Consider the following 57,671-nt stretch of genomic DNA (forward strand, 5'->3'; position numbering starts at 1 on the left):
TTCCCGGTTGTCGCCGCGTTGAAGCAGGTGCCGGGGCTGACCGTCCGGACCTGCGTCACCGCCCAGCATCGCGGTCTGCTCGATCAGGTGTTGAGCATCGCCGGACTTTCCCCCGATATCGATCTCGACCTGATGGAACCGGGCCAGTCGCTCGACCGCCTCACCGCGCGCCTGCTCACCGGCCTTGGCGAGGTGATGGACGCCGAGAAGCCCGACCGGGTCATCGTGCAGGGCGACACCGCCACCGCGATGGTCGGCGCGCTCACCGCTTACTATCGCAAGACCCCGGTCTCGCATGTCGAGGCGGGCCTGCGCTCGGGCGATATCTGGCAGCCCTGGCCCGAGGAGGTGAACCGCCGGATCGTCGCGCCGATCGCCGACCAGCATTTCGCCCCCACCGAAACCGCCGCCGAGGCCCTGAGGCGCGAGAACATCGACTCGGCGACGATCCATGTGACAGGCAACACCGTGATCGACGCACTCCACGCGACGCGCGCGCGCCTGGCGGAGGATCCGTCGCTCGCCGCTGGCCTTGACGACGTCGCCGGAGGCTTCGCCGGCAAGCGCATCGTGCTCGTCACCACTCATCGCCGCGAGAATTTCGGCGACGGCATGGCCAATATCGCGCGGGCCCTCGGCCGCATCGCCGATCGGCCGGATACCGCGATCCTCTTCCCCGTCCATCCCAACCCCAATGTCGTGTCGGTGATGGACGGGATGCTGGGCGACCGACCCAACATCGCCCGCATCGACCCGCTCGACTATCCGCATTTCGTCCGTGCTCTCGGCATGTGCGAGATCGCGCTGACCGATTCGGGCGGTGTGCAGGAGGAAGCCCCGGCGCTGGGCAAGCCAGTGCTTGTCATGCGCGAGACGACCGAGCGGCCCGAAGGTGTCGTTGCCGGCACCGCGAAGCTGATCGGCACCGATGCTGATCGAATCGTCGCCGAGGTATCGACGCTGCTTGACGAGCCCTCCGCCTATTCGGCGATGGCGCGCGCGCACAACCCGTTCGGTGACGGCCACAGCAGCGCTCGGATCGCCGACATCGTCGGCAAGAGCCTGGGTTTGGTCAGCTAAGGGTAGTCGCGGCCGGGAATAGAAACGCCTGTAACGTCATGGACGAGAGATTGTTTTTCCTCCAAGACGATCCCGTTTGAAGCGGGGTAGAACCCGTTCGAATGAGGTCTTGTTGATAGCGGGAGGAACAGGGTCGCATGCGGGTATTCGGCTTATGGTGCCTAGTGTTCGGTCATCGAACGGCATCCGGGTCCAAGCGCGTCTTCGAAGGCAACGTCTTCGCTCGCTGCAAGACCTGCTCGCGCGAATTGTTCCGGGATCCCAAGAATGGCGTATGGCGCCCATCCAGACCGGAAGATCACCGCCCCCGCAAATTGACGCTCTTCGGCGAGGACGGCACGCCGGAGCGACGGGTACGCAATTCACAGCGATAGCTTTTTCAAGCTCGTCTTTGCCGCCATTTCCGAAATCTTCATCTGCCTCGGCGACAAGGAACATCAGTCAGCGATGCTTCACCCGCAAGCGGTGGATTATCGCGAAGGGTTGGCAGGGACGTAGCGTCGATGGTTTCGGACAATGAGCTCAAGGTCGTCGTGCTTGGCCTCGGCTATATCGGCCTGCCGACGGCGGCGGTGATCGCCCGGACCGGCTCGAAAGTGCTTGGCGTCGACGTGACTCAATCGGTCGTCGATACGGTCAACTCGGGCAAGGTGCATATCGAGGAAGTCGATCTCGACGGCCTCGTCTCCGGCGTCGTCGCCCGCGGTAATCTGCGCGCGTCCACTACGATCGAGCCGGCCGATATCTTCGTCATCGCCGTGCCGACGCCTTTTGCCGAGGATCATGCACCCAATATCGGCTATGTCCTCAAGGCCGCGACGACTGTGGCTTCAGTGCTGAAGCCCGGTGACGCGGTCATCCTCGAATCAACCTCCCCCGTTGGCACGACCGAAAAGGTCCGCGACCTTCTCGCACAGCTTCGCCCCGACCTCAAAGTGCCGGGCAAGACTGGCGAGAGCGCTGACATCGCCATCGCCTATTGCCCGGAACGCGTCCTGCCCGGCCGGATCCTGGTCGAGTTGATCGACAATGACCGTGTCATCGGCGGCATCACACCGCGATGCGCGCGCAAGGCCCTGGCCTTTTATCGCCGCTTCGTCCGCGGCGCCTGCGTCACCACCACATCGCGCGCGGCGGAAATGACGAAGCTTACCGAGAATGCCTTCCGCGATGTCAACATCGCCTTCGCCAACGAGCTGAGTCGAGTCGCCGATACGATGGACGTCGATGTCTGGGAGGTGATCCGCCTCGCCAACCGCCATCCGCGCGTCAATATCCTATCGCCCGGGCCTGGCGTCGGCGGGCATTGCATTGCGGTCGACCCCTGGTTCCTGGTCCACGCCGATCGCGCCAACACGCCGCTGATCCGCACCGCGCGCGAAGTGAACGATGCCAAGGTCGACTATGTGATCGCGCGCGCGGAGGCGATGGTCGCCGAACATCCCGGCCTGCTGGTCGCGTGCCTCGGCCTCGCCTTCAAGGCGAATATCGACGATTTCCGCGAGAGCCCTGCGCTGAAGGTAGCTGCCGCCCTTGCTGCTCGCTTCGGCGACCGGCTGCATGTCGTGGAACCCTATGCAGCGACCTTGCCAGCCGCCTTCGACGACACCGGTGCAAACCTGACAGACCTCGATACCGCAATCGAAATCTGCCCGATCATGATCGTGCTGGTCGATCACGACATGTTCAAATCTGTCCCACTCGACGAGCGCGCAGACAAGATCGTCTACGATACGCGCGGCATCTGGCCCGACCAGCCCCGCGGCCAGTTCCGCCCAGAGCCATTGCGCCTCGCCGGCTGAGACTGGACTCGATTGTCGTGATCCCTTAGCCGAGATGCCGCCGCGCCAGGATTCTGGCGGTACGGCGTGGGGGGATTTGATGAGTGAACCGACCACTCCGGCTATCGGAGCGAGCGCTGCCGTGAAGCCGCAACGCTCCCGCAATCGCATCGAATCGATCCACAATCTTCGTGGCATTGCCTCGCTTACCGTGCTGTTCGATCACCTCGTGGCAACGCCCTATGTCGGCGCGCCAGCCGCCGTCGCCGCGTTCGGGATCCTCGGCAATTACGGCGTCACGATCTTCTTCTTCATCTCAGGCTTCGTGCTGCCCTATTCGCTGCAGAAATCGAAATACCGGATCCAGGACTTCCCGATGTTCATCGCCCGGCGTTTCGTGCGGGTGGATCCACCATTCTTCGTCGTGGTTGGCCTGACGCTGGCGCTCAACGTCTTGCTCGGCCTCCTTAAAAACACTCCATATCACATTGATATAATACAAGTCCTTGGGCACTTCGCCTATATCGCGCCGTTGCTGCACAAAGAATGGCTGTTGAGCGTGTTCTGGACGCTGTGCACCGAATTCCAGTTCTACATCACGATTGGTCTGATCTTTCCGGTCCTGCAGAAATATCCGCTACCCATCGCCCTTGCCTGTGCGCTGTGCATGTGGCTCTACATCCCGGGCTATTTCCCGGCCGAGCGGCTGCCGCTTGGCCAGCGCGAGATCATCTTCGCCTATCTGCCGTCGTTCATGGTCGGCATGGCGACGTTCCTCTACTGGGAAAAACTGGTTAAATTACCGACATTTGCCGCCGCGATCGCAATTTCGGTCGTCGCCCTCTTCTTCAAGGCGCCCCTGGACATCTCGATCGTTGCGCTGATCACGATCCTGATCGTGATGTATGCGAATTTCTACAATCCCGTGCTCGATTTCTTCGGCAGGATTTCCTACTCGCTCTACCTCGTCCATTTGTTGGTGATCGTCACGGTTCTGCCAGTGCTCCACCAATTGGACCCGCCCTGGATCGTGATGTTCGTGATCGGTGCCGCCGTCTCCACCGCAGCGGCAACCTTCATCTACCGCTTTGTCGAGGGGCCTGCGCTGGCCTGGTCGAAGCGCGTGAGGTTCAGGAAGCCGCTATCATCCGGGGCCGGGCCGGAAAAAGGGGCTCTTCGGACACTAGAACTGGACCCGATCCCCCAAGTTGGTAAGGCGGACTGAAGTGGCACGACTGCGGTCGCACCAACCCTGGAGCTTTATCACATGACCAAGACCGCCCTGATCACCGGCGTCACTGGACAAGACGGCGCGTATCTGGCCGAGTTGCTGCTGTCCAAGGGCTATGACGTGCACGGCGTCAAGCGTCGCTCATCCTCGTTCAACACCGGGCGTATCGACCATATCTATCAGGATCCGCACGAAAAGGGGGCGCGTCTCCACCTGCATTATGGTGACATGACCGATTCGACGAACCTGATCCGGATCGTGCAGGAAGTGAAACCGGACGAGATCTACAATCTCGCGGCCCAGAGCCATGTCCAGGTCAGCTTCGACACCGCTGAATACACCGCCAACGCCGATGCGATCGGCACGCTCCGCCTGCTCGAGGCGCTCCGCCTGCTCGGGCTGCACGAGACCACGCGCTTCTATCAGGCATCGACCTCCGAACTGTACGGCCTCGTCCAGGAAGTGCCGCAGTCTGAGACCACGCCCTTCTATCCGCGCTCTCCCTATGCTGCGGCGAAGCTCTACGCCTATTGGATCACGGTGAACTATCGCGAGGCCTATGGCATGCACGCCTCGAATGGCATCCTGTTCAACCACGAGAGCCCGTTGCGTGGTGAAACCTTCGTCACCCGCAAGATCACTCGCGCCGTCGCTGCCATCCATCTAGGGCTGCAGGACATGCTGTGGCTGGGCAATATCGATGCCAAGCGCGACTGGGGCCATGCACGCGACTATGTCGAGGGCATGTGGCGCATCGTCCAGCAGGACAAGGGCGATGATTTCGTGCTGGCGACCGGTCAGACGCAAACCGTCCGCTCCTTCGTGGAGCTGAGCTTCGCCGAAGTCGGGATCAGCGTCGACTGGAGCGGCACGGGTGTCGACGAAGTCGGTCGTTGCACTAGGACGGGCAAGACGCTGGTCAAGGTGGATCCTCGCTATTTTCGTCCGACCGAGGTCGATCTGCTGATCGGGGATCCCGCCAAGGCCAAGAGGCTGCTCGGCTGGGAAGCCACGACCACCCTCGCCGAGCTTGTCTCCGAAATGGTGCGCGAGGATTTGAAGGTCGTTGCGCGTGAGGCGGAAAGCCGTCGCCCCGACGAGGAGCGGCCAAGCTCGCTCTACGCGATCAAGGGCTGATCGTTTCGTTTGTCGGTACAGTCCGATCATGATGTGCAACGCGCGGCGAATGGAATGAACATGTCAACGCCACTGCAGAATTACGCATATGAGGACAGCGAATCCGCCCACACGCATTCCTACCTGTTCCCAACGCTGCTGAAGATACTCGCGGAACGGCCCGTCGGACCGATCTTCGAGTTGGGATGCGGCAACGGCACGACCGCGGCGATGCTGGCGAAGCGCGGTTACAAGGTTGCCGGAGTCGACCCCTCGATCAGCGGGATGGAGATCGCCCAGCGCCAATATCCTGAGTGCCGGCTGGAACTCGGCTCATCCGAAGAAGATCTGCGCGCGCGATTTGGCACCTTCGATACACTGTTGAGCCTCGAAGTCGCCGAGCATGTCTATTCGCCGCGGCGCTATGCCAAGGTCATTGGCCAGTTGCTTGAACCGGGCGGGATCGCGATCATCAGCACCCCCTATCACAGCTATCTGAAGAACCTCGCGCTCGCGGCAAGCGGCAAGATGGAATCCCATTTCACTGCTTTGTGGGAAGGGGGTCATATCAAGTTCTGGAGCCGCGGCACGATCGCCACACTGTTCGACACCGCCGGGTTCGACGAGATCGGTTTCTATCGGGTCGGGCGTGTACCTGTCCTTGCGAAATCGATGATATCGGTCTTTCGCAAACGGGACGCCGCTCCGGCCAATGGCTGACAGTACCGACACTGCAAGGCAGCCGGAACGCGTCGTTTTCTATGTTGGCGGCTTCGAGGCCGTTGGCGGGATCGAAGCATTCCTGTTCGACCTGCTGACCAACCTGCCCGCCGGTCGCGATGAACGATCGATGCTGGTTTGGGCGCTTGATCTCCCTGAGTTCCGCGACATCGAACGGACCGGAACCAAGGTATTAAGGACCAGTCTGCGTGCTGGGTGCCGCTTCGGCCTCCCCGACATCTTGTTGTACGCGCGACACGGCCGGCACTTGGCGAAGGCGGACCGCATCGTCTTTGCGAAGATCCCGCCCGAACCACTTTTCAGGCGCATCGTCGACAGGGCTCGGGCCAGACGCCCAAACCCGACCGAAACGATCTACGTCACCCCCTATCGCCCGCGTGAGATGTGGCCGGAGGGTATGCCAACCTGGATATGTCGGGGACTAGACAGGATTCTCGTCCAGAGCCAGGAATTCGCGGACGATCTGCGCGAGATGAACTTTACCGGACCGATCCACCTCGTCCCTTATATTCCGCCGCAAGCTGCCGTCGAACCGGCCGAACCATCACGCGAGCGCCCGTTTCGCCTCGGCTTCCTCGGCCGGTTCGTCGCGCAGAAGAACCTGTTCTATCTGCTCGATATTGTAGAGAAACTGCAGGCAAGCGGTGTCGAACTCCATATGTTCGGCGGAGGCAGCGACGAAGCCGGGCTGCGGAGCATGGCGAATGACAGGAACCTTGCCGTCACCTTCCACGGCGTGGTCCCGCGCGAAGGGGTTGCCGCCGCGATCGACAGTTGCGACGCCTTCATCAACCCCTCGATATCGGAGGGCCAGTGCCTCGTCGCCCTGGAGGTGTTGAGCCGCGGACGGCCCTTCATCGCAACCGGTGTCGGCGCGATCCCCGAAATTCTCGGCAAGGGCCGGCTGGGCAGGATCATCCCGCTCGACGACGGGTCGACTGCCGCGGAGATCGTCCGGGACTTTCTCGCTGAATGGCGCGCCGGCGACTGGCGCGCTCGCGAGATTGCGAGCGCCTATGCGAGCGCCTATCCGCGCGCGCAAATTATCGGCGAATACGAGAAACTACTGTAAGGCGCGCGTCGCCTTCAACGCGAACAGGAATCGACGGCAGCACGATGAGCGAATTATTTTCCCTGACCGGCCGACGCGTCTGGGTGGCGGGCGAGCGCGGCATGGTCGGACGCGCGATCGTCCGCCGGCTGGCATCCGAACGGTGCGAGATCGTGACCGCGGCGGCACGGGTCGACCTGCGCGATCAGGCGGCAACCTTCGCATGGATGGCGGCGAACCCGGCCGACCTGATCTTCCTCGCCGCCGCCAAGGTAGGTGGAATATCGGCGAACGACAGGCTGCCAGCGGAGTTCCTCTACGACAACATGATGATCGAGGCGAACGTGATCGAGGGCGCGCGTCGTACCGGTGCCGCGAAGCTCCTGTTTCTCGGATCATCGTGCATCTATCCCAAGCACGCTGAGCAGCCGATGCGCGAAGACGCGTTGCTGACGGGGGTGCTGGAACCGACCAACCAATGGTATGCGATCGCCAAGATCGCAGGAATCATGCTGGCTCAATCCTATCGCCGGCAATATGGCTGCGACTATATCTCGGCCCAGCCGACCAACCTCTATGGCCCGTTCGACAATTTCGACCTGCAGGGAAGTCATGTGCTGCCTGCGCTGATCCGCAAGGCGCACGAGGCCAGGCTTGCGAACGCGATGACACTCCCGGTCTGGGGCAGCGGTGCGCCGCTTCGCGAATTCCTGCATGTGGACGATCTCGCTGACGCTCTGGTCTTTCTCGCCAAGCACTATTCGGGTGAGGAGATCGTGAATGTCGGGTCGGGTGAAGAGATCAGCATCGGCGATCTTGCCCGGATGGTCGGAGACATCGTCGGCTTCCGCGGCGATACGGTGTTCGACACATCCAAACCGGACGGCACGATGCGCAAGCTGGTCGATACCGGCAAGCTGAACGGCCTGGGCTGGAACGCGCATCGTCCCTTGCAGGAGGGAATTGCCGACACCTATCGCTGGCTCTTGGATAATAGCGACACGTTACGGACGGGCCCGGCAACAGCTTGATTTCAGTCATGCAGGAACCCCTCCGAACAAGACCTCTCCGCAGCCACATTGCCCCGCAGCAGGGTTGACGCACGAGACCGCGCGGTTAAAGGTCCCGGAGCCTGTAACCACATAGACCGGCGGCGATTATTCGTCGCGATTCGCCACGCGTAGGATATTCGAAATGACAATCTTGCATCGTCTGCGCACGATGGTCGTGGCTCTGCTCGTCCCCGCTATCCTGGCAGGTTGCTCTACGGGACGTGGCGGCTCCATTCCCTATGAGGTCAAGAACTTCGGCCGGCCGGACGCGCCCGTGGCGGCGGCACCGGATGTGGAATACAGGATTGGCGCACTCGATCAGCTATCAATCATCGTATACCGCGTCCCCGATCTCTCCGGTGAGTTGCCGGTGGATGCGACCGGAAAGATCACGATGCCGCTGATCGGTGAGATCAGTGCGGTCGGAAAGACTTCCGCTGAGCTCGCCAGCGAGATCAAGCGCAAGCTTGGCGAGAAATATATCAACAACCCCGAGGTCCAGGTCGTCGTCAAATCAGCCTCCAGCGCGAGGATCACTGTCGACGGATCGGTAGGGGCACCGGGCATCTATCCGATCGCCGGCCCGACGACCCTGCTGCAGGCCGTCGCGATGGCGAAGGGCACGACCGACGATGCCAATCCCCGCCGCGTGGTCATCTTCCGCCAGATCAACGGGCAGCGCCAGGCCGCAGCGTTCGACCTGAAGTCGATCCGCCGTGGCGAGATGGCTGATGCCCCCGTCTTCGGTGACGACATTGTCGTGGTCGACGGGTCTGCCTCGAAGAGCGCGTTCAAGAACGTTATGCAGACAATTCCATTGCTCGCCTTGTTCCGGCCTTTCTGAGACGGCGAGCTGAAACCGACAAGATGGATTGCTTCCCCTCATGACCGATACGATCCAAGCCTTTCGTGGAAGTGGTCCGACCTCGCTTCCATCCACGCAGACCGGCGGAGCGCTTTCGACGTCGGTGGCCCTCCCTCCCCCCACCGATACGCCCGAGTTCGAACTGAACCTTCGGTCCGTCATGCGTATCCTGCTGAAGTGGCGCTGGCTGTTCGTCGCCTTCGTCGTGGCGGGCCTGGCCGGTGCGACGGCGCTGACTCTCCTTGCGACGCCGCTGTACCGGGCGACGGCAACGATCGAGATCAAGCGGCAGGAAACGCAGATCATGAAGGAGTCGTCGATCGAGCCGGTCGTTCTCAACGATCCGGCCTCGATGGCAACTCAGTTCGGACTTATGCAGAGCCGCGACCTCGCGGTGCGTGTGGCGCAGCGCCTGAACCTCGCGTCCAATCCAGCCTATGCGCCGCAGTCGCTGCCGCGTGAGGCGCGGGAGAATATTGCCGTCTCGCGGCTGCGTGGTGGCCTGAGCGTGGCGCCAGTCGGCACCAGCCGGCTGATGAGCGTGAATTTCGTCAGTCCCGATCGCAACGAGGCTGCCCGCATCTCGAATGCGTTCGCCGACAGCTTCATCTCGAGCGGCCTGGAGCGGCGTTACGACGCGACCGCCTATGCCCGCAATTTCCTCCAGCAGCGTATCACCGCCGTGAAGCTGGCGCTCGATCAGTCTGAACGCCAGCTCGTGGCATATGCACGCCAGCAGGGCATCGTGAATATCGAAGGCGCGCCTGGACCGGATGGCCGCGCGAGCGCTGGAACGTCGCTTGATGCATCCTCACTCACCGCGCTGAACGGATCACTGTCAGCCGCGCAGGATGCGCGGATGGCGGCAGAGGGCCGATATAAGGAATCCCGCTCGAACGGCACCACGACCGAGACGGTTCAGAACCCGACGATCACAGCCCTGCAGGGCGAGAAGACTCGCCTGTCGGCAGAATATCAGGAAAAGCTGGGTATCTATAAACCCGACTTTCCCCAGATGAAGGACATGCAGGCACGGATCGCTGTGCTCGACAGCCAGCTCGCCCGCGAACGGGGCGCGGTCTCGACCGCCTTGCGCTCGGAATATGAGGCTGCGCTTTCCCGCGAGAACGCGCTCAAGAGCCGGGTGAACGAACTGAAGGGCTCCGTGCTGGATCTGCGCGACCGCAGCATCCAGTACAATATCCTGCAGCGCGAGGTCGACACCAACCGCTCGCTCTATGACGCGTTGCTCCAGCGGTACAAGCAGATCGGCGTCGCCGGGGGCATTGGCGAGAGCCAGGCTTCGGTGGTCGATCACGCGATTCCGCCGGGCGGGCCGTTCAGCCCAAGGCTTGCTGCCAATCTCATAGTGGGACTGTTGATTGGCACCCTGCTCGGCATCGCCGTTATCCTTGCGATCGAATATGTCGACGATACCATCAAGGTGCCGGAAGATGTGGAGTCGAAGCTGAAGGTCAGCGTGCTGGGCGTGATCCCCAAGCTGACACGCGACACGACCCTTATCGAAGAACTGTCGATCTCACGGTCGAAGATATCCGAGGCCTACTTCACCGCCCGGACATCACTGCAGTTCTCGTCGCCGGAAGGTACGCCCCGCGTCCTGCTGGTGACCAGCACCAAGCCATCGGAAGGAAAGTCGAGCTCCGCGCTTGGCTTGGCGCAGAGCTTCGCCAAGGTCGGACTCAAGGTGCTCCTGATCGACGCCGACATGCGCAAGCCCTCCTTCACCGCCAAGGAAGGCGATACGACCGGGTTGTCCGCGCTTCTCGCAGGCGGGAATTTGTCCGAGCCCAAGATCCTGTCGACCAACGTCACGAACCTCCACCTGCTCCCAAGCGGCCCGATCCCCCCAAATCCGGCGGAATTGCTGGCCAGCGCCAACCTGCCTCGCCTGCTCGCGATCGTGCGCGAGCGCTTCGACCTGATCGTGGTCGACGGACCGCCGATCCTCGGCCTGGCGGACGCTCCGCTGCTCGGCGCCGCATGTGACGGGACTGTCGTGATCATCGAATCCGGGGCGATCCGTCGGCCGGCGGCGATGAACTCGATCAAGCATCTGCGCGCTGCCGGCGCACGGGTGATGGGTGTGGTGCTGACCAAGTTCAACCCGAAATTCGAGGGTTACGGCTATGGCTATGGCTATGGCTATGGCTACAGCTACGGCTACGGCGCCGACAAGGGCGAGAACGAGAAGGATCGGCAGCGGCGCATCGAGCTGATGTCGTAAACGCGATGGCGGCAAGAGGGGGAAGCACAGCCAGATCGATTACGTTCGCGCTTCTCGGCGCGGCAGCCGCAGCGGCCGGTCTAGCGGTGGTCGTGCCCAATATCGTCAGCCTCTCGGTGAGCGACGCACGCCCTGGCGGCATTGCCGGGCTCGCCAAGGGAAGCACGACGGCACTACGCCGCGATCTGACGGCTAAGCTGGCGCCAGCGAACGGCACGAATATCGCCATCAAGGATACCGGCCGAGCCGAGCGGTTGCTCGCGGCAGCGCCGCTCGATCCGGTGGCATTGACCTATCTCGGGCTTGCCGCCGACAAAAAGGGAGACACTGTCCGCGCACGCGCCTTGATGACGTTGGCGATCCGCAGTGACGGACGCGCACTGCGGGCGCGGCTCTGGATCATGGACCAGGATCTACGCAACAGTAATTTCGGCAGCGCAATCGAGCATTTCGATCGACTGGTGAGAATTGGTCCGCCTGGCACCAGCGGCTTGATCAACGCCATGGCAGGCATCGTGCGTGATCCGGCGAGCCACGCCCCCCTAGCCCGCAAGCTTGCGTCCAACCCGCCCTGGCGTGCCGCCTTTCTCTATGCGCTCAATCAGCAGGGCGTATCGCCTGACGTCATCTATCAGCTGACCCCTCAGGATTCCGCCAAGTCACAAGCGTTGTTCGAGCAGTCGGCGTTGTTGCAGTCCCTGTTGAAGAGCAAGGAATATGAGCGCGCCTATCTGGCGTGGATCAATTTCCTGCCGGAATCGTCGCTCAAGCAATTGGGTCCCGTGTACGATCCGCGCTTCGAGAAGATGCCGGGGCCGTTGCCCTTCAACTGGCAATTGACCGACGGCACTGAGGGATCGAGCGAGATCCGCGCGCCGCGTGGGCTGAACGTCTCCTATCTTGGCGGCAACGCAGCAATCCTCACTGAACAAACGCTGCTACTGTCCCCCGGCCAGTATCGCTTGTCGACGATCGCATCAGGCTCGGACGACAACAACCAGCTTGCCTGGACGGTGACCTGTCCGGGCAGCAACGAACCGTTGCAGAGCCTGAAGATCACCGGCCTGAAGGGCGACAGGCAGCGCTACGCGATGCAGTTCCAGATTCCTGCTGCCAATTGCGGCGCCCAGCGGCTGGCACTTACCGGTTCGCCCACCGAATTCCCGCGCACCGCCAGCGCTCTGTTCGATTCGGTTGCGATCGAACTGGTGAAATGACGACATGAAACCAAGATCCTCCCCTCGCCGCTCGACCCGTTCGGCGCCGAAGACACCGGCCACGATAACCGGGCAATTGCTGATTCCCGGTTTCATGGCACTCTGCATGCTGCTGGGCGGCTCAAGCAGCGGGGGTTCGCTTGCCAACGCGGGGCTGCAACTCGTGGCTACCCTCGTGCTGGGATATAGCGTGTCCCGCCTGGCGAACACACCACTGTCGCGCTCGGCGAAAGTCCTCATCACGATAATGCTCTGCTGGATAGGCTGGGCTGCCCTGCAGTTATTGCCCTTGCCCCCATCGATCTGGACATTGGCGCCGGGTCGCGATCTCCTTCAGCAAAGGCTGAGCGCAGGAGGCAGTGCGTTTCCCTGGCTGCCATTGTCGCTGAATCCGGCAGGCACGATCGCGCATCTCGCGTCGCTGCTACCGCCATTGGCCATCGGGACCGCAATTTTGTCGCGCCCGGCTGCCGACTCCAATGGCTTGCGGTGGCTCATTCCGCTTGTGGCCCTGGCATCGTTGCTGCTCGGCGTGGCACAGTTGATCAGCGGCAACAACTCCTCGCTCTATTTCTATGCCACCAGCAATCAGGACCTGCCGATCGGCCTTATGGCGAATGCGAACCATCAGGCGACTCTGATGCTGTGTGCCATTCCGTTCGTGGCTTCGTTGGCCAGTTCAGAGAAGTCGGCCGGATCGAAGGGGCAAGGCCGGGAATTGCTCTTCGCGGCGATGGCGGCGATGTTCCTGATGGGCATCGCCATCTGCCAATCCTACGCCGCCTATGTCCTGGCATTGCCCGTCACCGTGGCGAGCTGGGCGATCGCCCGTCCCCGCTCGCTGGGGCCGGCGCGCTATATCGGTACCGCAATCCTGGTGGTGTCGCTCGCGGCGCTTGCAACCGTCGTCATCTTCGGCCCCACCACAGTCGTAGATCCGATGTTCGCGCAGAACCAATTGTCCAGACCAGCGATGTACAAGGTCGCGGCGAACGCAGCACTCCACTTCTTTCCCCTGGGAAGCGGCCCGGGAAGTTTCGTGCCCGCCTTCAAACTGTTCGAAGAACCCGGACAGGTCACCAACGTATTCGTCAACCATTCCCATTCGGACTATATCGAACTCGTCCTTGAAGGTGGCTTGGTCGGGCTGCTGCTGATTGCCAGCATGCTGTTGTGGTGGCTCAGTCGCGCCACAACGATCTGGTTCGCGCGCTCGCCCAACAGGCTGGATCGCGCCGCGGTCGTCGCGACGGCCGCCATTCTCGGGCATAGCCTCGTGGACTATCCGGCACGTACCAGCACGATCGCCGCCATCCTCGCCGCAGGATTCGCACTGATGGCGTCGAGACCCGAGATTAAGATCGAGGAGGCATCGTCCGGCGGACGCCATCTGAAAGCCGAATGACCCGCGTATATTCAGCAATACGCTTGGCCATCCAGCCTCCCGGGGCCCGCGTCGCCAAGTTTCGATTCGAGGCTTGGTCATGATCGCCCAGTTCGATGTCAATACGATCTGGCGCCGGAAATTCGGCCAGGCGCTCCGTCGGCGCCACCCGGACACACTATTGTTCGCGCCCCGCCCCTTCGGTACGCGCGGCGCGCTAGCTGACGAGGAAGGACTGATTCCCGTGGCGCTGCCACCAGGCTGGGCCACTCGTGCGTCAATGCTTGCGATGCCCATGCTCGGTCGCCGGGCGAAGGAACTGGCCAAGTCGCGTGGGAGTTCGATCGACACGGCGATCTTTACCTCGTTCCACTATCTGCCGCTCGCCAGACGGCTGTGCAGCGACGCCCGGATTCTCTACTATTGTTCCGACGATTATCGCGGCTATGCGGGCTGGGGTGGCGCAGCGGCGATCGCGCAGGAGGCGCACCTCTGCCGGATCGCCACGCTTTCGATATTCGTAAGCGCTGCACTACGTGATCGGGCCATCGAAGAATATGGCCTTGATCCAGCCACCTGCATCGTTGCGCCCAACGCTTCCGAACCGCGATTTGCCGACGGCTCCCCAAAGCCACCTGAGCTTGCCGCATTGCCCGGGCCGGTTTTCGGCACCGTCGGCGTCTTCAACGACCGGATCGACTTCCATTTTCTGGATCGCCTCGCCGGTTCCGAAGAGGTCGGATCGCTGGCACTGGTCGGCCCCCTGCAGGATTGCCCTGACCCGGACGGATATATCCGGCGGTTGCGCGCCAATCCGAAGGTGCACTGGTTTGGCGCCCGGCCACACGACGAAATCCACGCGTGGATGGCGGGAATCGACATTGCGGTGATCCCTTATGCGCCGACGCGATTCAACCATTTCTGCTCGCCGATGCGGCTATGGGACCATCTCGCGATCGGCCAACCGATCATCGCGACCGACGCCTGCGACCAGATCGCACGACAGGCCGGCGTTTTTGTCGTGGCGCCGGGTGATGCGCTTGATCGATCGATCCGCTCTGCTAAGACGGCCGCCGAGGCGGGAAGACACCCGCACCTCGAAAGCTGGGACGACCGCGTTGCGTCGATAGCGCCTTGGATCGGTTAGGAAATACTGCGTGATCGCCAAACAGATCCGCCAGCTGATGTCCTGGCATGCGGCAACCCGGGCACCGCTGAGCCGTCCACTCTACACCTTCTGCCGGCGCTATGTGATGGCGTGGAGCAACGCCGAGACCGATATCGATATCAACGGCGAGCGTTGGCTGGTCGAGACGCTCGCGAAACGCGCGCCGAAGAAGGACTCGGTGTTCCTCGATGTCGGCGCGAATGTCGGCGACTGGAGCCGGCTCGTTCTAGACCACGCGCCCGACGCAAGGCTGGTCGCCTTCGAACCCGTACCGCCGGTCCGCGAGCAACTGACCGCCAATGTAGCGGGCAAGGGTGCGGAAATCCTCCCCTACGCCCTGTCCAACGAGGCTGGAACGGTCGAGATCAACTATACGCCAGGCAATTCGCATTTCTCGTCGATCGAAACGATCGGCAAGGATCTGGAGATGGCGGGCCAGGTCGTCGAGGTGCAACGCCGCACGGGTGCAGATATCTGCGCGGAACTCGGCGTTACCCATATCCGATTCCTCAAGGTCGACACCGAAGGCCATGACCTGAAGGTGATCGAGGGCTTTCAGAGCCTGCTCGCGTCCGGCGGCATCGACGTGATTCAATTCGAATATAATTATATGTCGATCTACTCGCGAACCTTCCTTCGGGATTTCTTCATCGCGTTGACGCCGCAGATGCGGATCGGCCGCCTGCTACGTGACAGAATCGAGTATTTTGCGTATGCCCCGGCTCTGGACAATTTCATTCAGGCGAACTTCATTGCGGTCCGAGCCGATCTTGCCGAAGGCGAACTCGCCTTCCTCTCAAGGCGATAGACCCGTGGCAACGGTGTCGAGGGCCCTGTGAGCATCTCCCTCATCATCCTGTCGGGGCTCATCTTCGCCCTCGGTGTCGTGCCCTTTATCCGGCCACGCAGCGTTTTCGAATATCCCTATGTGGTGGGCATGTTCCTCGCCGTATGGTTCCTCCCCCAGGCCTGGGCAGTTGAACGCCTCGGGTTGGCCGGCGGATTCGATCCAACGCTGACCTGGAACTACGTGATCCTGTGCATCATCTTCCTTGTCGGTGGCTATATCGCGGGAAGGGGCATGGGCGTCCAAGCCATCAAGTCGAAGACCGCCGAAATCGCGACCATGTACAGCGAGAAGCGGATGGCGCAGGCCTGCATCGTCCTGATCGCAGTCGGCGCCGTGGCCTATGTCATGATGTCACGGATGGCTGAAACGACGACCTACGAAGGAGGTTGGACCGGCATCATCATCGTTTACGCCACGCTGGCCCAGTGCCTCGTCTTCGGCGCCGCGCTGACATTCCTGATCTATCTGCGCACGAAGAACAGGTTTGCCCTCATCCTGTTCTGCATCGCCACCGCCGTTTTCGCTCCGGTTCTCTTCATCGCAGTGAAGCGCGAGTTCATCTTCGAGTTCCTGATCATCATCTTCGGGAGCCTGTTCCTGGTACGCAAGATCGTCCCTCCCCGCATCCTCCTGCTCGCTGGCTGTTTGATAGGCGCGTTCATCGTGAACAACGCCGGCGAGATCCGCGGCTATGTCAAAAACAACGATTCCTCACTGGTCGGCGCCCTCACCTCGTCCGAATTGATCGCCCAATCGACGGGCGAGAACAGCAAGAACACCGAGAAGGCTCCGGAAGTGAATGGCGCGGTCACCGACATCGCGATCGCGACCGAACTCGGCGAATATTACCCCTTCGCAGCGATCTCCAACGGTATGGTCGGGCGTTATTTCCCCGCCTTCATTTTCGGACGCGACTCCAAAAACTCGCTCATGATGAGCACCGCTGACGACAATCCGATGCGCAACCGGTATTTTGCCAACGGCGCCACGCGCACGGGCTTCTCTGACACCTTCCTCGCTTTCTGGTATTTCGGTGTCTTCTGCTTCATCATACTTGGATTCTTCTACGGGTGGACACTGAACCTGGCATTGGCCGGCGGCCTGCGCGGACAGTATCTATATGTTTCGATGCTCAGCACCGGCTTGCACGCCATCACCCATTCCTTCGCCGAATTCGCAGCCGCGCTCCCCTTCCTGTTCCTCGTGGTCTGGCTGCCGTTCCGCTATGCTCGGATCACGCCGGAGGAAAACAGGCGCCTGCAACTCGCCCTGCAGCTTCAGAGCAGTTCGTGAAGTCCGGCGACCTCGCCCGGGACGGAACCAGCAGCGGCCGCGCCGGGAACTGACCTACAGTGCGAACGCTATTGATCCAGCCAGGTGCACGGCACGGCTACGCTCTTGCGCGTTTTCTCCACAAGGCGGACGCGCTGCAGCGACTGTATACCGACTTCGCGGTACCTGACGGCTCGTTCGAGCACCGGCTTCTCGCCGCAGCGGCAGGCCTGAATCCGAAAGCACGCTCTCTCCTGCGCCGCGTCGTTCCTGATCTGCCCGGATCGATGCTGCAACGACTCAGCCCCGCCGCGCTGATCGCCAAGAGGCAGGCGCCGAATCAACGCGAGCGCTGGAATTTCCGTTCACGCGATCTGCGCGAGGCTGACGTGGTCTATTCCCAGTATTTTGCGGGTGGCGACCAGATCGAGGAACTCGTGGCTCATGGCGCGCGGTTCGTCTCCGACGTGTTCATCATGCCATCGGCGCATCGTGTGGTGAACCGGGAATCGGCCAAGTTTCCCGAATGGGACGAGACGCCCTATTCACCCGATGCAGCCGCGATCCTCGATTCAGTCAGCAAAGCGATGATCGAACGGTCGGATGGCCTGTTTTGCCCGTCTCAAAGCGTGATCGACGATGTGGCCGCCTATGATCCGGCGGCCCGCGCCAAGTGCCGGCTCGTCCGCTATGGCTCCAGCCTCACTTTCTCCCAGCCCAACAAGCCGATTCCGAAACGTGTGCTTTTCGCAGGCTCGATTCAGCTTCGTAAGGGACCACAGTATCTCGCGCTTGCGGCAGCCCGGATCGCGCGCCTGGATCCATCGGTTCGTTTCGTCTTCGCCGGTGGTGTGACTGCGGCGGCGGCGTCACAGCTTCAGGCACCGAATATCGAAGTGCTTGGCCATATCTCGCGCGATCGGATGCGGGAAGAGTTTCTGCGCGCCGATATCCTCGCCTTTCCCTCGCTGGCGGAGGGATCGGCGGGTGTAGTGCTGGAGGCGATGTCGGCCGGCCTCCCGATCGTGGCCACGCACGAAGCCGGGGTCGATTTCAGGGACGGTGAAAGCGGCATCATCGTGCCGCCGACCGATGTCGACGCGCTTGCCGGCGCGATCCTGGAAATCGTTGGCGATCGGCCTCGACGGGAGGCGATGGCCCGGTCGGCGCGCGCCGAGTTCAACGCATATGATGAGAACAGATGGGGAAAGACCTTCGTCGCCGCCTTGCGCGAATTCTCACGCGATGGTTGAAAACAATGTCGTATCGGCGGCCCTGATCCCGACGGTCGCCGTCATGGAAATTGAGACGGGACAGATCGTACTGCGGTCAATATAGGCGCGGTCACAGGAGGATCTTACAATGGACCATGCCCACAACATCCGGTCCGAAGGTTTCGCCTGAAATGGCAGGCCTCGGCTCCAAAATGGCCCGCAACGCGGCCAGCCTCGCTCGCGATCCCTCTATGGTCGCCGAATACCTGGCATGGATCGCCAGTTCGGTCCGCACCGGTGGAAATCCTTCCCGGCGCCTGCTCGATGGTATCGAGGTGGGCAATTTCGCGAATTTTTCCGAATATCATTCCATTCCCGAATTCATCAATCTGGCGGAACGGCGTTTTTTTGAACAGAGCCCGTTCGGCGCTGGACCAATCATCGACGTGGGCGCCAACATCGGATTGGTCAGCTTGTTGCTGGCTCGCCGATTCCCAGACCGGGCAATCCATGCGTTCGAACCCAATCCCACCACATTCGAGACGCTTGAAGCCAATATCGCCCGCAATGCCGCGAACAAGGTCTCCTGCTATCGTTATGCCGTGTCCGATGCGGACGGGACGGTGATGTTCGACAATGATCCGGTCGCGCGCGGCACGGCCAGCATCAGCAGGGATGCCGGCAGCAATACAGCGGAGGTACTGGCGACCACCTTGGACAGCTTTGTAGCGAAGCAGGGGATCACCGCAGTCGGCCTGCTCAAGATCGATGTGGAGGGCTATGAGACGCTCGTCCTGCGCGGCGCCCATCATGTCCTGAACGAAATTCGCCCGGCAGCGATCTATTTCGAGGTTTGCCCGGCCCTGACTGAGCGCGCGGGATTCAGCGCCGCCGACCCGGCACGCATGCTGATCGAGGCAGGCTATGATCTTCGTCGCCTGACCGACAGCGGCTCCCTGACGCCAGCGACGCTCGACGAGATAGCAGGCATCAGGCTGGAGAACTGGCTAGCCACGCCGCGATGAAGCTGCTCGCTTATGTGCATTTACGCCGGATCTACAATGCGACCGGCGCCGGCCGGGTGGTGCGCAATATTATCGAGCAACTCCACCTGCTGGGCCGGGACGACATTCGTCTCCTCGTCGACAGAGCGGATCGTCAGGATGTGATTCCAAAGGTCGGAAAACCATGGAGCGACTATCGCTACCTGGATTTCCGGCTCGATACGTCCTGGCAGCAGGCGATGTGGATCGCGACGGATCGCCCCCGCGCTGAACATTGGTGGCCGGAAGCCGACATCGTCTACTGCACAAGCGAATCCTATGTGCCGACGCGGCGTGCGAAAAGCATCGTTACCCTTCACGACGCGTCCTATTTCGAGCCAAGCGCCCTGCCCCGAAACGCCGGCTTCGCCCGCCAGAAAGCAAAATGGCAGGTTCTGTACCGCAAGCTGGAACGCAATGCGGACATGTTCCACACCGTCTCGGATTTCTCCGCGCAGCGCATCGCGCACTTCTATCCGGCGATGCGGGATCGCCTGCGTGTGGTTCACAACGGTGTAACCGAAAGGTTCTTCCAGCCTCCGAATGCAGCCGGTGAAGCCGGACTGGCGCGCCTGGGTGTAAACGACAAACCGTTCATCCTGTTGTCGGGCGGCCTGTCCTATCGCAAAAACGCCGAGGTCGCGCTGGCCGCGTGGCCTCGCCTGCGGTCGATGCATCCCGACCTGACGCTGGTGGTGCCGGGACATTGCGAGCCGGGATATATCGAGCAGGCAAGGGCAATTGGGGCCTCCATCATTCTCGCTGGCTATGTCGACGACGATACGCTTTGCTCGCTCTATCATGCCGCCCGGCTCGTCTGGTTTCCTTCGCTGTACGAAGGTTTCGGCATTCCGGTAATCGAAGCGATGATTTGCGGTACCGCGGTGGTTGCCAGTGCTGCCTCCTCGATACCGGAAGTCGCGGGCGACGCGGCATTGCTGGTCGATCCGGTACGGGCGGAACAGCATGTCGAAGCCCTGGACGAACTATTGACCAATGATTCGACGCGGACTGAACTGGTTACGCGAGGGTTGGCCCGGGGGCAGCGATTTACCTGGGCCGCCGCCGCTGCCACGCTCCGCGGTCACCTGACGGAACTGGCCTGATCACGATCAATGCCCGGTGAAGTTTCCCTCGCGGTTGCAACAAAACCGCGATACCAGCCCCATATGCGCAAGGGAGCGGTACTATTCGCGTAGCGATAGCCTTCGACAATTTCGGCCCCTACCACATCGCCCGTCTCAACGCGGCCGCGCGTGAGGTCGAGGTGCTGGCCATCGAACGCGCCTCGACCAGTGCGCTCTATGCGTGGGATTCTCCGGAGGTGCCCGCCGGCCTAGCACGGGTCGTTCTGAGCACTGACAAGAACACCGCCCGACCGGCCGACATATTTGCCGCGATCGAGGCAAAGGTGGCTCCTTTCCGGCCCGACGCGGTCGCGGTTCCCGGATGGTCTTCGAATATGGCGCTCGCGCTTGCAAGCTGGTCAGTCGCGCGCGGCATTCCCGTCATCGCCATGTCGGAAACCAACCCATGGGATTTCGAGCGCAAATGGGGCACCGAATATTTGAAGCGTCGCATCTTTGAATATTTCGCCGCCGGCCTCTGCACCAATGACGGCCAGGCTGAATATCTTCGCACCCTGGGCCTGCCGCGCGACGCGATTTTCCGCGGATACAATGTGGTCGATAATGACTATTTCAGCGCAAAGGCGGCCCTTGCCAAGGCTGCCCCGATGCCCGCCGGCGATGACGGCATTCCACTTCCCGAAAGTGCGCGTGGTCGATATTTTCTCGCCTCGAATCGCTTCATTCCAAAGAAGAACCTCGCCTTGATGCTCGAAGCCTATGCCCGGTTCCGCAACGGGCGCGGTGATGATCCTGCCGATTGGCCATTGATCTTGCTGGGCGACGGCGAACTGCGTGAGTCACTCGAACGACAACGGCGGGCGTTGGGGCTGAAGCAGCATGTGCATATGCCCGGCTTCCGGCAGTATGATGAGCTACCGGCCTATTATGGAACGGCAGGTTGTTTCGTACATGCCAGCACGGTCGAGCAATGGGGCCTCGTAGTGAACGAAGCGATGGCGGCGGGCTTGCCGGTGATCGTATCCGATCGGTGCGGGTGCGCGCACGTTCTCGTTCGGAACGGCGTGAATGGTTTCACCTTTCCGCCGCACGACGTCGAAGCCCTGACCAACGCGATGAAGGATATCGCGGCCGTGGAAGACGATAGCGCGATGCGGGAGGCAAGCGTTGGACTGGTGGCCGAATGCGCGCCGGAACGATTTGGCCGAGGCATGGCCGGCGCCGCGCGTTTTGCGGTGGCGGCACCCCGCGCGAAACCGTCGCTCCTCGCTCGCGCCGTGACGAACTTCGCCATGCGCAGGATGCCCGCGTAATGACCGGCGTCGTACCGCTGAACCTCGGCATCCTTACCACGTCGCTCAGCTCGGAAGCTGGCGGCCTCTTTGAATCGGTCAGGTTCCCCGCCAACCTGATGCGCGAACGCGGCCATAGCGTTTCCGTCTACGGCGTAACTGACCCGGCACTGACGACGACGCGCGATGCGTGGGAGGTCAGTCACTTCCGGGCCTTTCCGTCGATCGGCCCGAAACGTTTCGGGTTCGCTCCAGGCCTGAGCCGGGAACTCGATACCAAAGCTTTTGACGCGCTTCACCTGCACGGCCTGTGGAACCATACATCCATTGCGGCGCGCAGTTGGAACCGCAAGAACGACGGTGCCCTGGTGATATCTCCGCACGGCATGCTCGACCCCTGGGCCCAGCGGAACAGCCAGATCAAGAAACGCGTCGCGAAATGGGCGTTCGAAAATGCCAATCTCCGATCTGCCGGCGTCCTCCGTGCCTTGTGCTGGGCGGAAGCCGACGCGATCGAGGCCCTCGGCCTGGGCGTACCGATCGCCGTCATCCCCAACGGCATCTCGCTGCCGGGGGCAGACTATGTCCCGACCAAGCCCGCCGACACGACGCGCAAACGCCTTCTGTTCCTGGGCCGCATTCATCCTAAGAAGGGGATCGCCGAACTGATCGATGCATGGGCGATCGCAGCCGCCAAATCGCCGACGATCCGCAACGACTGGGTCCTGCAGATTGCTGGATGGGATGATGGCGACCATCTCCAGCACCTCGTTCGACTCGCGCGGGAACGAGAACTCGACAATGTCGAATTCAGCGGTCCCCTGTTCGGATCGGCCAAGCAGGACGCTTATGCCAATTGCGACGCCTTCATCCTTCCCTCCTATAGCGAAGGGATGCCGATGACAGTGCTGGAAGCCTGGGCACACCGCAAGCCTGTCCTGATGACACATGCGTGCAATATCCCGGAGGGCTTTGTCGCAGGCGGCGCGTACCGGATCGAAACATCGCCGCAACCCCTCGCCGTCGCCCTAGCCTATCATCTCGATCAGCCCTCCGCTCTCGCTGAGACCGGTGAACGGGGCCGCCGGCTGGTCGAGGAGCGATTCACCTGGGAACGGATCGTCGACCAGCATATCGGCCTCTTCACCTGGCTTTCGGGCCGGGGGCCGCGCCCCCACCACGTCGCCGATTGACCATGCCGGACGAACCAGCACGCGATCCGGGACCGCCGGGCACCGCCTCTGCTCTCGACATCGCGGGCAACCGGCGAATCTCCAACTATACGCCGTCCGAGCGCATCGCCCGGATCGCCTGGGCGTTCGGCAGCATCGTCTTCCGCGTGATCCCGCGCCCTTTCTTCGGCGCACGCGCTGCCTGGCTGAGACTGTTCGGGGCGAAGGTCGGGCGGAACTGCCAGATCTACCCTACTGTGCGCATCTTCCTGCCATCGCAGCTCGAGATCGGCGAGTGGTCGTCGGTCGGCGACCGCGCGATCCTCTATAATCTCGCCGGTATGACGATCGGCCGGCGCGTGACCATTTCGCAGGGAGCGCATCTGTGCGGGGGCACACATGATTTCCGCGATCCCCGCATGCCGCTGATTCGCTCGACCATCACGGTCGAGGATGAGGTGTGGCTCTGCGCCGATTGCTTCATCGGCCCGGACGTGACCGTGGGCGCGCGCGCCGTCGTCGCCGCCCGTGCCGTGACCATGCGGGACGTGCCCGCCGGCGCGATCATCGCCGGCAATCCGGCCCGCAGGATCGGCGACCGATGACTCTGCTACCGATCACCATCGTCGTGCCCACGCGCAACGAGGAGCGCAACCTCGATGCCTGCCTGTCGCGGCTCGGCTCCTTCGCCGAGACCTGGGTGGTGGATTCGCGCAGCACCGACGGCACGCGCGCCATCGCCGACCGCCACGGCGCGCGCTGGATCGATTTCGACTGGTCGGGGGATTTCCCCAAGAAGCGCAACTGGGTACTGGCCAACCATCCGCCCGCAACGCCCTGGGTGCTGTTCCTGGACGCCGATGAGCGGCTGACCGACGCCTTCGTCGCAGAACTGCGCCAGGCTCTCGCCGGTGAAAGGCCCGAAGTCGGCTTCTGGCTGAACTACACGAACCATTTCATGGGCCGGGTGCTTCGCCACGGCGTGCCGCAGCGCAAGCTCGCATTGTTCCGCGTGGGCGCCGGCCACTATGAGCGGATCGACGACAAGCGCTGGAGCAACCTCGACATGGAGGTGCACGAGCATCCCATGCTCGACGGCGCCATCGGCGAGATCAAGTCGCCGATCGATCATCTCGATTTCCGCGGGATCGACCACTACATCGCCCGCCACAACGCCTATGCCAGTTGGGAGGCCAAGCGCCATGCCGACCTGATGACGCGCGGCGATGCGGCCTGGGCTGCCCTCACCCCGCGCCAGCGTACAAAGTATCGCAACCTCTCACGCTGGTGGTTCGCGCCGGCCTATTTTGCCGGGACCTATTTCCTGAAGCTCGGTTTCCTTGATGGTGGGGCTGGGTTCCACCACGCCTTCCTCAAGATGCTCTATTTCTATGAGATCCGGCTGAAGATCCTGGGCGCGCGCGGCGACGCCTGAGGATCAACGCGCTTCGTCGCGGAACCACGCGGCATAGCTGGCAAGCCCGTCGGCAAGCGATCGTTCCGGGCGCCAGCCCCATCCAAGCGCGCCGGCGATGTCCGCCTCATAGCCGATCGGGTCGCCACTGCGGCGTTGGCCCGAAAAGACCGGCGATGTGTCGACGCACAGTTCCCGCGCCAGCCCTTCCACGATGGTGCGGACATTTGCCGCTCGCCCGGTGCCGCCATTGACGATGGGGCAATCGGGGCTCGCTCGCTCCGCCGCCCGCAGCAACAGCGCGGCTGCATCCTCGACGTCGAGCCAGTCGCGAAGCTCCTCACCCGTCCCCGCAAAGCGCGCCTCGCCCTGAGTCAACTTGGTGCAGCTGTCCCAAAGCAACTGCTTGCGTAGCCCGACGCCGTAGACGGAAAAGAGCCTGACGATCGCCGCCCGAACGCCGAAGGTGCGCGCATAGGAGCGACACAGGTCCTCGGCGATGGTCTTGTGCACGCCATAAGGCGATTCCGGCCGTAGTGGATCGTCCACCGCGATCGGCATGCGGTCCACCGTGCCATACACCGCCGCGCTGGACGGCAGGACGAAATGGCATTCGGGCGCCTGCAGCCGCACGAAATCCAGCGCGGCCAGCGTGGAATCGACGCTGCGCCGGAAATCCTGCGCCGGATGAGTCATCGAAAAGGCGACCGAGCCGCTACCGGCGCATTGCACCAGGATCTCTGGATCGCCGGCATAGGTCATCAGCGCTTCCATGCCGATGTCGGCGACATGCCATTCGCGCAGGCCCCATTCGCGCCATTCGTCGCGAAGCCAGCTGCCATGGCCGATGCCGACGACGTCGTAACCGGCCCGGGCCAGCGCCCGGGCGGTGTGGCGGCCGACAAATCCCGCCGCACCAAGAACTGCCGCCTGCTTCACTGCCGATCACCCCTTGGCTGCACGAACCCACCGCGTCTCTGCCAACGACCCGCGGATTGCGAGCAAATAATCTCCGGGAGCCGCTATTTGCCCTTCACCAGGAACCGGAAATAGCTTTCCCATTTACCGACAAGCACGTCGAAGGAGAAATTGTCGCGATAATGCCGTTGCAGCCGCGACCCGTCGATCTCGCCCGCCGCCATCGCGCCGGCAATGTCCGCCACCTTGGCGACGAACCCCGAAATATCCTTGCTCACCCGGCAGTCCTGATTGTCGAAATCGGGCACGCCGCCCATCCCGTTCGCAACGAACGGCGTCCCGCATGCCATCGCTTCCAGCAGCACCAGGGGACCACCCTCCTGCCCGACCGTCGGCAACAGCAGCAAGTCGTATTGCTGCAGCAGGTCAACATAGGCCTGGCCGTCCGGGTAGCGTCCATGAAAGCGGATCGAATCGGACAGGCCAAGCTCCGCGACGCGCGGCTCGAGCACCCCGCGCTCCTCGCCGGTGCCATAGACGTCGATCGACTGGAGATAGGGCGCAAGCGCCGCCCATCGATCGACCAGGAAGCCGACGCCTTTATGCGGCACGATCCGGCCGAAATAGACTGCGCGAATCTTGCCCATGGCCGGCGCGACCACGCCGCGGTCCGCTATCGCCGCCCGCTGCTCGAGCGGTTCGGGCAACGCCTGGATGATCGTGCGTTTTCCGCGCCAGTGGAATTCGCTGCACACTTTGTCCTCGACCGCGGTCGCCAGGCTGACGATCGCGTCGAACCCGGCGTGGACCAAACGGCGCGGGTCGATCTTGCCCATCGCATCGCCGCTCATCACCTCGAAGAAGATGCGCCGCTTGATCCGGCGATTGGCCAGGACACCGCCCATCGCCTTCCAGCCGGTGCCGGCCACCACCGCGACGTCGAACCGGTCCTTGCCCAGCGCCTTGAAGCCACGCAGCGCATCCTTTGCGTCGCCATAGTGATCGACCGCATAGCCACGGTCGGGCCAGGGGCTTTCGGGCAGGTCGCGCGGTGGCACGGGCGACAGCACCCGGACCCTGTGGCCGCGCTGGGTCAGGCCATGGGCAAGCCAGTGCGTGTGGGTGGTCACCCCGCCCTCGCCATGCGCATAGCCCACCAGCAATACAGAAAGGGAATCAGACATCAGTGCCGCCTCCAGCGGCGGGTATCGGTCGTTCGATACCGATACGGCGGGCGAAATCATGGACCATCCGGTCGAACTCGGGCGGTCGTCGTTTCAGGGTGAGCGCGATCGACGCACCAGTGATGATCACCCCGACCGCCAGCGGCGGCTGAGCCGGCAGCGCCAGAACACACGCCGCAAGCGCGACGATCAGCAGAACGAAATCCACCCCGACCGTTTCCGCCAGCATGCGCCAGGCGCGGGTTGCGGTACCCCGCCCACCGACGAACATCATGTTGCGGCCGAGATAGCCGGCGGCACCGCCGGCCACGCCCCAGATGCCGGCGAGATAATAGATCAGCGCGCAATAGGGCAGCAGGATGATCGCGACGACCATCGCGCTCGTCCGGGGCCGTCCCTGGGCGAGCAGGCGATAGAACAGGATCGCGGAAATCCCCTCCAGCCAGAAGGCCGGGAGCAGTATCTGCATCGGCAGGGTCGCCACCTTCGCGAACGACGCCCCCATCCATAGGCGCAGGAACGGCTCGGCCAGGAAGATGCCGGCGACGAAGCACGGCGTCATCATCGCAACCATCCGGATGATCTTGCGTGCCAGGATCGTCTCTTCCTCTGGCGGCCGGGCGGCGAGCTGGGGCAGCGCCGCGCCGCCGATGCTGGTCGGGAAGATCATTACCCGGGCGATCACGCTCGACGGCACTGAATAATAGCCGACCGCTGCCGGGCCGGCGACGGCCCCCATGATGAAGCGATCCGCCGAGGAGATCGTCAGTTCGATCACCCCGTTCAGCGACGACCAGGCGCCATAGCCGACCAGCGACCGCGCGGCGCTCGCCGAGACCTTCGGACGTCGTCCCTCAAGCACCACGAACTGCCCGAACAGAATGGCCGAACCGACCACGATGATCCGGCTGGTCAGCATCGCCAGGATCAAGATGTCCAGCGCAGGGGCGATGAACACCGCGGCAAGGACCGGCAGCAGGATGGACAGCGCGAGTGCCAGTGCCGTCAGTACGGCATTGGTCACGAAATATTCACGCCCACGCAGCAGCCCGCCGGCGGTCGACAACAGGATGGTGCAGGCGCCGATACCGAGCAGGGCTGGCGCCGAATGGATCAGTTCAGCCTGCACCGCCTCCGACAGATGGAACAGGCTGCCGAGTCCGCCGCCGACCAGGCCGAACAGGATCGAGCCCATCACCAGGCCGACCGGCAGGCTGATCGACATCGCCGTCCAGAAATATTCGGCCTGGCGCTGCACGTCCCCGCGCACCTCGCTCGCCACCTTGAACGTCAGGGCCGAGCCCATGCCGAAATCGAACGCGGCGAAGAAGGACAGGAACGCCCAGATGATCGCCAGGATACCATAACGCTCGCTACCGATGACATGGAAGTAGAGCGGCGTCAGCGCCGCGAACAGCACCAGGCCGACCAGGCTACCGGTCAGATTGACGAAACTGTTGCGGCGAATTGCCATGCTGGCGGCGGCTGTGCCTCAGCCCTTCTGCAGCTGCGAGAAATAGTCGATCGTCTTGACCAGCCCTTGACGCAGCGGAATCGAGGGCTCCCAGCCCAGGGTTTCGCGTGCCCGCGTGATGTCAGGCTTGCGCTGCATCGGGTCGTCCTGCGGCAGCGGACGGAACACCAGCTCAGACTTCGAACTGGTCATCTCGACCACCAGTTCCGCCAGTTCGCGGATGGTAAACTCGACCGGGTTGCCCAGGTTGATAGGACCGGACACGTCCGATGGCGTGTCCATGAACGCCATAAATCCCGCCACCAGATCATCGACATAGCAGAAGGAGCGCGTCTGCTGGCCGTCGCCGTATAGGGTGATCGGCTCACCGTTCAGTGCCTGCATGACGAAATTGGAAACCACACGCCCGTCCGCCGGGTGCATGCGCGGCCCATAGGTATTGAAGATGCGGGCGACCTTGATCTCCAGCCCGTGCTGCCGGTGGTAGTCGAAGAACAGGGTCTCGGCGCAACGCTTGCCCTCGTCGTAGCAGGAACGGATGCCGATCGGGTTCACATTGCCCCAATAGGCCTCGGTCTGCGGATGGACGCTGGGGTCGCCATAAACCTCGCTCGTTGATGCCTGGAAGATCTTGCAGCGCAGCCGTTTGGCCAGACCCAGCATGTTGATCGCCCCGTGCACCGACGTCTTGGTCGTCTGGACCGGATCGTGCTGGTAATGAACCGGCGACGCCGGGCAGGCGAGATTGTAGATCTCGTCGACCTCGACATAGAGCGGGAAGCACACGTCATGGCGCATGAATTCGAAGCGCGGATGCCCGGCGAGATGATCGATGTTGCGCTTCGTGCCGGTGAACAAATTGTCCACGCACAGCACCTCGTCGCCCCGTTCGAGCAGTCGATCGATCAGGTGGGAGCCAACGAAACCCGCGCCCCCGGTGACCATGATACGCCTACGGCTGTTATACAGTCTTGCCACGTCAGTGATGCCCCCGCCTTGTAAAACAGGCCTATGTTCCGACGACACCGCGAAGCGTCGCTTACCCTTGTCCGGGCCCAATCATCCCGCTGCTACAGGCTGACACCGTGTCGCACCAGACCGCAGGGGCACAAAAAATGCTGCGTCCGCACAGCATTCACTAACCTGGATCATGGATCGCACTCCTCGATCCTGATCATGCGCCGCCTCGCCCCCTCAATCCGCACCGCAGTCAGAATGCCCGTCTGGTAGGCACCGGTATCGATCCCGATTCGGTTTTCCTTCTCCTCGGGCTCAACCGAGATAGTGTGACCGTGGACCACCATGCATCCGTGATCGCTCTCGTCATTGAGGAACTCGTCGCGGATCCAGCGAAGATCGTGCGTATCCTGAGCGTCGAGGCGTTTGCCGGGACGGAGCCCGGCATGGACGAACAGATAGTCGCCGAAGGTGAAGCTGTCGGCAAATCCTTCGATGAAGGCGAAATGAGACGGCGGAATGGCCGCGCGAATCATGTCGGCAGCGTCGGCCGGCGCCAGAACCGCGAGCCTGCCGACCTCCACGCCATAGCTCTGCGCGAATTCATAACCGCCATAGGTCAGCCACTGGCTCAACGATTCCGGCTCGTCACCAAGGACACGGAGCATCATTTCTTCATGATTGCCCATCAGGAACACCGGCCGGAGCCCGTCCGACGGCAACCGCATCAGGAATTCGATGACACCACGCGAATCCGGGCCACGATCGATCAGGTCGCCCAGGAGAATCAGATAGTCGCGAGCGCGTGAGCTTTCCCGCCGGTCCCGTTCAATCGTTGCGACCATTCGCTCGAGCAGATCGAGCCGGCCATGAACGTCGCCGATGGCATAAGCGCGCGCGCCCGAAAGTCCCCGCCATTCCCTGGGGCCAGTGCGCCTGGCGCGCGATTGCCTGAAACGCGAGAACATCGTTCGAACCTTTTGCACCCTATAGCCGCAGCTAGTCCCGCTCGGCGAGAGTCTCAAGCGCAAGCGCCCATTGATCCAGTGCAGTGCGGCGCTGATACCGCCGCTGCAGCATGGCGCGCGCACGATCGCCCATCGCGCGGCATGCCGCCCTGTCGTCCGCGAGGGCGACGATCGCCGCAGCGAGTCCGGCCGCATTGCCGGGCGCAACCGACACCCCTGCCCTCGTCTCCGCGATCATCGCCGGCACTTCACCCGCGGGATCGCATACCGCGACGATCGGCCGCGCTGCGGCGGCGATTCCGAACACCTTGCTGGGAACGATCAGCCCCTCGAATTCGGGCCTGAGCGACAGCCAATGGGCATCCCCCACCGCCAGGCTTTCGGACAGGCGAGCCCGCGGCTGATAGGGCTGAAAAACGAAATGCTCATGCCCGGCAGCCATCGCGTTGCGGCGCAATTCGGCCTGCGCGTGCCCACCACCGACGAACAGGAACCAGATATCGGATCGACGCGCGAGCAGCACTGCCGCGGCCAACAAGGTATCCGCCTCATGCGCCCGGCCGAGATTGCCGGAATAGGCCAGGACGAAAGCATCCGCCGGCAGCCCCCAATCCTTGCGCAGCGCCGGGCTGTTCGTCACGGACGGGGATATCGCCTCATCATCGCTCCAGTTGGCGATGGTGACGATCCGGTCAGGGGACACGCCGTGGCGGGCGATCCGATCGGCCATCCGCTGCCCGATCGCAACCGTGAGCGCGGACCGTCGCAGGGCAACGTCGCGCAAGGCGCTCAACGCTCCACCGACCGGCCCGCGCAAGGCGCTCATCCCCATCTCGATGGCGATCTCAGGATAGAGGTCCTGTACCCAGTTGACGAGCTTCGCACCTCGCAACCGACACGCCACCAAGGCAACTAGGGCAATCAGGGGTGGATCTGTCTTGGCGACCACGATCGTGCCGGGACGCAGGCACCGCGCCAGCGCCCAGCCCGCACTGAAATAGAATGTCAGATAGGCGAGCAACCGCCCGACCAGCCCCAGAGTCGCGCCGTTCACCGTCGCAACGCGGGTAACGGTGACGTCGTTGATCCGCTGTCGCGGCGGCAGGCTGGTGCCTGCGGTACCGTAGATCAACCGGCTGGTGACGATCTCCACCTCCCAACCCCGCCCGGCGAGATATTCGGCGAGGTCGGTCAGTATCTGCGCGGTCGCCGAATGATCGGGTGCATAGAAGCGGTTCACGAAAACGATTCGGCGACCGCCCCCGGCACGCGCCGAATCGTCCTTCGGAAAATCTGGAACCCCGGCAGAATCTGAAACCATGGCTAGGCTATTTCGAGCCGAAACCATTGAGCATCACCACCACGGTTCGCATCGTAATCAATACGTCCAGCCACGCCGAGAAGTTCTTCACATAGAAGAAATCATATTGCAGCTTCATGTTGATCTCGGCGAGATCGGCAACGTGGCCCTGATTCACCTGTGCCCAACCGGTGATGCCGGGCCGGACGATGTGTCGGTACGAATAGAACGGGATTTCCGCCTCGTACCAGGTAGACAGGTCGATTGCTTCCGGGCGAGGACCGATCCAGCTCATGTCGCCCGCCAGGATATTCAGGATCTGCGGCAATTCATCGAGCCGGGTGCGCCGCAGGAAGCGACCAATGCGGGTTATACGATCGTCGTCGTCTCTCGTGATCGCGCTTTTCCGTCGTGCATCCTGGTCGCCCTCGTCTTCGCGGGGTCTCATGGTGCGGAACTTGATCATCGTGAACGGTCGACCGCGATATCCCATGCGGCGTTGACGGAAGAAGACGGAGCCGGGGGAATCGAAGCGGATTGCGACGGCGATCAGCGCCATCGCGATCGCCAGGGCTGGCAACACGACAAGACATGCGCCGAGATCGATCAGGCGCTTGAGCTTGCGATAGGCCAGATTCGGCAAAAGCGAGCCGAAGCTGTTCTCCGAAAGATGGTCGATCTGCACGCGTCCCGTAAGCAGTTCCCGAACCTGCTTCACATGGTAGACCGGAACGCCGTTGATCGCTGCCTGGGCAAGCATCCGTTCCCACGGGGAGTCCAGATTGTGATGGAGATCGGCCACGATCATGATGTCTCGGCCGACCGGGACGACGGGCCTCACGAGCGGCAACCATTCCGCTCCCTCGATATCCTCCAGAAAACCCGTCCTGCCGCCCGGCACGACATGGAAACGCCGAACAGCCCGGCGCGCGCTGAGATAGGCAAGGGCGTAGGCAGCGGCGATGCTCAAAGTGAAGCTCGCGATGAGGACAGTACGATTATAGTCGAGACGCAGTACGACCGCGGCCAATATCGCAAGGCCAAAAGACATGGAGAAAGTGGGCAACACGTAGATGAATGTACGCGTCCCTGGGAAGCCGCCTATTCGTCGCGAGAGCAGCGTAGCGCTGACCACGCTGAAGATCGAGAGAACGAAGCTCGCCGGCGCCGACGGGTGGTGGTCATAATTCGAATGAAGCCCATATCGCGCAGCGAGCGGTAGAAGCACGCCCAGCAATATCTCAACGCACAATTGCACGCGTAACGATGAAATCCATCGCATGTTGCCGACCAGGCTGGAAAGGTTGCGTTGCATCAGCATGATTCAGGTTCGATCCCGTCGCCCCGAAACAGATGCCATCGTGAAGCTCCAGCCGTGAATGTCAACGAACGTAACGCACTGGTCATACGCTCCGCTATCGCGTCCGTCCTTGATCCAAAACTACGGTCAAATCCAGCCACCTCCCGCAAGTGCGAAGATATTGTCCACAAAAAAGGGCTCGGACAGGCGGAAGCGCCGAGGATCACTCCGCGCCGGCATATCGCCCGGACACCAGGCAGCGCCCAGGAGGTGTTGATCCTTCCGATTCGTCCCCGTAACGGTTTAAGCCTGGCAGGGTCTACCGGAGCAAAGATGCCATAGGACGCCGCGATTCGCCGTGAAACGGCATCCTTTGAAACGCGTGAGCGAGGACCCTCACCACCATGTCCTGGGCTACTTAACCTTTTGTTTGGGATAGAATCGTCATACGTAGCCGCGCGCTATTGCGAGAAACCTTTTGCGCGGTGTGAACCGCTCCGGGTTTGCCGGAGGCTCCAACTCCTGAGAAGGTGGAGCCTGTATGAGCAAGACGACGAACAAGTTTGCACCTGAGGTCCGCGAGCGAGCGGTACGGATGGTGCTGGATCACGAGCACGATCACCCGTCGCGATGGGCAGCGATCATATCCATTGCCGAGAAGATCGGTTGTTCAGGCCACACGCTGCTGGAGTGGGTGAAGAAGGCCGAGGTGAACAGCGGCAAGCGGGCGGGCGTCCCGACCGAGGTTGCCGACAAGGTGAAGGCGCTGGAGCGCGAGGTCCGTGAGCTGCGGCAGGCCAACGAGATTCTGCGCAAGGCGTCGGCATATTTTGCGCAGGCGGAGCTCGACCGCCCGTTCCGGCGATGATCGCTTTCATTGACGATCACCGCGATGCCTATGGGGTCGAGCCGATCTGCCGCGTTCTGCCGATCGCCCCATCCACCTATCACGAGCGCGTCGCGCAGCGACAGGATCCGACACGCCTGTCGGCGCGGGCGCAGCGCGATGTCGCCTTGAAGCCGGAGATCGCGCGCGTATTTGCCGAGAACTTCGCGGTCTACGGCGTACGCAAGGTCTGGCGGCATATGATGCGGGAGGGCTTTCCGATAGCGCGCTGCACCGTGCAACGGCTGATGCGCGAGATGGGCCTGGCAGGGGTGATCCGGGGCAAGCCGGTGCGCACGACCATCAGTGACAAAGCGGCGCCGTGCCCGCTCGATCACGTCAATCGCAGGTTCTACGCGCCAGCGCCGAACATGCTGTGGGTGTCGGACTTTACCTATGTCGCGACCTGGGCGGGGTTCGTCTACGTCGCCTTCGTCATCGATACCTACGCCAGGCGGATCGTCGGCTGGCGGGCCAGCAGGACGGCGCATGCCAGCTTCGTCCTCGATGCCCTGGAGCAGGCGCTTCACGATCGCCGGCCGGCCCATCGGGGCGGCCTCATCCATCACAGCGATCGGGGCTCGCAATACGTGTCCATCAAATACACCGAGCGCCTCGCCGAGGCCGGGATCGAACCCTCGGTCGGCAGCGTCGGTGACAGCTATGACAACGCTTTGGCCGAGACGATCAACGGCCTCTACAAGGCTGAGGTGATCCACAGGCGCGGGCCGTGGCGCAGCTTCGAAGCCGTCGAATACGCCACGCTCGAATGGGTCGACTGGTTCAACCATCGCCGGCTGCTGGAGCCTATCGGCAACATCCCGCCTGCCGAAGCCGAAGATCAATATTATGCTGCCGCAAGCAACCTCGATATGGCAGCGTGACTCACAACCCAAGGCCTCCGGCAGACCCGGCGCGGTTCAGTGTGGTGTTACCGCATCAGTTCGAGATACTTGTGCAAATGCGAACGTTTTGGGTGGACAAAATACGGGCTTAACGCTAATCCCAAGTCGTGAGCCTACTTCCAAGCGGTTCAGGAGGAGACTGATAATGAGATTTTCGCGGGTAACCGCCGCCATCCTAATGGCGAGCCTTTCTTCACCGCTGTTTGCCGGTGCCGAGCAGTCAGTCGGCAAGCTGACGGCCGCCAGCGAAGGCACGTTCGTTTCGCGCGAGGGCAAGCTGATCCCGGCGTCCGCCGGCCAGTCGCTCTATGCCGGCGATCGCGTCGTCACGCGGGGCCAGGCCAAGGCTAAGGTTGCTTTCCCGGGTTGCAGCTACACGATGGCGCCGACCTCGGTGCTTTCGGTCAGCTCGTCGAGCTGCGCGACCGCTCCGAAGTCATTCGCACAGGACAGCGGCACCGATGATGCCGGCGCAGGCGGCGGCCATGGCGGCGGCGGCGTTGTTCTCGGCTTGGGCATTGTAGCCGCGGGCCTCGGCGCTTACTTCGCGTTCAAGAACGACAGCTCGAAGCCTGCCAGCCCGTAAGCGCTGCCGCTAGCATCAGACGATTGGGGGCCGGACGAATAGTCTGGCCCTTTTTCGTATGCGTTGTGATGTCGCCGTAAGTCGCGAAATAGCTGGCGGGTTCGCACGAATGCAAATTGGCACTCCCGCGCGGGTCCGCTGCGGGACCACCGTCAGCCCATCGACGCCACGCCCCCGTCCGGGCAGGGACTCGCACGCTTAGAGCTCATGTCTACCCACAACAGCTTGCCAAGCAGGCCACCTCTTCCTAGGCCCGAAGCCGGGGAGCAAATGATCTGATGCGTATTCTTGTGACCGGCGTGGCTGGCTTCATCGGCTATCATGTGGCCAGGCGCCTAATCGCGGACGGCGACACTGTCATCGGTATCGACAACCTCAACGACTATTACAGCGTTGCGCTGAAGGAAGCTCGCCTCGCTGCCCTGACCGACCAGGATCGCGACCGTTTCCAGTTCGCCCGGGTAGATTTCTCCGACCAGAAGAGCCTGGACGACGCCTTGTCCGAGGCCCGATTCGATCGGATCGTCCATCTCGGCGCTCAAGCTGGCGTGCGCTATTCCATCGAGAATCCCCGCGCCTACGCCTCCTCGAATATCGCCGGGCATCTCAACATCCTGGAACTCGCCCGGGACCGTCGGACCGAGCATCTCGTCTATGCATCCTCTTCATCGGTCTATGGTGCCAATACGACTCTCCCTTTTCGGGTCGAAGACCGTGTCGACCATCCACTCTCCTTCTACGCCGCCACGAAGAAGGCGAACGAGTTGATGAGCGAAACCTACGCACATCTCTATCGACTGCCGCTGACGGGACTTCGCTTCTTCACCGTCTACGGCCCGTGGGGCCGGCCTGACATGGCGATGTGGCTGTTCACCAAGGCGATCCTCGCCGGGGAACCGATTCGCGTGTTCAACGGTGGCGACATGCGACGCGACTTCACCTTTATCGACGATGTCGTGGCGGGCGTGGTGGCCTGCGTGCGCAAGCCACCTGTCGATGACGGTTCGATCAAGGCGGGCGGCAGCGTCGCGCCGCACGCAATCTATAATATCGGCAACCATCGCGCCGAGGAGCTCGGCCGCCTGATCTCCCTCATCGAGGCGGCGTGCGGCCGCGAAGCGATCAAGATCATGGAACCGATGCAACCTGGCGACGTCCACGCGACCTATGCCGATATCAGCGCGATCCAGCGCGATATCGGCTTCGAGCCATCAACGGCGCTCGACGTCGGCGTGCCGTTGTTCGTGGAGTGGTATCGCGACTATCACGGCGTTTGACGACCGCTGACCGCCGGTCTCAGCGCAACAGGTCGATCGCGAAGGCCCGTACCGACGGCCCGATATCCTCACGGCCGATGGCAAGTGCCAGGTTGGCCTGAATATAGCCCGCCTTGTCACCGCAATCGTAGCGGCGACCATCGAAGGTCAGGCCATGAAATGCCTGATCGCCGATCATCCGCGCCATCGCGTCGGTGAGTTGGATCTCGCCCCCTGCGCCCTTCTCCTGGGTTTCGAGCACGCGCATCACTTCCGGCTGGAGGATATAGCGGCCGATCACTGACAGGTTGGACGGTGCGGTACCTGGCTTGGGTTTCTCGACCAGGCCCCTGACCTGGGTGAGCGCCCCGTCCCGCGCACCCGGCGTGATCACGCCGTACATATGGGTCTGGTCTTCCGGCACTTCCTGTGCGCAGATCATGTTGCCGCCGACTTGCATATAGGCATCGACCATCTGCTTCAGGCAGCCGGGCTTCCCGACCATGAAATCATCGGCGAGCAGCACCGCGAACGGCTCGTCACCGACGATGTCGCGCGCGCACCATACGGCGTGGCCAAGGCCCATCGGTTCCTGCTGCCGCACATAGGCGACAGCGCCCGGCTTCAGACGGGTCTGGTGCAGCAACTCCATCGACTTGCCGCGATGCGCCATCGTCGTCTCGAGTTCATAGGCGATGTCGAAATGGTCCTCGATCGCCGACTTGCCGCGACCGGTGACGAAGATCATCTGTTCGATGCCCGCCTCAAGCGCCTCGTCGACCGCATATTGGATCAGAGGACGATCGACGACCGGCAGCATCTCCTTGGGCAGCGCCTTGGTCGCGGGCAGGAAACGCGTACCCAAGCCACCCACGGGGAATACGGCCTTGCGTAGCGGCTTGATCGGCATCCTGTCTCTCTTCTCAAGCTGGAAACAACGGTGTCGCACTGAAGGATTCAGTGCCCGTCCGCCCCTAGTCGGCGCCCATGCCAAAGGGAAGTGTCGACATTCTCATCAAAGCACCGACTCACCTGCCGCCGGTGATGAATCGAAGGAAGCCAGGTACCGTCTTCAACAGCAGCCAATAAGCCGAGAGAGCCATTCCGATCACCAGGATGGGCAGCAGCGCATAAACGGTCAGCACGGACTGAGCGGTCAAGGGCAGCATCCGGAATGCCAGCTTCTTGCCGACCGTAACCAGCGGCTCGTGAACGGCGAACACGAAGAACGACGTTGCCCCGAGCCGGACAAGCACATCGCGCCGACGTTCGGACTCGGCCATCCACCGGCTCGCCTTCAACACCAGCACCACGCCGATCGCGACGGCAGGCCGGAGCAGGTAATTCGTCCACTCCCCACCATGCCTCGTCGCGAAAGCGCCGAGCAAGAGCAGGAACAATGGTGTAATCCACCAGCTCACCCGATCCACGGCAAACAGAGAGCCACCACGAATCGCGACCATTGCGCCTGCATAGAAGAACAGGACAGGCTCGCCCTCAGGCATGAGGAAGGGCCAGACATAACCCAGCCAGAGAACGGCCAGCAAAGCCAGCATCGGCCATGCCAGATAACGTACGGCTGCCCAGATCAGCGGCGACACCAGGACGAGCAGCATCAGATCCCGGATGAACCAGAACTGATAGGCGATCGGATAACGCGTCAGGCCGACCACCGCATCGACCATCTGAAAGATCGACATGTCACGGAAGGCCAGATTCTGACTGTTGAAGAAGGGCGCCAGAACAGGAACCGATTGAGCGACCGCGACCAGCGCGAACAGCGCGAGGTTCCAGAAAAGAAAGGGAATCAGCAGACTGTGTATCCGCGCCCGCAGCTTGGTGCGGTATGCGGCGAGGGAGAAGCGAACGCCCCGAAAGAACAGGAAGCCCGACATCAGGAAAAAGAGCGGTACCGCTACTCGCGCGATCGACCCGGTGACGGTCTGGACGGTCGCCACGATTCGGGCGTCAGTCAGGGCACGAGCACCGTCGGCGAAGTTGGCGGTGAAACCGCAGGCGTGGAGATAGACGATCAGGACGATCAACGGGAACCGCAGGACATCCAGCCTGGCGAGATGCCCGTCCCCAACAGTGCCGCTCGATTGTTCCCCCATAAGCCAGGCCCTAGCATGCCGCCAGCGAGGGAGGAAGACGCGCTTCAGCCCTTGATCCACCATCTCAGCAGAGTCGCCACGATGCCGAGCGCAACGACACTGGCGGCCCAGATCCCTGCCATCCACGCGAGCCGTTTCCACAGAGGGGCGGTGTCTGCCTGCATCAATGATAGCCGTGCGCACCAACTTTGCCGCGGAACACCCAATAGGCCCAGCCGGTATAACCGAGGATCAGCGGCAGCATCACACCCGCCCCGATCAGCATGAAGACCTGCGACGATTCGGGTGCCGCCGCGTCCCAGATCGTTAGCTGAGCAGGCACGATATAGGGATACATGCTGATGCCCAGCCCGACGAAGCACAGCGCGAACAGCGCAAGCACCAGAAGGAACGGCGCTGACTGAGCTCCACGGCCCAGCGCGCGCCAGAACATCCAGCCGAGGAGCGCAACCAGGACCGGCACCGGCGCCGTCAACAGGATGCCCGGCATGGTCAGCCAGCGCGTGTAATAGTCATGGGCCAGGAATGGCGTCGCGGCGCTCACCGCGGCGATGGCGATCAGCGTGATCACCCCGTAGCGCCGCGCGAGTCGATAGGCCTGCTTCTGGGCCTGCCCTTCGGTCTTCGCGATGAGCCAGCAGCTCCCCAGCAGAGCATAGGCCGCGAGCACGCTGGCGCCGGTCAACAGGCTGAACGGCGTCAGCCAGTCGAGCCAGGCACCCCCATAGCCGCGCCCGGTTATCTTCACGCCCTGCAGCAGCGCGCCGAGAATGACGCCCTGCGCCAACGCCGCGACGATCGACCCCGCAGTGAAACCGAAGTCCCAGAAAGCCCGATGCCGAGGATCGCGCCAGCGGAATTCGAAGGCGACGCCGCGGAACACCAGCCCGAGCAGCATGGCGATGATCGGCGGATAGAAAGCCGGCATCAGCACCGCGAAGGCAAGTGGAAAGGCAGCCATCAACCCTCCCCCGCCGAGCACCAGCCAGGTTTCATTGCCGTCCCACACCGGCGCGATTGCGTTCATCGCCACATCGCGCTCCTCCCCGACGCCGAACGCCGGGAAGATGATGCCGATGCCGAGGTCGAAGCCGTCGAGGACGACATAGGCGAACACGGCGAAAGCAATCAGGAAGGCCCAGATCATCGCCAGATCGTAATTATAGGTCATGACGCCCTCCCCGTCACATCTTGCGCCGGCGCCGGGGCGATGCCGGCGGTGCGGATCGGGGCATTGCCGAGTTCGGGCTCGCCCGGTTCCACGCCCTTGTCGATCAGCTTCAGGATGTACCAGGCACCGATCCCGAACACCGCGAAATAGACCAGCACAAAGGCAATCAGCGACGCGCCCACCGCCGGCGCCGCCAGTGGCGAGGCACTATGCGCCGTGCGGAGCAGGCCATAGACGGTCCAGGGCTGCCGTCCGACCTCGGTGGTGACCCAGCCGGCGATCACGGCGACGAAGCCGGCCGGCCCCATGAGAACCCCGGCACGGTGCAGCCAGCGCCAGTCATAGAGCTTGCCCCGCCAACGCGCGACGAGGCTCCACAGCCCGAGCCCGAAGATCGCGAAGCCCAGGCCCACCATGATCCGGAACGACCAGAACACGATGCCGACCGGCGGCTGCCGGTCCTCGGGGATGGTATCGAGCCCGGCCAGCGGCGCATTCAGATCGTGCTTCAGGATCAGCGACGACGCCTTTGGAATCTCGACCGCATAGTCGATCCGTTTCTCCTTCGAATTCGGGATGCCGAACAGGATCAGCGGCGCGCCGTTCGGATGACTGTTATAATGTCCTTCCATCGCCATGACCTTGGCCGGCTGGTGCTCAAGCGTGTTCAGGCCATGCGCGTCCCCCGCCGCGATTTGAATCGGGGCGACGAGCGCGGCCATCCACATCGCCATCGAGAAGATCTTCCGCGCATGCGGATCGCTGCTGTCCTTCAGCAGGTGCCACGCCCCGGTGGCACCGACGACGAGCGAGGTCGTCAGATAGGCGGCGATCACTGTGTGGACGAGGCGATAGGGGAAGCTGGGATTGAAGATCACCGCCGCCCAGGACCCAGCCATGACGAACTGGCCCTGCGCGTTCATCGCATAGCCGGCGGGCGTCTGCATCCAGCTGTTCGCCGAGAGAATCCAGAAGGCCGAAATGGCGGTGCCGACCGCGACTAGGCAGGTGGCGGCGAAGTGCAGCTTGCGGCCGACCTTTTCCATGCCAAACAGCATCACCCCGAGAAAGCCAGCCTCGAGGAAGAAGGCGGTCAGCACTTCATACGCCATCAGCGGCCCGATCACCGGTCCGGTCTTGTCGGAGAACACCGCCCAGTTCGTGCCGAACTGATAGGACATGACAATGCCCGAGACGACGCCCATCGCGAAGGTGACCGCGAAGATCTTCAGCCAGAAGCGGAAGATGTCGAGATAGAGCTGCCTGCCGGTCCGCAGCCACAGCCCCTCGAGCACCGCGAGATAGCTCGCCAGCCCGATCGTGAAGGCCGGGAAGATGAAATGGAAACTGACGGTGAAGGCGAACTGAGCGCGGGCCAGGATGATCGGATCGACAGCGTCGAACATGGGTGTTTCCCCCTCGTTCGAGCAGTTTGCGCCTGCCCGCGCCGGGGCGCAAGTGTAACCGATGCAGCTAGCCGGTCACGCCGGACACGCCGCCGCACCTCTTGCGGGGTGCGCCACCGTTACTTCTTCGGTGCAGCCTCCGCCGGCTTCGGTGCAGTTCCTGCCGGCGAGGCGCCAGCGCCCGGAGGCATCGCACCCTGCATCTGCTGCCGCATCTGCATCTGGCGGATCACTGCCTCGGGCAGGAAATCGAGCAGTTCAACGTCGAACACCAGCACCGAATTGGCCGGGATGGGACCCGTCGCCTTGTCGCCATAGCCGAGGCTCGGCTTGATCCAGAAGCGATACTTCGAGCCCTTGGGCATCTGCTTCAGCGCCTCGGAGAAGCCGGGAACGACCTCGTTCACCTTCATCGGCGTCGGCTGCTGCGACTTGTCGAACGTGGTGCCGTCCGTCAGCTTGCCCTCGTAATTGACCAGGGCGACGTCAGCGTCAGTCGGCTTCGGACCACCCTTGCCCGGCGTGACGATCTTGTACTGCAGGCCCGAAGGCGTCTCGACCACGGCCTTGTCGCTGCGGTTCTTCTTGAGGAAAACCACCACCGGATCGTTCTGCACCTTCCACCAGGCCATGCCCTGGATCGCGCCGAGGGTGGCCAGCACGCCCAGGACGATGCCGAGCACGACATAAAGGATCGGCTTGGTGTCGAAAGGCTTCTTGGCGGTCGGCGGAATGGTGGCCATCGGAAATGTTCCTAAGCGCCGCGGCGCGGCAGGCCGCGCGGCAGCTGGAAAGGGGATCGGCGGATCAACGCGACGGCGGCGGACCGCCCTGGGGCATTTGCTGCTGCATCATCTGCTGCTGCATCATCTGCTGGCGATAGACAGCTTCGGGAATGAAGCCGAGCATGTCGACGTCGAAGACAAGGATCGAGCCGTTCGGGATCTTGGCGGGATCGGGCGAATGCTCGCCATAGGCCAGTTCCGGCTTGAGCCAAACCCGATACTTGGCATCCTTCGGCATCAGCTTCAACGCCTCAACGAACCCCGGAATCGCGCCGCCTCCCGAGAGCGGGATGGGAGTCGGCTGCTGCGAGGCATCGAAAATCGTGCCATCGCGCAGCCGGCCGACATACATGACACCGGCGATATCGCTCTTCGTCGGCAGCGCGCCCTCGCCGGCCTTCAGCACCTTGTATTGCAGACCCGACGCGGTTTCGACCACGCCGGGGCGGCCCTTGTTCCAGGCGAGGAACTGGGCGTTGGATCCCTTGAGCGCGACGACCTCGGCCGTGCCACGAGTCGCCAGCCAACCGGCAGCAAGCACCACCGCGAGGATGCCGATCCACAGATACACCAGAATGCTCCGCTTCGTGGGCTGCAGCGGCACTGCGGTGATCGTGGACATCGTCGGGCACCCTTAACCGGCGCCTGAAAGGGCGGCCGGGATTGAGAAGACAGGAAGCGCGGAAGGTCAGCCCCCCGCGCCGGCGGTTTTACCGCGCCCCGTCACGCTCCAGCCGCTTGCGCTCCAGCTTGCGGGCGCGGCGGACGGCAGCGGCACGCTCGCGGGCGCGCTTCTCGCTTGGCTTCTCGTAATGACGGCGCAGCTTCATCTCGCGATAGACGCCCTCGCGCTGCAGCTTCTTCTTCAGGGCGCGCAGCGCCTGGTCGACGTTGTTGTCGCGAACGATGATTTGCATAAACCCGCAGGTCTCCGGTCAATAGAAATTGGTCGTCGCAAACATGGGTTTGCGCCGTGTGGGAGGGCCCCTATCAGCCGCCATCCGCATTTTCAAGCGAATTGGCACCTGCCCACCGGGTTTGCGGGCGCCCGCCCTCGCGGCTATGGCCAGCGCATGACCGGCACGCCCCTCACCCTGTACAACAGCCTGACCCGCTCGCTCGAGCCGTTCAAGCCGATCGACCCCACCAATGTGCGAGTCTATTCGTGCGGGCCGACCGTCTATAATTATGTCCATGTCGGCAATCTGCGCGCCTATGTCTTCACCGACACGCTGAGCCGGGTGCTGACCTGGAAAGGCTATCCCCTTACCCATGTCATCAACATCACCGATGTCGGCCACCTGACGTCCGATGCGGATGCCGGCGACGACAAGATGGAAGCGGCGGCAAAAGCCAGCGCCCAGAGCATCTGGGATATCGCCGCGCATTATACCGCCGCGTTCAAGGAAAACATCGCGGACCTCAACATCCGCACGCCGACTCACTTCCCGCTCGCGACCGACCACATCCAGGGCATGATCGCCTTTGCCGGGAAGATCGCGCCTGAGCATTGCTACGAGCTTGAGAGCGGGCTCTATTTCGACGTGTCGACCGTGCCCGATTACGGCCGGCTCGCCCGCGTCGCCGACGACGAGCGTGAAGGCCGGATCGACCCGGTTGCCGGCAAGCGCAACCCGCAGGATTTCGCGATCTGGCGCAAATCCCCGCCGGGCGAGAACCGGCAGATGGAGTGGGCGTCGCCCTGGGGCCGCGGCGCGCCGGGCTGGCATCTCGAATGCTCCGTGATGAGCCAGCATTTCCTTGGGCCAAGCTTCGACATTCATACGGGGGGCATCGACCACCGCGAGATCCATCACCCCAACGAGATCGCGCAGAACCAGGCGCATTGCGACTGCGCCGACACCGGCGCGACGATCTGGATGCACAACAACTTCCTGGTCGAGCGCGAAAAGGGCAAGATGAGCAAGTCGTCGGGCGACTTCACCCGGCTGCAGACGCTGATCGACGCCGGCATCCACCCCCTCGCCTATCGCCTGATGTGTCTGAGCGCGCATTACCGGAGCGAGCTTGAGTTCAGCTCCGACAACCTCGCCGCCGCCGCGACCCGGCTGAAGCGGCTGGTGATGACCGCCCAGGCACTCAGCGCGCGCGATGACGGCGCGGAGACCGCCGACGCCTCGCGCTACCTCGACGCGCTCGATGCGGCGGTATCCGACGACCTAAACACACCCCGCGCCCTGCCAGTGCTCGACGAGATGCTTGGCGACAAGAAGCTGTCGCCCGCAACGCGGCTGAAGACGCTGGCGGTTTTCGACGACGTGCTGGGCCTGAAGCTCGCCGCGCTGACTCGGGAAGCACTGCGGGTGAAGCCGGCGGGCACGACGATCTCACCCGAGGCGATCGACGCCAGGCTGGCCGAGCGCAAGGAAGCGCGGGTGGCAAAGGATTTTGCACGGTCCGACGCGATCCGGGACGAGCTTGCCGCAGCGGGCGTCGAAGTGATGGACGGCGATCCGCTTGGCTGGGACTGGAAGTCGACGCTGTAGTCTCGAAGCCTTCCAACACGACTCGGTAACAGCGGATGATTTTTTCTTCCGCTGTTATGTTGGATTTTGAGGGCAAATTTCCGCTTGCCGCCCAACGGCTTACAATGCGCTTTCCCTGTTACTGCGAAACAGCGGTAAAATCGCCGCGAAACCGGAAAATATTCCCCTGCCTTGTAGGAAAACCGTACGACAAATCGTCCAATATTCACTGGTCATGTCAAAGAGCGCGGACGCCGTCGGGAAGGACTCCGCCCGGCCCTATCCTGCGCCACCCCATCGGGGCGTTGAATCGATCGGCCGGCGTGGGTGCCGGGCTTGTCGCAGCGGGAACCGCGCGGCATGAACCGATGGCGACCCCCAAACCATCCGGGGCGACGAGAGGTGCCCCATGAAAGCCGTTCTGCCCGCGCTTGCCCGCCCGCTGATCGAACCGCGCCTGCCCACCGGGCTTGACGTCGCCTGGTTCGCCAGCCGCGAGGACGCGATGAAGATGATCGTCGACGCAGATATCGCCTGGGTCGACATGCAGCGCGTCGGGACGATCGGCGAGGCGGTGCTTCGCGCGAAGCACCTCAAATGGCTGTTCACGATTCTGGCGGGAATCGATTTCCTCGACCTGCCGACGCTGCGCCGACAAGGCACGATCGTGACCAACGGCACCGGCATCAACGCGCTGGCCGTCGCCGAATATGCGGTAATGGGCGTGCTCGCCGCAGCCAAGCGGTTCGACGAGGTGGTCCGCATCGCCGACCGCCACGAATGGACACTGAATGCGCCGGGGCAGATCGAACTGTTCGAGACCAAGGCACTGATCGTGGGATATGGCACGATCGGCGCGATGATCGGCGAGCGCCTGAAAGCGTTCGGCGTCGACGTGACCGGCGTGACCCGGTCCGGTCGCGACGGCACGCTGACGCCCGATGGCTGGCGGGCGACGCTCGGCGACCATGACTGGGTGATCCTGGCGGCGCCCTCCACCGACCGGACCCAGGCGCTGATCGGTGCTGACGAACTGGCCGCGATGAAACCAAGCGCGTGGCTGATCAACATCGCGCGCGGCGACATGGTCGATCAGGACGCGCTGATCGAGGCCCTGACCAAGCGCCGGATCGCGGGAGCGTTCCTCGACACGGTGAACCCGGAGCCCCTGCCGCCGGAGCACCCCTTATGGGATGCGCCGAACACGATCCACACAATGCATCTGTCGGGACGGAGCCAGACCAAGATGTTCCTGCGCGCGGCGACGCTGTTCGTGAACAATCTCGACGCGTTCCTGGCGGGGCGGGAGATGCGGAACGTGGTGGATCTTGACGCGGGGTATTGAGGCTCAATAGCGCGGGCCAAGCGGGATTCTCAACACCGGCAAACGACGACGGCGAGCCGATTCAGCCAAAGTGGAAACGGCCTGAGGCAATCAAGCACTGGAACCGGCTGGACCGCGACCGTGTCGAAAGAGGGCTGGCGAGCGCCCCCTCAATCGACCTACAACCTCCGATCTGTTGCATTTCCGGGGAGCACGCAAGCATGGACCGTCGCCAATTTCTCTCGTCCGGGGGCGCCGTGGCGCTTGCCACCGCGCTGGCCCCGGCAAAGCTGCTTGCCGAGACTGGCCCCGCCACCGGCGACGAGGCACTGAATGCCGAGTTCGAGCGGGTCTTCCAACAGGTGGTCGGACGGTCACCCGAGCTCGCGACATCCCTGGGACTGGACAAGGACGCGATGGCTGCGGCGAAAGGACGCCTGACGCCCCGCACGGTAGAGCGGCGTGCGAAGGACGTGCAGGAGACCAAGGCATCGATCGCGCGTCTCGCAGGACATGACCAGAGCGCCTTGTCGCCCGCCGCGAAGCTCAACCTCGAGGTGGTGCTCTATTCGCTGAACACGCAGATCGCCGCCCCCGACAAATTCGGCATCGACAGCGCGATCCGGCCCTATCGCATCTTCCAGCAGGGCGGCGCCTATTTCTCGGTGCCTGACTTCCTGAACACAGCGCACACGATTTCGGTGAAGGCAGATGCCGACGCCTATCTCTCGCGGCTCGACCAGTTCGCGACCGTGCTCGACCAGGAAAGCGGCCTTCAGGAGGCTGAGGCACGCAAGGGCCTGCTCGCCCCTTCCTGGTCGCTCGATCTCACGCTCGGCCAGATGCGCAAACTGCGCGGGCAACCGGCGGCGACGTCGAGCATCGTCCAGTCGCTGGCCGGACGGGCCAAGGCCAAGGGCATAGAGGGGGATTGGGAAGCGCAGGCAGCGCGCATCGTCGAAAGCAGAATCTATCCGGCGCTCGACCGCCAGATCGCGCTGATCGAGCGCCTTAAGCCCACCACCAAGGCGGGCGACGGCATCTGGCGCGTGCCGGACGGCGAAGCGATCTATGCCACGGCGCTCAATCAGGCGACCACCACGACGATGAGCCCCGACGAGGTGCACCGCATCGGCCTTGCCCAGGTGGCGGAGATCACGGCGGAGCTCGACACGATCCTGAAATCGCAGGGTTATACCAGCGGGACGGTGGGCGAGCGGCTGGCGAAGCTCAACGTGGCGCCGGACCAGCTTTATCCCGACACGGCGGCGGGCCGCGCCACGCTGATCGCCGGGCTGAACGACGGCGTGAAGGCGATGTACGCCAAGCTGCCGGAGGCGTTCGTGACCGTGCCGACCCAGCCCCTCGAAATTCGGGCCGTGCCGGTCGAGATCCAGGACGGCGCCTCCAACGGCTACTACAACCGCGCCTCGCTTGATGGCACGCGACCGGCGATCTATTTCGTCAACCTCAAGGATGTCGGGGACTGGCCGAAATATACGCTGCCGTCGCTCACCTATCATGAGGGCGTGCCCGGCCATCATCTCCAGATCAGCCTCGCCCAGGAATCGAAAGATATCCCGACGTTGCGGAAGATCGGCTTCTTCTCCGCCTATTCGGAAGGCTGGGCACTTTATGCCGAGCAGCTTGCGGACGAGTTGAAGGCCTATCGCACGCCATTGGAGCATGCCGGATATCTCCAGTCCTTCCTGTTTCGCGCGACCCGTCTGGTCGTCGATACGGGCATCCACGCCAAGCGCTGGGATCGGGAAAAGGCGACCAGCTACATGGTCGCCACGACCGGCTTCGCCCGCCCGCGCACCCAGCGCGAGATCGAACGCTACTGCACCCAGGCCGGGCAGGCCTGCAGCTACAAGGTCGGGCACATGGCATGGACGCGCGCGCGCGCAAAGGCGCGGGCGGCGCTCGGTGCCCAGTTCGACATCAAGCAATTCCACGAGATACTAAAGGAAGGCGCAATGCCGCTCGTGATCCTCGAGCGTCGGGTGGACGAGCGGATCGCGCTGATGATGCGTGGCACCGGCGACGCATGAACGAGCCGGTGATGCCCGATTATCTGCCCAACAGATAATGTAAGGGCTGCCGCAGACGATCACTGAAGGGAGAAAATCCCCGAAGTGGCAGGGCACAAAAAAGGGGCGGTGGCCGCATGGCCCCCGCCCCTTTTCCAATCCCGACCTATGCCGGGACAGATGATCGTCAGAACTTCAGCCGCGCACCGATGGTGAACGACCGCCCGAGCGGATCATAGATCGTCGGGAAGGTGTTGCCGCTGTTATACGCCGTACCCCCGACACCGGAACCGACAAGCGGTGGCTTCTTGTCGAACAGGTTGTTGAGCGTCAGGCTCAGTTCCAGCTGCTTGGCGGGCATCACCCGGAAAGCGAGGTCGAAATAATCATAGGCCGGGATGCTGCGGAACGCCTCCAGGATCGTCGTAGGGTTCGGGCCCCCTGGCTGCGCTACGTCGCCCGGAAGGCGGGTGGCGAGGTAAGGCTCAAGCTTTACGCCGCTGATGTGAGTCCATAGCAGCGAGACGTCGAACAGTTCCTGAGCATAGGTAATGCGACCGTTCGAACGCCACTTGGCGCGCGGGTTGGTGCAGCCGCCCGCGCTGTAATAGCCGGTGCAATCGCGATTGATCGAATTCGGCGTTGCCTGGAAGTGGTAGTAGTTGAGCAGCGTTCCGTTGAAACCGAGCGATAGGGTGCCGCTGTTGTTGATCCCGACATCCTGCAGCTTGATGCTCTGAGTCACGCCGAAATCGATACCCGCAGTCTCGATGACCCCGAGATTCGAATAGGTCAGGACAACCCCAGGAGTTTCACCCGCCCCGTTGAGGCTGCCGGTGAGCGGATTGCGACCGATCAGCGCGCAGAAGGCGTTGAACGTCAAGCCCGGGTTGAGCGCCGAAGAATAGCAGCCATTGAGAATATCCGCCTGCGCCGGCTGGGTAATCGCATCACGAATCCGGATATTGAAATAATCCACCGTCAACGCGAACCCGGGCAGGAAGGTCGGCGCAAAGACACCGCCCAGCGTGTAGGTCTTCGCACGCTCGACGTTAAGATTGCGATTGCCCGCCGTGGTATTGTTGATCTGCCCTGACGTCGGTGCCGGGATCGAGCCGATGCTGCTGGCCGGCGCGCCCGTCGCGACGCATAGTGCGGCGAGTCCGCCGGTCACCGCGCCCGAGCACGGATCGACCGTCAGATTGCCAAGCTGCTGGACGGCCGACTGGTACAGTTCCTGGATGTTCGGCGAGCGCACAGCAACCTGGTAGGTGCCGCGGAACTTGAAGCCGCGATACGGCTCCCACGTGCCGCCTGCCTTCCAGGTCGTGCTGCCGCCGGTCGTGGTATAGTCGGAATAACGGATGCCGCCCTCAGCCGTCAGGCGATAGAAGAACGGCTTGTCCTCGATCAGCGGGATATTGATTTCGCCGAACACTTCCTTGACGCTGTACCGGCCGACATCGGGCGGCGTGCGTGCGCCGGTGCCGAGCACCTCGCCCTGGATCTGCGAAGGGCCGTCGGGCTGGCTCGCCGCCGAGATCTTGCGATACTCGCCACCGACCGCGAACGCGATCTTGCTCTCGGCGAGAGGCGACGAGAACAGGTCTCCCGACACGCTGCCGGTAACAACGGTCTGTCGCACCTTGCGGTTGATGATCGCGTCGAGATTGATGAATCCCACCTGATCCGCAGTGATGGAGCCATTGGGGCCGAAAAGGTTGAGCGGAACGCAATTGTTGCTCGTATCGACGCAGCGGATTTGCCCGGTTGGCGTGCGATAGGCTCGGAGCGCCTGCTGCACCTTGCTGTACGAGCCCCAGTTTTGACGCGTCTGGTTCTGCGTCGTCTCGCCATATTGGGCCGAGACGTCGTATTTCAGACCAGTGGTGATGTTACCGCGGAACCCGCCCTGAACCTGGAACATCTGCGATTCGAAGACGTTGCCGCGTGCGCCCATTTCAGTGATACGCCGCTGCGCGATCACCGGAATCTCGACATAACCGGGCGTGCCCGGCCCGCCCTGGACCGCAGCCGCCGTTGCGCAGTTCGTCGCGTTAATCCCGCGGGCGGAGCAAAGCTGATTCAGGATACCGGTCGGCAGATACGGGTTGTTCAGGGCAAGCTGATAGGTGTTGCTGAACGTGCCCGACGAGGCAAGCTGAGTCGCCACCCTGTTGCGGGTGAACATCGCGCTTGAGTAGAATTCCACCCCGTCGGTGATTTCGTAATGCCCCGCCGCATAGACGTTGATGCGATCGAGCGGCGTCTGGAAATAGGTGCCGATGTTCGTGTTGTAGGTATCGTCAGCGGTTGCAGCCTGAAGCCGGCCGGTAGTGGGGTTGACGACAGCACCGAAGCTGCTGGCGGGCAGGCCAAGCGCGGCGTTGGTCGGCGACGCGAAGATCGTCACCTGAGCCGCCGTCGCGCCGGAGAACAGGCCGGTGGTCGAGCTGACCGGGAACGCGCTGATCGAGCGGGCGGTGTGAAGCAGCGGATCTGCCTTCGTATAGCCAACGCTGAACACCACGTTGCCGCGACCATCGGCGAGATTGGCGCCGAGCACGATATCGGCCTTGAACCGTGCCGCATCGCCACGTTCCGTTACGCGATAGGTTGCGGTCGCATCGATCCCCGAGAAATTACGCTTGGTGATGAAATTGACGACGCCCGCGACAGCATCGGCGCCATAGGTCGACGAAGCACCACCCGTCAGCACCTCGACGCGCTGCAGCAGGGCAACCGGGATATTGTTGGTGTCAGTCAGGCCGTTAAGACCATAGGGTACGATCCGGCGGCCATCCAGCAGCACCATCGTGCGCTCTTCGCCGATACCGCGCAGGTTGATCGTCGAGGACCCGTCCGACCCGTTATTGACGCCCGAACCGAGCGACGGACGGACCGCCGGAAGGTTGCGGAGCAGATCGTCGGCGGTGCCGGGCTGGCGAAACTGGATTTCCTGCGCACCGATCACGCTGACCGGGCTGGCGAATTCCAGGTCGGAGCGGACGATGCGCGACCCCGTGACGATGATCTCATCATCGGCACGGGCCGTATCAGCCTGTGTTTCTTGGGCCGGAGCGGCCACTTGCGCGACGGCCGGCGACGCGACCAGTGTTGCGAACAAGGTCGTGGCAAGCAGATGGTACCGTATCGAGACTTTCATGTGTGCCCCCGTTTATGACGCGCAACCACCCCCGGCGCGCGTATCGAGTGCCGAAAGATTATTCGGCAATGACACTTTTCCTACACGGGCTTCGCCGCGCGGCAACATCGTTAACATTCCAGACACAGGAAATTTCGAGAACGTTACAAAAGGGCAACACCTGGCCGCATCGGTCCTAAACAGTTGCTCGCATCGCCCGGGAAATCAGATCGGACGCGATATGGCGGTCGCCATGCAGGCTGCCGATGCAGCGATGCGTTTCAGGCCGGGGACCACCCAACTTTTCGGCGGCGCGGCGCCAAGCTTGGCCGCACTGACGCGAAAATCCCCTTAATCCTGGCCGCGTTTGAAAGGAAACTGCGCAGTCCATCGCCTCGCCGACATGTGCGGAGTTGCCGCAGCTATGGCGGTAGATCGCCCCAAGCCGGTTCCCCTCGGGCGACTTTCGCGCGACACTGTCCGCTGTCAGGCGGAGTCCCTGGTCGTTCCCGAATCGACGCTCCGCCGCTGCGGGAGGCTGTTCAGCGGACTTCTCCGTCCGTCCTCCGGGGGATTGCTGCGTTGCGGGCCGGTGCCCGCCTTCGCCTCCACCGCGAATACCGGCAACGAGCGCCGTGCACGGCGCGACAGGAGATGGACCATGACCTCATACCCGCGCCGCGACGACCGCCGCCTTCCAATCGCCTTGCTTGCCGCGCCGCTGGCGCTCGCCGGCATTGGGCTTGCCGGCTGTCACGGCACCTCCACGCCCGGGCCGCAGGCGACCGTCGCCAATCCCTGCGGCGCGCTGGCGCCGAACAAGACATCCACGCTGCCGATGAACCCGGGCCAGAACCAGACCGAGGTCGACTGCTCGGCCTGGCAGGCATTCATCGCGCTGAACTGGAAAGCCGATCCGAAGAAGAACGGCTTTCCCGATCCGGGCGCGGCATGGGCCAGCTTCGGCACGCCGGGCGACACCAGCCCGACAGTATGGGAAAGCTATTATGAGGCGGCAGCGGTGTTCGGCAGCACGACGCCGCTGAAGGGAACCTGGCAGGCGAAGCGGCCGGCGGTCAAGGTGCTGAGTCGTACCTCGAAGCTCGGCGATCTCGACCTTTCCGACATCGTCCAGGCGGGTGGTGGCAACCATTGGCTGACCAACCAGCGCGGCGACGTGACTTATTACGAAGTGATGATGAACCAGGACGAGTTCGAGTTCATCACCAGCCAGAGCGGTTTCGACCTGACGACCGCCGCGGGGCAGCTCAAATGCGCGAGCCAGCCGGGCAAGGTGATCTCCGACGGGCCGCCGCCGCCGCCCAAGGGGCCACTGCGCGGTGGACTGAACTTCCCGGCTGGCTTCTCCAATGGCTGGGACGACACCGACTGTATCGGCAACAAGGCCTCCTACGGCCAGCAGGTCGGGGCGATGGAGATCAAGGCGTCGTGGACGCCGCTGCCGGCCGACCATTCGCTCGACTATCGCTACAAGACCGCGATCGCCGAGATCCGCGATCCGGCGAGCGGCAAGATGCGCCAGGTGACGGTCGGACTGGCCGGACTGCATATCGCGCGCAAACGCTTCCCACGCCTGCCCTGGGTATGGGCGACCTTCGAGCATATCGACAACACCCCCGACGAGGCAGCGGGCGGCGGCTTCTCGCCCCCTGCCCTGCCGGCCAATCCGAACCAGCGGCCGTCGCCGGGCTTCACCTTCTTCAATGCCAAGTGCACGCCGCAGAAGGACCCGGTCTATCAGTGCCGCCACAATGTCCCGCCGATCCCGTGCGGCAAGGGCGGCGTCTGCATGCCGTACAAGGCGCCCATGCAGATCACCCGGATCAACCCGGTCGGCGAACCCGCGAACAGCGTGACCGCCTATGTCTGGAGCCTGTTGCCGGCTAAATCGGTGTTCAACTATTACCGGCTGGTCAATGTCCAATGGCCCCAGGCGAATATCGGCACGCCGCCGGGACCACGGTTGCGGGTGCCGCTGACGATGGGCAATCCGACGCCGAAGGGCGCCGCCGGCGGGCCGGGGCAGATCGTCGCCAACACGACGGCCGAATCCTTCCAGCAAAAGGCAAACAGCTGCATGGACTGCCATGTCTTCGCGTCGATCGCGTCGCCGAGCCTGTTGCAGGCGACCGCTCCCGGCGCGCTGCGCAAGGTGACGAAGACGACCGGGCCGGAGGGGCTGGCGCCCTATGCCTCCGACTATTCCTTCATCTTCCTCGCCGAGACCAAGCGATAGGGTGCTCGCCCGGGCTGGCCTGCATCGCCAGCCCGGGCAGCCGCCGGGAGGTGCGCGCGGCTTTCATCGTCTTCATCCATGCGGTTGTCGCAAGGAGAGGTTCGCGCAGAGGCGCAGAGCACGCCGAGATCACTGCTCAGCAGGATCATCGCGCTCCGGTCGCGGCCTGTTCGTGGAGAGGCCAGTCATCACAACAGCCAATGCAGCAGGTCCAACCCCTCAGCGTGCTCTGCGCCTCTGCGCAAACCATCATGCCGCATCGCCCTGGATACCGCTCCCGAATGTCGATCCGCTAGAAACGATAGGCCAGGAACGCGCCGCCCAGCCACTGGTCGGGGGAACCACGCCGGCTGACCACCGGGGCAAGCTTCGCGTCGTTGAGGAGGCGGGTGTAGCCGGCGGTCGCGGCGAGCAGCCAGTGATCGTTCAGGCGATAGGACAGGCCGAGCGAGGCGCCAGCGTCCTTGATGCCTTTGTCAGCGTCGAAGACCGGGAGGCCGCTTCGCGCCGACTGGGCAGGCGTGACGCTGAAATAGGTTTGCATGTAGTGGCGATCGACCCAGCTCGTCGTGCCGCGAGCGGACAGGCTCAGCCGGTCGGCGAGATCGACATCCACACCCGCCTCACCCTGCACGACGACACCGTCATGCGCGCCGGCGACATCCTTCGCCACGGAAAGCTGGAGCCAGCCCCGACCGAGCTCGAACCGGGCGGCACCGCCAAGCTCCACCGCGGCACCGACATTGCCGAGCCCCTTCAGCGCGATGTTGCGGTCCTCTGAGCGGTCGCGGCGATAGCGCGCGATCGGGCCGAGCTTGATCCGCATGTCCTCGGTCGGCGCGAGGCGGAGGACGTTCACGCCGATCTCCGGCCCGCGGATATAGACGATATCCTTGTAGCTGACCGACAGGAACGGAAAGGGCAGGACCTGATATTCGTCCGACCCTTCATAATCGGGCGTGTAGATCGCGCCAGCGCCGACCGTGATGTTCCAGTCCCGGTCGTCCTGCTCCCGGTCGCCGCGCGGCGGTTCCTGGGCGTTCGCGTTCGACGTCAGCAGGATCAGCGCCCCGGTGGCGAGCGCGCTCGATGCGAGGATGAAGAAGAATCGCTTCAGATCCGACTGGCCCGAAGGCTTCGCCTTTCCGGTGGATACGAAATAGTGTTTCATGATGGCTCCCAGCGCTTCCCCGTTGCGATGCGGGGTCTAGGGTGGGCCTGGGCGTTTTCGATAACCGGCCGGTGTCGGTTTGTTTCAATATGTGTCGGGTGCAGACTCGCCCCGGCGGCGTGGCTACATCCGGATCATGTCAACCGCACGGATCCCGCATATTCTCGTGGTCGATGACGACCGGCAGATCCGCACCATGCTGGCGCGCTACCTTGGCGACCATGGCCTGAGGGTCACCATGGCCGAGGACGGCCGGCATGTGATGGCGCTGCACGACGGCCACCGCTTCGACGTCATCATCCTCGACGTGATGATGCCCGGCGACGACGGCTTCACGCTCTGCCAGCGGCTACGTGCCCGCAGCACCGTGCCGATCATCCTGCTCACCGCGCGCGACACCGAGACCGACCGGGTGGTCGGACTCGAGCTGGGCGCCGACGATTATGTCGCCAAGCCGTTCAACCCGCGCGAGTTGCTCGCCAGGGTGCGGGCGACCATCCGGCGATCGGCGATGGCGAGCGAGAAGGCCGCCACGTCGCTGCCCAGCCTGTACCGCTTCGCCGGCTGGACGCTCGACGTGACCAAGCGGACGCTCGTCTCGCCCAGGGGCACGCGGCTCGACCTGACGACCGGTGAGTTCGACCTGCTCGCCGCGCTGGTGCAGCACCCCCAGCAGGTGCTGAGCCGGGACCAGCTGCTCGACCTCGTCCACGGGCGCAGCAGCCTCAACATCGACCGGAGCATCGACGTCCAGATCAGCCGCCTGCGCCGCAAGATCGAGGCGGACCCGCAGGAACCCATGCTCATCAGGACGGTGCGCAATGGTGGCTATCTGTTCACCGCCGATGTCGGCCATGGGCATTCCCATGGCAGCTGACCGGCAGTGGTCGCTCAACCGGCTCAGGCTCGCCCCGCGGATCGGGCTGGCGATCCTGCTGACCATCTCCGCCGCCTATATGCTCAACCAGGCGCTGCGCGCGATGATCCCGCCGCCGCCCTTTCTGGTGGTGCAGCGGAGCTGGCTGATCGATGCCGTGGCGGATGCAGCGCGCCGGGCCCCGGCACTGTCCGACGCGACGGGTGGGGACAGGTCGTTGCAACTTCCGGCGTCACGCTATCTGGAGTTCACGATCGGGCGCGAGGCCCCGGGGCCCGACACGGACGACGGCGCACTGATCGGCGATGTCCTGCGCCAGTCCATCGCGGAGACGCTTCACTACCCCGCCGACCGGGTGAAGGTCGCGATGGAACCCTATGACCAGAATAATCTGGAACGCACGGTCCGCACGGCGGTGGTGATCATCCCGGAACTGCCGGCGCTGCTGACCGCCGAAACGCTGGCCAGCAACAAGAGCAGCGTGCTTGGCGATTTCGAGATATCGGTGCGGCTGGACAAGGGTGGCTGGCTGACGGTGACGCCGCGCAATCTCTCAGGTCCGGGATGGCACTATGCCCGCTATCTGTTCGGCATCGCCGGATACCTGCTGATCATCATCGTCTTCTCGGTGTGGATGGCGCGCAGCATCGTCGCGCCACTCAGCCGGCTCGCCGCGGCGGCGGAGCAGCTTGGACGCAACCGCGAGCCGACGCTGATCACCGGCATGCGGCTGCCCGAATATGTCGCGATTTCGGAGACGTTCAACACGATGCAATTGCGCCTGAAGCGCTTCATCGACGAGCGCATGGCGATGCTTGCCGCGATCTCGCACGACCTGCGCACGCCCCTGACGCGGTTGCGGCTGATGGCCGAATATGTCGGCGATTCAACGCAGCGCGAGCAGCTGCTGCTGAACGTGGCGGAGATGGAGACGATGGTGATCGACGCGCTCGCCTTCATGGGCGCCGAGGCGCGGCGGGAGCCGATCGAGACGGTCGACGTGGCGGCGCTGCTGATCAGCCTGACCGACGATTATGGCGATGCAGGCGAACGGGTGACCTATTGCGGGCCCGACCATGCCGACCTGCCCTGCCGCCCGGTCGCGCTGAAGCGCGCCTTCTCCAACCTGATCGCCAACGGGTGCAAATATGGCGGCGCGGTCGAGGTCTCCCTGCGAGTCACACCAGACGCGATCAGGGTCGACATCCATGACGACGGCGCCGGCATCCCGCGCGACCAGGCGGCGCGTGCGTTCGAGCCGTTCGAACGGATCGAGACATCCCGAAGTCGCGAGACCGGCGGATCTGGCCTGGGCCTCGCGATCAGCCGCGATATCGTGCGCAGCCATGGCGGCGAGATCGGTTTCGACTGGCCGGACAATGGCTTCACCGTTTGGGTATCGTTGCCGCGACCCGATTGAAGGGCGGAATCGGCCGTCAGGTGGCATGGGCGCCCGGTGTCGCCGTCAACCGGCATCATCAAGGGCTATCCCGGCATGCCGCACCTTCGGCCCTACCGCGGGCATGAAGCTGCAAGCACGGGCGTGGAAGGGGCGCTCCTTCCAGCCGCCGTGACGAGGGCGCAGGAGGCCTTTAATCGCCCGCGACCATCGCGATCACAAGGTGGGGCTGACCGTCCAGGTCGCTGCCTCGATCCCCGGCGATGCCGCCAGTTCGGCACAAACCCTGTCCAGTACGTCGCTGTCGGCCGTCGTCGGGATCAGCGTGGCGGCAAGCTCAACACTGTCTTCATTGTCGGTGAGCACGTCGATCGACTGGATCGGGTAGTGGAGATGCTCGAGCTTGTCGGCAAGCAGATCGCGCGCGTCAGTCACCTTGTCGGCGGCGCATACGACGTGCACCCGGTAAAAGGCCTCGGTGGTTGCCGCGTTGATCGGCTGACGGTTGATGAAGTTGACCAGGGGACGCAGCATGGTGTTTCCCGCCAGAACGACGATCGTCACGGCCGCGGCTTCGGCAATCAGGCCCGAGCCGCAGAATGCGCCGACCGCAGCCGACGACCACAGGGTCGCCGCCGTGTTGAGCCCCCGTACCTGAGCGCCCTCCTTCATGATCACGCCGGCGCCGAGGAAACCGATGCCGGAAACGACATAGGCGATGATCCGCGTCTCCCCCTCTCCCCCGAACAACCGCCCCCCGAGGTGGACGAACGCGGCCGCACCGACGGCGACCAGCACCATCGTGCGCAGGCCGGCATTGCGCTGCCTGATCTGCCGTTCGAAGCCGATCAGGCCACCGAACAGGAAAGCGGCGGCAAGTTTGGCGAGGATGATCAGGAAATCATGGCCCGTCGTCGTGAGTTCGCTCATCACCATCTTCCCTCCCAATAGCGCCACGAATTGAATCCGGCGCGCGACAGCCTCCCCGACAGGCGCATCGCCAGGATCACCGGGCGATGCCGCTTGCCGCCGAAGCGGAGCAACAACCGGGCCGCCCCAAGAACGAGGCCGGCGGCGAACAGCCAGACACCGGCGGGCAGCGTCGGCTCCCACCACGCCGCTGCGTGACGAGGCGGCCGCGACATCGACCCCACACCTAGAATTGCCCGTGCACGCGCAGGCCGAGGACATGGATCGGCCCCCGATCCCGGTTATAGCCGGGATTGCCGACGAGCTGATAGTCCAGGGTCACCGTCACCGGCTTGAGCGGTTTCCAGCTATAATAAAGCTCGCCGATCGCTTCGGCGCCGGGGTGCGGCAGGCGGCCGTCGCCGACCAGCACGCCGATGCCACCGGCGTCGAGATAGCGCTGGTGAACGGCCGAGATGCCGTTGACGACCGCCGCGATCCCGATCGTGTCACCGGCCCGGCCCCAGCCCTTGCCGTCGATCGCGGCACCGGCCGACGCAGTCCGGTCGATATCGGTGAAA

At 63.2% G+C, this 57,671-nt stretch carries 50 protein-coding genes and 1 other annotated feature (2 of these 51 cut by a window edge); of the genes, 30 read left to right on the top strand and 20 right to left on the bottom strand.

Going from position 1 to position 57,671, the window contains the following annotated elements:
• From wecB to NDN01_RS12780, 21 genes are all read left to right on the top strand, one after another.
• Positions 1–1,080: the 3' portion of a non-hydrolyzing UDP-N-acetylglucosamine 2-epimerase gene (gene wecB / locus NDN01_RS12680; protein WP_272627901.1), read on the top strand. It extends 63 nt beyond the left edge of the window; only the last 1,080 of its 1,143 coding nucleotides appear in the window; the start codon falls outside the window, past its left edge; its stop codon occupies positions 1,078–1,080.
• Positions 1,081–1,583: 503 nt separating this feature from the next.
• The gene (wecC, locus tag NDN01_RS12685; protein ID WP_272627902.1) at positions 1,584–2,882 is read left to right on the top strand and encodes a UDP-N-acetyl-D-mannosamine dehydrogenase; all 1,299 of its coding nucleotides are present in this window, start codon (positions 1,584–1,586) and stop codon (positions 2,880–2,882) included.
• 79 nt (positions 2,883–2,961) lie between these two features.
• Positions 2,962–4,086: an acyltransferase family protein gene (locus NDN01_RS12690; protein WP_272627903.1), complete on the top strand. Its 1,125-nt coding sequence runs from the start codon at positions 2,962–2,964 to the stop codon at positions 4,084–4,086.
• A 42-nt stretch (positions 4,087–4,128) separates the two neighbouring features.
• Positions 4,129–5,229 (top strand): GDP-mannose 4,6-dehydratase, encoded by a 1,101-nt coding sequence (gene gmd / locus NDN01_RS12695; RefSeq protein WP_272627904.1) that lies wholly within the window; start codon positions 4,129–4,131, stop codon positions 5,227–5,229.
• Positions 5,230–5,289: 60 nt separating this feature from the next.
• A complete protein-coding gene (locus NDN01_RS12700) occupies positions 5,290–5,928 on the top strand; it encodes a class I SAM-dependent methyltransferase (RefSeq protein WP_272627905.1) in 639 nt (212 codons plus the stop codon).
• Entirely contained in the window at positions 5,921–7,021 is a 1,101-nt protein-coding gene (locus NDN01_RS12705) for a glycosyltransferase family 4 protein (protein WP_272627907.1), read from the top strand. The genes NDN01_RS12700 and NDN01_RS12705 overlap by 8 nt, the downstream gene beginning before the upstream one ends.
• Positions 7,022–7,065: 44 nt before the next feature.
• Positions 7,066–8,031: a GDP-L-fucose synthase family protein gene (locus NDN01_RS12710; RefSeq protein WP_443025228.1), complete on the top strand. Its 966-nt coding sequence runs from the start codon at positions 7,066–7,068 to the stop codon at positions 8,029–8,031.
• Positions 8,032–8,194: 163 nt separating this feature from the next.
• Positions 8,195–8,896 (top strand): polysaccharide biosynthesis/export family protein, encoded by a 702-nt coding sequence (locus NDN01_RS12715; RefSeq protein WP_272627911.1) that lies wholly within the window; start codon positions 8,195–8,197, stop codon positions 8,894–8,896.
• A gap of 181 nt (positions 8,897–9,077) precedes the next feature.
• The gene (locus NDN01_RS12720; RefSeq protein ID WP_443025229.1) at positions 9,078–11,165 is read left to right on the top strand and encodes a GumC family protein; all 2,088 of its coding nucleotides are present in this window, start codon (positions 9,078–9,080) and stop codon (positions 11,163–11,165) included.
• Between the two features lie 116 nt (positions 11,166–11,281).
• Positions 11,282–12,382: a tetratricopeptide repeat protein gene (locus NDN01_RS12725; RefSeq protein ID WP_272627914.1), complete on the top strand. Its 1,101-nt coding sequence runs from the start codon at positions 11,282–11,284 to the stop codon at positions 12,380–12,382.
• A gap of 76 nt (positions 12,383–12,458) precedes the next feature.
• The gene (locus tag NDN01_RS12730; RefSeq protein WP_272627916.1) at positions 12,459–13,787 is read left to right on the top strand and encodes an O-antigen ligase family protein; all 1,329 of its coding nucleotides are present in this window, start codon (positions 12,459–12,461) and stop codon (positions 13,785–13,787) included.
• 79 nt (positions 13,788–13,866) lie between these two features.
• The gene (locus tag NDN01_RS12735) at positions 13,867–14,913 is read left to right on the top strand and encodes a glycosyltransferase (RefSeq protein WP_272627918.1); all 1,047 of its coding nucleotides are present in this window, start codon (positions 13,867–13,869) and stop codon (positions 14,911–14,913) included.
• Positions 14,914–14,923: 10 nt separating this feature from the next.
• The gene (locus NDN01_RS12740) at positions 14,924–15,742 is read left to right on the top strand and encodes an FkbM family methyltransferase (protein ID WP_272627920.1); all 819 of its coding nucleotides are present in this window, start codon (positions 14,924–14,926) and stop codon (positions 15,740–15,742) included.
• A 123-nt stretch (positions 15,743–15,865) separates the two neighbouring features.
• A complete protein-coding gene (locus NDN01_RS12745; protein WP_272627922.1) occupies positions 15,866–17,077 on the top strand; it encodes a hypothetical protein in 1,212 nt (403 codons plus the stop codon).
• A 59-nt stretch (positions 17,078–17,136) separates the two neighbouring features.
• Positions 17,137–18,309 (top strand): glycosyltransferase family 4 protein, encoded by a 1,173-nt coding sequence (locus NDN01_RS12750; RefSeq protein WP_272627923.1) that lies wholly within the window; start codon positions 17,137–17,139, stop codon positions 18,307–18,309.
• Between the two features lie 212 nt (positions 18,310–18,521).
• Positions 18,522–19,295, top strand: a complete 774-nt coding sequence (locus NDN01_RS12755; protein ID WP_272627925.1) for an FkbM family methyltransferase — start codon at positions 18,522–18,524, stop codon at positions 19,293–19,295.
• Positions 19,292–20,419, top strand: coding sequence for a glycosyltransferase family 4 protein (locus NDN01_RS12760; RefSeq protein WP_272627927.1), 1,128 nt, complete (start codon positions 19,292–19,294; stop codon positions 20,417–20,419). Before NDN01_RS12755 ends, NDN01_RS12760 begins: the two co-directional genes overlap by 4 nt.
• Before the next feature lie 161 nt (positions 20,420–20,580).
• Entirely contained in the window at positions 20,581–21,714 is a 1,134-nt protein-coding gene (locus NDN01_RS12765; protein WP_272627929.1) for a glycosyltransferase family 1 protein, read from the top strand.
• Entirely contained in the window at positions 21,714–22,886 is a 1,173-nt protein-coding gene (locus NDN01_RS12770) for a glycosyltransferase (RefSeq protein ID WP_272627932.1), read from the top strand. Before NDN01_RS12765 ends, NDN01_RS12770 begins: the two co-directional genes overlap by 1 nt.
• 2 nt (positions 22,887–22,888) lie before the next feature.
• Positions 22,889–23,470: a putative colanic acid biosynthesis acetyltransferase gene (locus NDN01_RS12775; protein ID WP_272627934.1), complete on the top strand. Its 582-nt coding sequence runs from the start codon at positions 22,889–22,891 to the stop codon at positions 23,468–23,470.
• Positions 23,467–24,300, top strand: coding sequence for a glycosyltransferase family 2 protein (locus tag NDN01_RS12780; RefSeq protein ID WP_272627936.1), 834 nt, complete (start codon positions 23,467–23,469; stop codon positions 24,298–24,300). Before NDN01_RS12775 ends, NDN01_RS12780 begins: the two co-directional genes overlap by 4 nt.
• A gap of 3 nt (positions 24,301–24,303) precedes the next feature.
• On the opposite strand, the gene NDN01_RS12785 is transcribed toward NDN01_RS12780, so the two are convergent.
• The 7 genes from NDN01_RS12785 to NDN01_RS12815 form a co-directional block, all read right to left on the bottom strand.
• On the bottom strand, positions 24,304–25,218 hold the full coding sequence (locus NDN01_RS12785) for an NAD-dependent epimerase/dehydratase family protein (protein ID WP_272627939.1): 915 nt from the start codon (positions 25,216–25,218) through the stop codon (positions 24,304–24,306).
• Between the two features lie 83 nt (positions 25,219–25,301).
• Positions 25,302–26,381 (bottom strand): glycosyltransferase family 4 protein, encoded by a 1,080-nt coding sequence (locus NDN01_RS12790; RefSeq protein ID WP_272627941.1) that lies wholly within the window; start codon positions 26,379–26,381, stop codon positions 25,302–25,304.
• Entirely contained in the window at positions 26,374–27,855 is a 1,482-nt protein-coding gene (locus NDN01_RS12795) for an oligosaccharide flippase family protein (protein WP_272627943.1), read from the bottom strand. Before NDN01_RS12795 ends, NDN01_RS12790 begins: the two co-directional genes overlap by 8 nt.
• Positions 27,856–27,873: 18 nt before the next feature.
• Complete coding sequence (locus NDN01_RS12800) at positions 27,874–28,914, bottom strand: UDP-glucuronic acid decarboxylase family protein (protein WP_272627945.1); 1,041 nt, start codon at positions 28,912–28,914, stop codon at positions 27,874–27,876.
• Positions 28,915–29,003: 89 nt separating this feature from the next.
• Entirely contained in the window at positions 29,004–29,780 is a 777-nt protein-coding gene (locus tag NDN01_RS12805; RefSeq protein WP_272627947.1) for a metallophosphoesterase family protein, read from the bottom strand.
• A 31-nt stretch (positions 29,781–29,811) separates the two neighbouring features.
• Positions 29,812–31,101, bottom strand: a complete 1,290-nt coding sequence (locus NDN01_RS12810; RefSeq protein ID WP_272627948.1) for a glycosyltransferase family 4 protein — start codon at positions 31,099–31,101, stop codon at positions 29,812–29,814.
• A 7-nt stretch (positions 31,102–31,108) separates the two neighbouring features.
• Positions 31,109–32,401, bottom strand: coding sequence for a sugar transferase (locus tag NDN01_RS12815; protein WP_272627949.1), 1,293 nt, complete (start codon positions 32,399–32,401; stop codon positions 31,109–31,111).
• A 520-nt stretch (positions 32,402–32,921) separates the two neighbouring features.
• On the opposite strand from NDN01_RS12815, the gene NDN01_RS12820 reads away from it, so the two are divergent.
• The 3 genes from NDN01_RS12820 (at position 32,922) to NDN01_RS12830 (ending at position 36,034) form a co-directional block, all read left to right on the top strand.
• Positions 32,922–34,150, top strand: a protein-coding gene (locus NDN01_RS12820; RefSeq protein WP_272624721.1) for an IS3 family transposase whose coding sequence is annotated in 2 segments (ribosomal slippage) — positions 32,922–33,210 and positions 33,210–34,150 — 1,230 coding nt in all. Because the reading frame shifts where the segments join, the coding sequence is not laid out codon by codon here.
• Positions 33,203–33,319: a sequence feature (AL1L pseudoknot), on the top strand. It overlaps the preceding gene by 117 nt.
• Before the next feature lie 166 nt (positions 34,151–34,316).
• Positions 34,317–34,757, top strand: a complete 441-nt coding sequence (locus tag NDN01_RS12825) for a hypothetical protein (protein WP_272627951.1) — start codon at positions 34,317–34,319, stop codon at positions 34,755–34,757.
• 278 nt (positions 34,758–35,035) lie between these two features.
• Positions 35,036–36,034, top strand: coding sequence for an SDR family NAD(P)-dependent oxidoreductase (locus NDN01_RS12830; protein ID WP_272627953.1), 999 nt, complete (start codon positions 35,036–35,038; stop codon positions 36,032–36,034).
• Between the two features lie 19 nt (positions 36,035–36,053).
• On the opposite strand, the gene galU is transcribed toward NDN01_RS12830, so the two are convergent.
• The 8 genes from galU to rpsU all read right to left on the bottom strand — a co-directional run bounded on the left by galU (position 36,054) and on the right by rpsU (position 42,406).
• The gene (gene galU, locus NDN01_RS12835; RefSeq protein WP_272627955.1) at positions 36,054–36,923 is read right to left on the bottom strand and encodes a UTP--glucose-1-phosphate uridylyltransferase GalU; all 870 of its coding nucleotides are present in this window, start codon (positions 36,921–36,923) and stop codon (positions 36,054–36,056) included.
• Positions 36,924–37,041: 118 nt separating this feature from the next.
• Positions 37,042–38,058 carry an acyltransferase family protein gene (locus tag NDN01_RS12840; RefSeq protein WP_443025230.1) on the bottom strand — a complete coding sequence of 339 codons (1,017 nt, stop codon included), beginning with the start codon at positions 38,056–38,058 and terminating at the stop codon, positions 37,042–37,044.
• A gap of 113 nt (positions 38,059–38,171) precedes the next feature.
• Positions 38,172–38,291: a DUF2474 domain-containing protein gene (locus tag NDN01_RS12845; protein ID WP_272627957.1), complete on the bottom strand. Its 120-nt coding sequence runs from the start codon at positions 38,289–38,291 to the stop codon at positions 38,172–38,174.
• On the bottom strand, positions 38,291–39,298 hold the full coding sequence (gene cydB / locus NDN01_RS12850; RefSeq protein WP_272627959.1) for a cytochrome d ubiquinol oxidase subunit II: 1,008 nt from the start codon (positions 39,296–39,298) through the stop codon (positions 38,291–38,293). Before cydB ends, NDN01_RS12845 begins: the two co-directional genes overlap by 1 nt.
• Positions 39,295–40,704, bottom strand: a complete 1,410-nt coding sequence (locus NDN01_RS12855; protein WP_272627961.1) for a cytochrome ubiquinol oxidase subunit I — start codon at positions 40,702–40,704, stop codon at positions 39,295–39,297. Before NDN01_RS12855 ends, cydB begins: the two co-directional genes overlap by 4 nt.
• A 119-nt stretch (positions 40,705–40,823) precedes the next feature.
• Positions 40,824–41,447: an FKBP-type peptidyl-prolyl cis-trans isomerase gene (locus tag NDN01_RS12860; RefSeq protein ID WP_272627963.1), complete on the bottom strand. Its 624-nt coding sequence runs from the start codon at positions 41,445–41,447 to the stop codon at positions 40,824–40,826.
• Positions 41,448–41,511: 64 nt separating this feature from the next.
• Positions 41,512–42,111 (bottom strand): FKBP-type peptidyl-prolyl cis-trans isomerase, encoded by a 600-nt coding sequence (locus tag NDN01_RS12865; RefSeq protein ID WP_272627964.1) that lies wholly within the window; start codon positions 42,109–42,111, stop codon positions 41,512–41,514.
• Positions 42,112–42,199: 88 nt separating this feature from the next.
• A complete protein-coding gene (gene rpsU, locus NDN01_RS12870) occupies positions 42,200–42,406 on the bottom strand; it encodes a 30S ribosomal protein S21 (RefSeq protein ID WP_034160206.1) in 207 nt (68 codons plus the stop codon).
• Positions 42,407–42,562: 156 nt separating this feature from the next.
• Between rpsU and cysS the strand changes: the two genes are divergently transcribed.
• From cysS to NDN01_RS12885, 3 genes are all read left to right on the top strand, one after another.
• Positions 42,563–43,996 carry a cysteine--tRNA ligase gene (cysS, locus tag NDN01_RS12875; RefSeq protein WP_272627966.1) on the top strand — a complete coding sequence of 478 codons (1,434 nt, stop codon included), beginning with the start codon at positions 42,563–42,565 and terminating at the stop codon, positions 43,994–43,996.
• Between the two features lie 388 nt (positions 43,997–44,384).
• Complete coding sequence (locus tag NDN01_RS12880; protein WP_272627967.1) at positions 44,385–45,320, top strand: NAD(P)-dependent oxidoreductase; 936 nt, start codon at positions 44,385–44,387, stop codon at positions 45,318–45,320.
• A 200-nt stretch (positions 45,321–45,520) separates the two neighbouring features.
• Complete coding sequence (locus NDN01_RS12885; protein WP_272627968.1) at positions 45,521–47,353, top strand: DUF885 domain-containing protein; 1,833 nt, start codon at positions 45,521–45,523, stop codon at positions 47,351–47,353.
• Between the two features lie 166 nt (positions 47,354–47,519).
• On the opposite strand, the gene NDN01_RS12890 is transcribed toward NDN01_RS12885, so the two are convergent.
• Positions 47,520–50,498 (bottom strand): TonB-dependent receptor domain-containing protein, encoded by a 2,979-nt coding sequence (locus tag NDN01_RS12890; RefSeq protein ID WP_272627969.1) that lies wholly within the window; start codon positions 50,496–50,498, stop codon positions 47,520–47,522.
• A 640-nt stretch (positions 50,499–51,138) separates the two neighbouring features.
• Between NDN01_RS12890 and NDN01_RS12895 the strand changes: the two genes are divergently transcribed.
• Positions 51,139–52,734, top strand: a complete 1,596-nt coding sequence (locus NDN01_RS12895; protein WP_272627971.1) for a hypothetical protein — start codon at positions 51,139–51,141, stop codon at positions 52,732–52,734.
• Between the two features lie 292 nt (positions 52,735–53,026).
• On the opposite strand, the gene NDN01_RS12900 is transcribed toward NDN01_RS12895, so the two are convergent.
• Positions 53,027–53,905: a MipA/OmpV family protein gene (locus tag NDN01_RS12900; RefSeq protein ID WP_272627972.1), complete on the bottom strand. Its 879-nt coding sequence runs from the start codon at positions 53,903–53,905 to the stop codon at positions 53,027–53,029.
• 136 nt (positions 53,906–54,041) lie between these two features.
• On the opposite strand from NDN01_RS12900, the gene NDN01_RS12905 reads away from it, so the two are divergent.
• Together NDN01_RS12905 and NDN01_RS12910 are read left to right on the top strand one after the other, a co-directional pair.
• A complete protein-coding gene (locus tag NDN01_RS12905) occupies positions 54,042–54,782 on the top strand; it encodes a response regulator (RefSeq protein ID WP_272627973.1) in 741 nt (246 codons plus the stop codon).
• A complete protein-coding gene (locus tag NDN01_RS12910) occupies positions 54,772–56,202 on the top strand; it encodes a sensor histidine kinase (protein ID WP_272627974.1) in 1,431 nt (476 codons plus the stop codon). The genes NDN01_RS12905 and NDN01_RS12910 overlap by 11 nt, the downstream gene beginning before the upstream one ends.
• A 195-nt stretch (positions 56,203–56,397) precedes the next feature.
• On the opposite strand, the gene NDN01_RS12915 is transcribed toward NDN01_RS12910, so the two are convergent.
• The 3 genes in view from NDN01_RS12915 to NDN01_RS12925 are tightly spaced (at most 11 nt apart) and all read right to left on the bottom strand, a layout consistent with a single transcriptional unit that may run on beyond the window.
• Positions 56,398–57,111: an MgtC/SapB family protein gene (locus NDN01_RS12915; protein ID WP_272627975.1), complete on the bottom strand. Its 714-nt coding sequence runs from the start codon at positions 57,109–57,111 to the stop codon at positions 56,398–56,400.
• Positions 57,111–57,326, bottom strand: a complete 216-nt coding sequence (locus tag NDN01_RS12920; RefSeq protein WP_272627977.1) for a hypothetical protein — start codon at positions 57,324–57,326, stop codon at positions 57,111–57,113. Before NDN01_RS12920 ends, NDN01_RS12915 begins: the two co-directional genes overlap by 1 nt.
• An 11-nt stretch (positions 57,327–57,337) precedes the next feature.
• Positions 57,338–57,671 carry the final stretch of a carbohydrate porin gene (locus NDN01_RS12925; protein WP_272627979.1) on the bottom strand. The gene runs 1,064 nt beyond the window's last position, so only the last 334 of its 1,398 coding nucleotides appear in the window; its start codon lies beyond the right edge, outside the window; it ends in the stop codon at positions 57,338–57,340.

It is taken from the genome of Sphingomonas sp. QA11, from assembly GCF_028473665.1.
Taxonomy (GTDB): Bacteria; Pseudomonadota; Alphaproteobacteria; order Sphingomonadales; family Sphingomonadaceae; genus Sphingomonas; species Sphingomonas phytovorans.

Excerpts from the sequence above, each read along its gene's own strand:
- NDN01_RS12810 (WP_272627948.1), bottom strand. The coding sequence starts at position 31,101 with ATGGTTTCAGATTCTGCCGGGGTTCCAGATTTTCCGAAGGACGATTCG.
- NDN01_RS12760 (WP_272627927.1), top strand. The coding sequence starts at position 19,292 with ATGAAGCTGCTCGCTTATGTGCATTTACGCCGGATCTACAATGCGACC.
- NDN01_RS12770 (WP_272627932.1), top strand. The coding sequence starts at position 21,714 with ATGACCGGCGTCGTACCGCTGAACCTCGGCATCCTTACCACGTCGCTC.
- NDN01_RS12720 (WP_443025229.1), top strand. The coding sequence starts at position 9,078 with ATGCGTATCCTGCTGAAGTGGCGCTGGCTGTTCGTCGCCTTCGTCGTG.
- NDN01_RS12815 (WP_272627949.1), bottom strand. The coding sequence starts at position 32,401 with ATGCTGATGCAACGCAACCTTTCCAGCCTGGTCGGCAACATGCGATGG.
- NDN01_RS12790 (WP_272627941.1), bottom strand. The coding sequence starts at position 26,381 with ATGTCTGATTCCCTTTCTGTATTGCTGGTGGGCTATGCGCATGGCGAG.
- NDN01_RS12880 (WP_272627967.1), top strand. The coding sequence starts at position 44,385 with ATGAAAGCCGTTCTGCCCGCGCTTGCCCGCCCGCTGATCGAACCGCGC.
- NDN01_RS12830 (WP_272627953.1), top strand. The coding sequence starts at position 35,036 with ATGCGTATTCTTGTGACCGGCGTGGCTGGCTTCATCGGCTATCATGTG.
- NDN01_RS12920 (WP_272627977.1), bottom strand. The coding sequence starts at position 57,326 with ATGTCGCGGCCGCCTCGTCACGCAGCGGCGTGGTGGGAGCCGACGCTG.
- NDN01_RS12805 (WP_272627947.1), bottom strand. The coding sequence starts at position 29,780 with ATGTTCTCGCGTTTCAGGCAATCGCGCGCCAGGCGCACTGGCCCCAGG.
- NDN01_RS12845 (WP_272627957.1), bottom strand. The coding sequence starts at position 38,291 with ATGCAGGCAGACACCGCCCCTCTGTGGAAACGGCTCGCGTGGATGGCA.
- NDN01_RS12915 (WP_272627975.1), bottom strand. The coding sequence starts at position 57,111 with ATGAGCGAACTCACGACGACGGGCCATGATTTCCTGATCATCCTCGCC.
- NDN01_RS12885 (WP_272627968.1), top strand. The coding sequence starts at position 45,521 with ATGGACCGTCGCCAATTTCTCTCGTCCGGGGGCGCCGTGGCGCTTGCC.
- NDN01_RS12775 (WP_272627934.1), top strand. The coding sequence starts at position 22,889 with ATGCCGGACGAACCAGCACGCGATCCGGGACCGCCGGGCACCGCCTCT.
- NDN01_RS12865 (WP_272627964.1), bottom strand. The coding sequence starts at position 42,111 with ATGTCCACGATCACCGCAGTGCCGCTGCAGCCCACGAAGCGGAGCATT.
- NDN01_RS12735 (WP_272627918.1), top strand. The coding sequence starts at position 13,867 with ATGATCGCCCAGTTCGATGTCAATACGATCTGGCGCCGGAAATTCGGC.
- NDN01_RS12910 (WP_272627974.1), top strand. The coding sequence starts at position 54,772 with ATGGCAGCTGACCGGCAGTGGTCGCTCAACCGGCTCAGGCTCGCCCCG.
- NDN01_RS12900 (WP_272627972.1), bottom strand. The coding sequence starts at position 53,905 with ATGAAACACTATTTCGTATCCACCGGAAAGGCGAAGCCTTCGGGCCAG.
- galU (WP_272627955.1), bottom strand. The coding sequence starts at position 36,923 with ATGCCGATCAAGCCGCTACGCAAGGCCGTATTCCCCGTGGGTGGCTTG.
- cydB (WP_272627959.1), bottom strand. The coding sequence starts at position 39,298 with ATGACCTATAATTACGATCTGGCGATGATCTGGGCCTTCCTGATTGCT.
- wecC (WP_272627902.1), top strand. The coding sequence starts at position 1,584 with ATGGTTTCGGACAATGAGCTCAAGGTCGTCGTGCTTGGCCTCGGCTAT.
- NDN01_RS12795 (WP_272627943.1), bottom strand. The coding sequence starts at position 27,855 with ATGGCAATTCGCCGCAACAGTTTCGTCAATCTGACCGGTAGCCTGGTC.
- NDN01_RS12690 (WP_272627903.1), top strand. The coding sequence starts at position 2,962 with ATGAGTGAACCGACCACTCCGGCTATCGGAGCGAGCGCTGCCGTGAAG.
- NDN01_RS12700 (WP_272627905.1), top strand. The coding sequence starts at position 5,290 with ATGTCAACGCCACTGCAGAATTACGCATATGAGGACAGCGAATCCGCC.
- gmd (WP_272627904.1), top strand. The coding sequence starts at position 4,129 with ATGACCAAGACCGCCCTGATCACCGGCGTCACTGGACAAGACGGCGCG.
- rpsU (WP_034160206.1), bottom strand. The coding sequence starts at position 42,406 with ATGCAAATCATCGTTCGCGACAACAACGTCGACCAGGCGCTGCGCGCC.
- NDN01_RS12895 (WP_272627971.1), top strand. The coding sequence starts at position 51,139 with ATGACCTCATACCCGCGCCGCGACGACCGCCGCCTTCCAATCGCCTTG.
- NDN01_RS12860 (WP_272627963.1), bottom strand. The coding sequence starts at position 41,447 with ATGGCCACCATTCCGCCGACCGCCAAGAAGCCTTTCGACACCAAGCCG.
- NDN01_RS12755 (WP_272627925.1), top strand. The coding sequence starts at position 18,522 with ATGGTCGCCGAATACCTGGCATGGATCGCCAGTTCGGTCCGCACCGGT.
- cysS (WP_272627966.1), top strand. The coding sequence starts at position 42,563 with ATGACCGGCACGCCCCTCACCCTGTACAACAGCCTGACCCGCTCGCTC.
- NDN01_RS12855 (WP_272627961.1), bottom strand. The coding sequence starts at position 40,704 with ATGTTCGACGCTGTCGATCCGATCATCCTGGCCCGCGCTCAGTTCGCC.
- NDN01_RS12710 (WP_443025228.1), top strand. The coding sequence starts at position 7,066 with ATGAGCGAATTATTTTCCCTGACCGGCCGACGCGTCTGGGTGGCGGGC.
- NDN01_RS12890 (WP_272627969.1), bottom strand. The coding sequence starts at position 50,498 with ATGAAAGTCTCGATACGGTACCATCTGCTTGCCACGACCTTGTTCGCA.
- NDN01_RS12825 (WP_272627951.1), top strand. The coding sequence starts at position 34,317 with ATGAGATTTTCGCGGGTAACCGCCGCCATCCTAATGGCGAGCCTTTCT.
- NDN01_RS12715 (WP_272627911.1), top strand. The coding sequence starts at position 8,195 with ATGACAATCTTGCATCGTCTGCGCACGATGGTCGTGGCTCTGCTCGTC.
- NDN01_RS12705 (WP_272627907.1), top strand. The coding sequence starts at position 5,921 with ATGGCTGACAGTACCGACACTGCAAGGCAGCCGGAACGCGTCGTTTTC.
- NDN01_RS12780 (WP_272627936.1), top strand. The coding sequence starts at position 23,467 with ATGACTCTGCTACCGATCACCATCGTCGTGCCCACGCGCAACGAGGAG.
- NDN01_RS12905 (WP_272627973.1), top strand. The coding sequence starts at position 54,042 with ATGTCAACCGCACGGATCCCGCATATTCTCGTGGTCGATGACGACCGG.